This window comes from Proteus sp. TSJ240517, from assembly GCF_047921575.1.
Classification (GTDB): Bacteria; Pseudomonadota; Gammaproteobacteria; order Enterobacterales; family Enterobacteriaceae; genus Proteus.
Window position 1 is genome coordinate 1 of sequence record NZ_JBLRMH010000005.1, and the last position, 57,671, is coordinate 57,671.

The window sequence follows — 57,671 nt, forward strand, 5'->3', positions numbered from 1 at the left end:
TATTTAGGGGCGTAGTTCAATTGGTAGAGCACCGGTCTCCAAAACCGGGTGTTGGGAGTTCGAGCCTCTCCGCCCCTGCCAGTTACCAATTAAGTAATAACAAAATTTATACTTCTTTGTAGCCCAGTTAATTAACTGGGCTTTTTGTTATCTATATATTCTCAATACTTACTGCACTAAATTCCCACCGACTAACCTGCCAATGAGCTTCTTTTACCAATATCTATTAGTAATATTCCCTGTTATATGTAATAAAAATTCTAGAGATGAAGCTTAAACCCAAGAGTGATTCGTTAATATCATGAATAACTATAGCGTGGATTTAAGCTTTATTGATGATTTATCGGCTGTTTTAATAGCTGTTGTATCAATACTTGTTGATCACTCGTATTTAGCCAAACCGCAAATAAAGGTTTTTGAATAATTTCTGTTGAGGCAGGGGCTAGATCTGAATAGAGATCTAGCCAATGCATAGGTAAAAATGCAACTGCTTGCGTTGTTTTCATTAACTGATAAGCAATCATTGCGGAGTTAGTGGTTAAAATAGGATCAATTTTTTGCACTGCACCATTAGAAAGAAAAGACTGAAAATCAGCACTCCATTCAATTTTGATAAATTGTGCTATCTCTTCGGTTTTATTTGATGCGATTTTCATCAACTGAAAAGTAATATCACCAATAATTTTACTTTCTAATTCATCCATCTTTGGTGCTTCAGTCGTAAAAAGAAGATCGAGCTCTCTTGCATGAAGTTGTTTTACAAGAGATTGCCTTGTAGAGACTCTAGATTCGATTCTGAGCTCTTCTCTTTCTAGATAAGATTCCTGCAACCAAGATGTCAGATATGCTTCCCAGAGTGATGCTGTGGCGCCAATTGATAGCTCTGAATGTTGAGAAGCATGGCTAATCTCTTTTTTAGCGAGAAGCCATGTATTCATTAACGATTCAGCATAAGGGATCAGCCTTTCACCTGCGACAGTTAGACGAATATTATTACGATGGCGAGTAAATAGATTTGTGCCTAATTGTGTTTCCAGTTGTCGTATTCTAAAACTAACCGCAGACTGAGTTAAATAAAGAGATTCAGCGGCTCGCCCAAAGTGTCTAGTCTTACTGACTTCCAAAAAGGTTTTCAGTAATTCGGTATCCACATATATCTCCAAAAAAATTTGTCGTTACGATTTAAATATTTTGTTTTACAGAACCGCATGACTATCTAATACTCCGCGCCATAAGTATGATGATAGAGAATTAGGAGTGTGTCAGATGGCAGAAAGTTTTATCACGACTAATCGTTTTTTTGACAATAAACATTATCCGCGTGGTTTTTCTCGTCATGGCGATTTCACTATCAAGGAATCCCAGATATTGGAACGTCATGGTCAAGCCTTTAACGAGCTTGATTTAGGTAAACGAGAGCCTACAACTGAAGCGGAAAAATTATTTGTTGCCATGTGTCGTGGCGAACGAGAAGCAGCAACGGTTGAAGAAAAAATTTGGAAGAAATATACGAGTCGTATAAGTCGTCCAAAACGTTTTCATACATTATCGGGTGGAAAGCCGCAGCTCGATCCATCTGATGACTATACCGACTCTGATGATTAATATCATTAGTTTTAGTCAAAAGGAGCGTTTTTTCGCTCCTTTTTATTACCCATCTAGTTGTTTTTGTAAATAGATCATTAATCTATCCATTGCACGAAAGCTTAATGCTTCAATTAAATGATTTCTCTGTATTTTCTCTTCATTTGCAAGATCTGCAATAGTCCTCGATACTCTTAAAATTTTATGCCAAGCTCGTATCGATAATCCTAATTTATTAAGCGTATCTTCAAGAAAAGTTGCATCACTGGTATTCAATGAGCAATAGCATTCAATCTCTTTTCCAGTTAAATAAGTATTCACTTTTCCACATCGTGCAAATTGTCTTTCTCTTGCCTTTAGAACACGTTCTCTAATTGTCGTACTATTTTCTGTAGTAAATGTAGGATGAATAAGCGCGCCTTGGGGAAGAAGTGGCATTTCGACAGATAAATCAAACCTATCTAAAAAAGGTCCAGAAACCTTGCTTAAATAGCGTAGGATTTGCTTTATTGGTACTCGGTTGTGATTACCTTGATAATGTCCTGTTGGGCTTGGATTTAATGCACCGACCAATAATACATTGGCAGGGTAGCTTATTTTGGCTTTTGCGCGTGAAATAGTAATTTCCCTAGCATCTAGAGGTTCACGTAATGCATCGAGTACTCGGCGCTCAAATTCTGGTAATTCATCTAAAAATAAAATACCGTGATGTGCTAATGTAATTTCTCCAGGTTTAGGAAGAGAGCCTCCTCCCGTTAAAGCAACAGCAGAGGAAGTATGATGTGGAGCTCTAAATGGTCTTGTAGGCCACTTTCTTTCATCAAATGTCACTCCTCTTAAGCTACTAATGATTAATACATCAAGTGCTTCTTTAGCAGTTAAAGGCGGAAGAAGCGTACTTATTCTTTGCGCTAACATTGTTTTGCCTGTTCCTGGTGGCCCAAGAAATAAAATGTTGTGATTTCCTGCGGCTGTGATTTCTGCTGCCCTTTTTGCATTATTTTGACCAATTATATCGCTCATATCTTTATTATTTTGATTTTCAATTTCATCATTAATAATAAAACTTTCTGTTTCAATTAATGGCGTATTATTTTCTAGATGATGACAAATCTCTAAAAGATGAGAGGCTAATAAAGCCGATTTATTGGGTAATAATGAAACTTCAGTTTGATGTTCTGTTGATACAATACATATTCGATGATCTTTTGATGCACTAAGAATTGATGGAATAACCGCATTAACTCGTTGTAATTTTCCAGAAAGTGCAAGTTCTCCAATAAACTCATAACACTCTAATTTATCTGATATTAATTGTTCTGATGCAATGAGTATTGCTAGTGCAATAGGTAAATCATAACGCGCACCTTCTTTGGGTAAATCGGCAGGTGAAAGATTAATCGTTATTCTTTTTGCAGGATAAGTATATCCGCTATTAATTAATGCACTCCTTACTCTATCTTTTGCTTCTTTTACGACAGTTTCAGGTAATCCAACTAATGTTAATCCAGGTAATCCCTGACTAATATGAGCCTCGATAGTAATAAGCGGAGCTGATATTCCTAAAGAGGCACGCGTATATATTATTGCTAATGCCATTTTTTATTCTCCATTATTTTTTTCTTTTTAAATTATTTTTTCTTTTGTGTTAAATGAAGAGTTAAATAAATGCGAGATATCTCGAAAATAATATAAAATATTGAAATATAATGATTAATTTTTTAAATAATTAATTTAATAAATTAATATAAATATAATGAAAATTATCATTGTTTTTTAACTTGGAATAATAAAATGCAATAGCAGAAAAAACAAAATAACGCGTTCTTTCTTGGTATTAATAACTGAAAAATAAATATTTTATAGATGAATATTCTAATTGGTGTTTGCGCTATAAAAAACATATAAAATTCATCATGTTATAATTATTTTTAAAATAAACATTGTCAATTCTAAAATATCATGATAACTCTAAAAGGACAGAGTGAAAGAAAACACAACACAACATTACAAACATACATTTTAAATAAGAAAAGAAGTTATAAAACTATGAATACTATCGTCCTAGTGATTAGCCTAATTATTGTCAGCGTGGTGGTGATTATTAACCCACCGTGCGGGGCTGCACTAGGACGAAGAAAGGCTAACTAAACTAGCCGGATCTCTTAAAAACCCCCGCACCGAAAGGCGCGGGGGTTTTTTTTGAGCCTGAGTTTGAAAAAAAGATTAAATAGAAAATAAATTCAAATTAAACAAGAAGTTAAGATGGCAGGGTGAAAGAATGAATGGAGCACAGTGGTTAGTACAGGCATTACGAAAACATCAAGTCGAAACAGTCTTTGGTTATCCTGGCGGTGCTATCATGCCTGTTTACGATGCCCTTTATGATGGTGGTGTTGAACATGTTTTATGTCGCCATGAACAAGGTGCTGCAATTGCTGCTATTGGTTTTGCTCGCTCTACGGGTACGACAGGTATTTGTATCGCGACATCAGGCCCAGGCGCTACTAATGTCATCACTGGACTTGCTGATGCATTGTTAGATTCTGTGCCTGTTGTTGCTATCACTGGGCAAGTTGCTTCCAATTTAATTGGTACTGATGCATTCCAAGAAATTGACGTTTTAGGTCTTTCATTGGCGTGTACGAAACATAGTTTTTTAGTTTCGACGGTTGATGAATTACCAAGAGTGTTATCAGAGGCATTCTCTATCGCATCTCAAGGTCGCCCTGGCCCTGTTTTAATTGATATTCCTAAAGATGTTCAATTGGCGGATGCTTCTCATTTATCAAGCTATGAATTACCAGAAGAGCAAGAATTTTCTTATCCAACACAAGAGTTAAATCAAGCTAAGCAGATGTTAGCGAAGGCACAAAAACCGATTTTGTATGTAGGTGGTGGTGTTGCCATGAGCAATGCAGTGGAAACGTTAAGAGCATTTGTGAAGCAAACAGAAATGCCCGTTGTTTCCACTTTAAAAGGGTTAGGCTGTGCCGATGCATTAGATGCTAACTATTTAGGCATGTTAGGTATGCATGGCACTAAAGCGGCAAATTATGCTGTTCAGCGTAGTGATTTATTAATCGCTGTTGGTGCTCGTTTTGATGATCGCGTTACTGGGCGATTAAATACTTTTGCACCTAATGCCAAGGTTATCCATATCGATATCGACTATGCAGAATTAAATAAATTGAAACAAGCGCATGTAGCGTTATTAGGTGATGCGAAAGTGTTGTTACCTGCTTTGTCTCAGCCATTATCTATCGCTGCTTGGCAACAAGAAATACAAGAATTAAAAGCCGAACACGCGTGGCGTTACGATCATCCAGGCTCCGCAATTTATGCCCCATTATTATTAAAACAATTATCAGATGCGAAACCTGAAAATACGATTGTGACAACAGATGTAGGCCAACATCAAATGTGGTCGGCACAACATATGACATTTGATGCACCTGAAAACTTTATCACCTCAAGTGGTTTAGGCACCATGGGATTTGGTATCCCAGCAGCAGTGGGCGCTCAAATTGCTAGACCTGATGCATGTGTTATCTGTGTGTCTGGTGATGGCTCTTTTATGATGAATGTACAGGAATTGGGCACAATTAAGCGTAAGCAATTACCTATCAAATTGGTGCTATTAGATAACCAACGTCTTGGTATGGTTCGTCAATGGCAAGAGTTATTTTTTGAACAACGTTATAGCGAAACGATTTTAACAGATAATCCAGACTTTGTTGCCTTGGCAAAAGCTTTTGATATCCCTGGGCAACGCATCACAGAAAAAGCACAGGTTGCTGATGCAATAAAATGTTTATTAGAGAGCGATGGTCCTTACTTATTACAGGTATCTATCGATGACGCAGAAAATGTCTGGCCTTTAGTCCCGCCGGGCGCAAGTAATGATGAGATGATGGAGAAATCAAAATGAACCAACACAATATCACAATTGAAGCCCGTTTTTGTCCAGAGATCTTAGAACGTATCCTGAGAGTTATTCGTCATCGTGGTTTTCATATATGCTCAATGAATATGAATATCACTGAAAGTAATAATATCAATTTAAGCCTGACGGTGAGTAGTCAGCGGCCATTAGAACTTCTGTGCAGCCAGTTAACAAAATTAGCTGATGTTGCAGGTATTCAAGTATCACATCAACAGAAAGAAAAATTACGATTCATGAATGCACTAAGTGCCATGTAAGGATAAAAGAATGACAAAGCAAGCTGATTATATTTGGTTTAACGGTGAAATGGTTCCTTGGGCTGAGGCAAAGGTTCATGTTATGTCTCATGCATTACATTATGGAACCTCTGTGTTTGAAGGTGTGCGTTGTTATGATTCTCATAAAGGCCCTGTGGTCTTTCGCCATCGTGAACACATGCAACGTTTACATGATTCAGCAAAAATTTATCGTATGCCTGTTGAGCAAAGTGTTGATGAGTTAATGGAAGCCTGTCGTGAGACCTTACGTAAAAATAAATTAGTCAGTGCTTATATTCGCCCATTAGTTTTTATTGGTGATGTCGGTATGGGTGTTAATCCACCAGCTGGTTATAAAACAGATGTGATCATTGCTGCATTTCCATGGGGAGCTTACCTCGGTGAAGAAGCGTTAGATAAAGGTATTGATGCAATGGTTTCTTCTTGGCATCGTGCTGCACCAAATACTATTCCAACAGCAGCAAAAGCGGGTGGTAACTATTTATCTTCACTATTAGTGGGAAGCGAAGCTCGCCGTCATGGTTATCAAGAAGGGATTGCATTAGATGTGCATGGCTATTTATCAGAAGGTGCAGGTGAAAACCTATTTGAAGTAAAAGACGGTGTTATTTTTACACCTCCATTTACTTCATCAGCACTGCCGGGGATCACGCGTGATGCCATTATCAAATTAGCAAAAGATCTCGGTTATGAAGTGCGTGAACAAGTCCTTTCTCGTGAATCACTTTATCTTGCAGATGAAGTCTTTATGTCAGGTACAGCCGCAGAGATAACCCCAGTACGTAGTGTTGATGGTATTCAAGTTGGTATCGGACGTTGTGGCCCTGTGACCAAAGCAATTCAAAAGGCGTTCTTTGGTCTGTTCACTGGTGAGACAGAAGATAAATACGGCTGGTTAGATCCAATCAATTCATAAACATAATCAAATAAATTTGTTTAGCGGGTAGCTCGTTCCCTACTCGCTTTCTTTATCGCAGGAGTGTGAAAAATGCCTAAATACCGTTCAGCGACAACGACACACGGTCGTAATATGGCGGGAGCCCGTGCCTTATGGCGCGCAACGGGAATGACTGATGCTGATTTTGGTAAACCCATTATCGCTGTTGTGAACTCATTTACGCAATTTGTACCGGGTCATGTGCATCTGCGGGATTTAGGAAAACTGGTTGCTGAGCAAATTGAAGCCGCTGGTGGTGTCGCTAAAGAATTTAATACTATTGCGGTTGATGACGGTATCGCAATGGGGCACGGTGGTATGCTTTATTCTTTGCCATCGCGTGAACTTATCGCAGACTCTGTTGAATATATGGTTAATGCGCACTGTGCTGATGCGATGGTGTGTATCTCAAACTGCGACAAGATCACCCCAGGAATGTTAATGGCGTCTTTACGCTTAAATATTCCTGTTATTTTTGTTTCGGGTGGTCCTATGGAAGCAGGTAAAACGAAGCTTTCAGATCAACTGATCAAATTGGATCTGGTTGATGCCATGATCCAAGGGGCGAATCCCAATGTTAGCGATGCGGATAGTGAGCAAATTGAACGATCTGCTTGTCCGACTTGCGGATCGTGTTCAGGTATGTTTACCGCAAACTCCATGAACTGTTTAACCGAAGCTCTGGGATTATCTCAACCCGGAAATGGCTCATTATTAGCAACACACGCAGATCGTGAAACGCTGTTTATCAACGCAGGTAAGCGAATTGTTGAATTAACCAAGCGTTATTATGAAAAAGATGATGAGTCCGCATTACCGCGCAATATCGCTAAAAAAGAAGCCTTTGAAAATGCGATGATCTTAGATATTGCAATGGGTGGCTCGACAAATACGGTTCTGCATTTATTAGCTGCTGCACAAGAAGGTGAAGTTGACTTCACCATGGAAGATATCGACAGACTTTCTCGCCAAGTCCCTCATTTATGTAAAGTGGCACCAAGTACACAAAAATATCATATGGAAGATGTTCACCGTGCAGGGGGAGTTATGGGTATTTTAGGTGAATTAGACAGAGCCGGATTACTTAACCGTAATGTGGATAATATCTTAGGGCTAAGCTTGCCAGAAACGTTAGCGCAATATGACGTGATGTTAACGCAAGATGAGCAAGTAAAATCGATGTTCCAAGCAGGTCCTGCGGGTATTCGTACCACGAAGGCATTCTCTCAAAATTGCCGTTGGCCAACCTTAGATACCGATCGTGAAAACGGGTGTATCCGCAGTAAAGAACATGCTTATAGCCAAGATGGTGGATTGGCCGTGTTATCAGGTAACTTAGCAGAAGATGGCTGTATTGTTAAAACTGCGGGCGTTGATGAAGATAACTTGATTTTTAGCGGTCCTGCAAAAGTATATGAAAGCCAAGATGATGCTGTTGAGGCTATCTTAGGTGGAAAAGTAGTGGCAGGCGATGTGGTCATTATTCGCTATGAAGGTCCTAAAGGTGGGCCAGGTATGCAAGAGATGCTGTATCCAACCTCATATTTAAAATCAATGGGATTAGGTAAAGCTTGCGCACTTATCACTGACGGACGTTTCTCTGGGGGAACATCTGGCTTATCTATCGGGCATGTTTCACCTGAAGCAGCAAGTGGTGGTGTAATTGGTTTAGTGGAAGAAGGTGATATTGTCTCTATCAATATTCCAACTCGTGAGATCTCATTAAAGGTAGATGATAAAACGTTATCTGCACGTCGTGATGCACAAAATGCTCGTGGTGATAAAGCGTGGACACCACAAGACAGACAGCGCCAAGTCTCTTTTGCCTTACGTGCTTACGCCTCTTTAGCAACCAGTGCTGATAAAGGTGCTGTGCGCGATAAATCTAAATTAGGGGGCTAAGAAATGGCTGCCTTTAGACCTTTAAATTCAGCACCAAGTAGCGCTGAATATTTAAAAGCGGCGCTGAGCGCACCTGTTTATGAAGCGGCAATTGTCACTCCACTTCAAGAGATGACAAAAATCTCTGAACGCTTAGAAAATACGATTTTAGTTAAGCGTGAAGATAGACAACCTGTTCATAGTTTTAAATTACGTGGTGCTTACACCATGATTGCAGGGTTGACTCCTGAGCAAAAAGCGAAAGGCGTTGTAACTGCTTCGGCGGGTAACCACGCTCAAGGCGTTGCGTTGTCAGCGAATCGAATGGGTGTAAAGGCATTAATCGTGATGCCAGTGGCAACAGCGGATATCAAAGTCGATGCGGTTCGCCAATTTGGTGGAGAAGCATTGCTTTATGGTGCCAACTTTGATGAAGCAAAAGCGAAAGCTATCGCACTCTCTGAAGAGATGGGATACACCTTTGTTCCGCCTTTTGATCACCCCGCTGTGATTGCAGGGCAGGCAACATTAGCAATGGAATTATTGCAACAAGATGTTCATCTTGATCGTATTTTCGTACCTGTAGGTGGTGGAGGTTTAATTGCTGGAGTGGCTGTATTAATCAAACAGCTTATGCCAGAAATTAAAATTATCGGCGTTGAAGCAGAAGATGCAGCATGTTTAAAAGCAGCATTAAAGGCAGGACACCCTGTTGAATTAGCTCGCGTAGGCTTATTTGCAGAAGGTGTTGCCGTTAAGCGTATTGGTGATGAAACTTTTCGTTTATGCCAGAAGTATGTCGATGATGTGATTACTGTTGATAGTGATGAAATTTGTGCTGCTGTAAAAGATTTATTTGAAGATGTGCGTGCGATTGCTGAGCCTTCGGGCGCATTGGCATTAGCTGGGCTGAAAAAATACGTAGAAGAGCACCAGATCAAAGGTGAGCGTCTAGCGCATATACTTTCTGGTGCAAATGTGAATTTTCATGGCTTACGTTATGTTTCTGAACGCTGTGAACTAGGCGAAAAACGTGAAGCGCTATTCGCTGTGACTATTCCTGAGCAAAAAGGCAGTTTTTTACGTTTTTGCCAAATCCTAGGTCAACGTGTGGTCACTGAATTTAATTATCGTTATAGCGATGCTGATCCTGAAAATGCACGTATTTTCGTGGGCGTACGTTTAAGTCAAGGACTTACAGAGCGTAAAGAAATTTTGCGGGAGCTTACGACTGCAGGTTATCAAGTCGCTGATTTATCTGATGATGAAATGGCAAAACTGCATGTGCGTTATATGGTCGGTGGTCGTCCTAATAAGCCGCTTAAAGAGCGTCTATTTAGTTTCGAGTTTCCAGAATCACCGGGTGCTTTAATGAAGTTTTTAAAAACGTTAGGCACTTATTGGAATATCACACTATTCCATTATCGCAGTCATGGTACTGATTATGGTCGAGTGCTGGTGGCATTTGAATTGCCCGAAACAGAAGGGCGTTTCGAGCGACATTTAGATGCATTAGGCTATGAATATCATGATGAGACAGGAAATCCTTCTTTTCAGCTATTTCTGTCACCACAAACGACAAGCTTAGTCGTGGAGTAATCGCCAAAAAGCACTGATCACAGGCTCTTGAAGGCGTTTGTGTAATCCGCAAACGCCTAATTCGAAAGGTTCTACCATTGAAATATTATCCAATGAAGAGATGCGATTACGCACAGGCTCTGGACAATTATCAACGACGACCTGTGGAATAAGCGCGATACCACAACCTAACGCAACCATTGAGACAATCGCTTCATGCCCTGAAACAGTCGCATAAATTAAGGGATTATGGATACGGTGGCGCTTAAACCATAATGCAATTCGTTGTCGCGATGGGCCATGTTCAGGAATGATAAATGGAATATTGAGCCAATCGGGTTTCTCTTGTGTTGCAAGATGACGAACATTACAAGGCAGAGCGGGCGCAATCAGTACTAATGGAATTTCGCCTATTTTTTCAAAACAGATATTTTCAGGAAGCTTTTCAGGTTTTCCTGCAATACCTAAATCGGCCTCATCAGATTGCACTTTATCGACTGCATCAGCTGCATCTCCTGTGGTGAGTTTTATTTCAACTAATGGGTGTTCAGCACGAAAGCGATCAAGAATAGAGGGTAAATGGCTGTAAGCCGCTGTTACAGAACAAAATAGGCGTAATTCGCCAGAAAGGCTTGGGCTATTTTGATTTAACGTGTGCTTAAGTTGCTTATATTGCAATAAGGTTTGTTGAGCATAGCGTTTTAACTGCTCGCCAGCATCGGTGAGAGTCACTTGTCTGTTATCACGTAAAAACAGAGGATGACCTAAGCTTTCTTCAAGGCGTTGAATTTGACGAGAGAGCGTTGAAGGGCTGACGTGCATTGCCTGCGCTGTCTTGGTGAAGTGGCAACTTTCAGCTAAATGCAGGAAGAGTTTGAGATCACGAATATCCATTGTCAGCCACCCATTGTGATAAAAAAGTACGTTGCATTTTTTGCAACACTATCTTGTAAATATATCAATTTAAGCAATGGCTTTCATCCCATATAGTAAAGTCATGCAACACCTCACTGAGAGTGAGGATAATAACAGCAAACACATACACAACGATTTTGGAGTCTTCTATGGCAAATTATTTTAATACATTGAATCTGCGTCAGCAGTTGTCGCAATTAGGTAAATGTCGCTTTATGTCACGCGAAGAATTTGCTGATGAAGCAAATTATCTGAAAGGCAAAAAAGTCGTTATCGTTGGTTGTGGCGCTCAAGGTCTTAACCAAGGTTTAAATATGCGTGATTCAGGTTTGAATATTGCGTATGCCTTACGCCAAGAAGCGATTGATGAGAAACGTGCATCATGGCGTCGCGCGACCGAAAACGGCTTTGAAGTTGGCACCTATGAAGCGTTGATCCCTCAGGCAGATTTAGTGGTTAACTTAACGCCAGACAAACAGCACTCTGCTGTTGTTCAAGCTGTTCAACCACTGATGAAATCAGGTGCAGCATTAGGCTATTCTCATGGTTTTAATATCGTTGAAGTTGGCGAAAAAATTCGTGATGACATCACTGTTGTGATGGTTGCACCAAAATGCCCAGGTACAGAAGTTCGCGAAGAATATAAGCGTGGTTTTGGTGTTCCAACACTGATTGCTGTTCACCCTGAAAATGATGCGAAAGGCGAAGGAATGGCTATTGCTAAAGCATGGGCAGCGGCAACAGGTGGTCATCGCGCTGGTGTTTTAGAATCTTCTTTTGTTGCTGAAGTAAAATCTGACTTAATGGGTGAGCAAACCATTCTGTGCGGTATGTTACAAGCAGGCTCATTGTTATGTTATGACAAAATGGTTGCCGATGGTGTTGAACCAGGCTATGCAGGTAAGTTGATTCAGTTTGGTTGGGAAACCATTACAGAAGCACTGAAACAAGGTGGTATCACCTTAATGATGGACAGATTATCTAACCCTGCGAAAATGCGTGCATATGCATTATCAGAGCAACTGAAAGAGATCATGGCTCCACTGTTTGCGAAACATATGGATGATATCATTTCAGGTAAATTCTCTGAAACTATGATGGCAGATTGGGCAAATGATGATAAAAACTTGCTGACATGGCGTGAAGAGACTGGAGCAAGCGCATTTGAAAATTACCCTGAATATGAGGGTAAAATCAGTGAGCAAGAGTACTTTGATCACGGTGTATTAATGGTTGCAATGGTTAAAGCGGGTGTTGAATTAGCGTTTGATACCATGATTGAAGCAGGGATCTTTGCAGAGTCAGCTTATTATGAATCACTGCATGAGTTACCATTAATCGCGAATACCATCGCTCGTAAGCGTTTGTATGAAATGAATGTGGTTATCTCTGATACGGCAGAATATGGCAACTATTTGTTCTCATTTGCGGTTGTGCCGATGTTGAAAGAGTTTATGACAACATTGCAAAGTGGCGATTTAGCGAAGAAAGTTCAAGATAATGGAACAGATAATGCGCAATTGCGTGATATCAATGAAGCAATTCGTCAGCACCCAATTGAAGCCGTAGGTAAAACCTTGCGCGGGTATATGACGGATATGAAGAAAATTGCTGTAGGCAACTAATTTTCCGATTTTTCGTCGCTCTTTACGCGATAAGTGCGTTGGCTACACTCGGTTACCCAAGTCACATACTCATGTATGCTCCTTGGGATAACCTCCTTTGCCGCCTTCTTCTCTCGCAAATAGCTTAGAAAAATAAGCGTAAGATTCAATTTGTTGAAAACCGTGTTTCTTAATGAAATACGGTTTTTTGTTTTTTGGTCTAAATATCTAAGTTTTTGAATAAATTATTAGCGCCATCAATATGAAAAATATCAATATTTTTATCTGTTTTTATAAAAGTGATTAATGTCTTTGGATTAGGTTCAAACTTATTCTTCTTTATGTATTTATTAATATTTTTTTGTTTTCTGTTCATCTTGTTATGTTCAAATTGATTTATGTCTGCAATATATTCCTATTTCGTTGAAATAGTATACAAAGTTTAAACTATATAAATTTAATTTTCTTATCGAAAATGATCTCCAAATCCTAAAACCGAACCATCTTTCTATGCACTTTCTGCTACAATTATCCCCCGTTATGTTCTTGGTTAATGAAGTTTGGAAAAAGTATGCGATTAAATCCCGGTCAGCAAAAAGCAGTGGAATATGTGTCAGGCCCTTGTTTGGTCTTGGCAGGTGCGGGATCGGGTAAAACACGGGTTATTACCAATAAAATTGCACATCTTATTCGTCAATGCCAATACCCAGCAAAGCAGATTGCGGCGGTTACGTTTACTAATAAAGCCGCGCGTGAAATGAAAGAGCGTGTTGCTCAAACCTTAGGTCGCCAAGAAGCGAAAGGATTAATGATCTCAACGTTCCATACCTTGGGATTGGAAATTATTAAACGTGAATATAAAGCACTAGGTATTAAAGCTAAATTTTCATTGTTTGATGATCAAGACCAATCTGCATTACTTAAAGAATTAACGGCTGATTTATTAGAAGAAGATAAAGATTTGCTGTCTCAGTTAAAGAGCCAAATCTCTAACTGGAAAAATGACATGCTCACGCCAGAGCAAGCAATAGGAATAGCGAGATCGCAACAAGATCATACTTTTGCCGAATGTTTTCGACGTTATGAACAACATCTGCGTAGTTGTAATGTACTCGATTTTGATGACTTAATTAGTCGACCAACTATGTTATTGCGCACGAATGAAGAAGTGAGAGAGCGCTGGCAAAGACGTATCCGTTATTTGCTGGTGGATGAATATCAAGACACCAATACCAGCCAATATGAATTAGTGAAATGGTTGGTGGGTGAAAGAGCGCGTTTTACCGTTGTGGGCGATGATGACCAATCTATTTATTCATGGCGTGGTGCTCGCCCTCAAAATTTAGTGTTGTTACAAAAAGATTTCCCTCAACTTAATGTCATTAAACTTGAGCAAAATTATCGATCTTCGGGGCGTATTTTAAAATCTGCCAATATCTTGATTGAAAATAATCCCCATGTTTTTGAAAAACGCTTATTTTCAGAGTTAGGTTATGGTGATGAACTTCGTGTTTTAACGGCAAATAATGAAGAGCACGAAGCAGAGCGTGTCGCGGGCGAATTAATTGCGCATCACTTTATTAATAAAACCAATTATAAGGATTACGCGATACTTTATCGTGGTAATCACCAGTCGCGTATTTTTGAAAAATACTTGATGCAAAATCGCATTCCTTATCGTATTTCGGGTGAAACCTCCTTTTTTTCACGAGAAGAGATAAAAGATATCCTTGCCTATTTACGAGTCATTACTAATCCTGATGATGATGCGGCATTTTTACGTATTGTGAATAAGCCTCGTCGTGAAATCGGCCCTATGACAATTCAAAAATTAGGTGAGTGGGCAAAAGTTCGAGATAAAAGCTTATACAATGCCTGTTTTGATTTGGGGCTAAGCCAAACATTAACAGGTCGAGGTTTGAATTCATTACAAGCATTTTCGCAATGGATGTCGCGTATAGTACAAAAATCAGAGCGAGAACCACTGTTAGCTGTACGTGATTTATTGCATGAAATGGATTATGAAAGCTGGTTATATGAAACCTCAAGTAGCGCAAAAGCGGCTGAAATGAGGATGAAAAATATTAATCAGCTATTTTTATGGATGAGTGAAATGCTTGAAGGTGATGAATTGCATGAACCGATGACGCTTTCTCAAGTCGTTAATCGTTTTACCTTGCGCGATATGATGGAGCGAGGAGAAACAGAAGAAGAGTTAGATCAAGTTCAGTTAATGACATTACATGCCTCTAAAGGTCTTGAGTTCCCTCATGTGTTTTTAGTGGGAATGGAAGAGGGCATATTGCCACACCAAAGCAGTATTGATGAAGATAATGTAGACGAAGAAAGACGTCTTGCTTATGTGGGCATTACTCGAGCACAAAAAACACTCACGTTTACGTTATGTAAGGAAAGGCGCCAATACGGTGAATTAATCAAACCTGAACCGAGCCGTTTTCTTTATGAATTACCTCAAGATGATTTGAATTGGGATACCAATAAAAAGAAAGTGTTAAGTGCTGAGGAAAAACAAGAGAAAAGGCAAAAAGGTGTTGCAGGATTAAGAGCTATGTTGGCAAGGCATAAACCTGAATAGCATAGAGAGTTGTCGATAAAACTAACCCCTTGGCATATTGATGTCCAAGGGGTTTTATTTTTGTATAAATAAAAAAGTTAACTTATACGAGAGCTATTTTGTTCTTCAATCATTAAAGACCAATGGACATAACTCTGAAGTTGGATCTCTTCTTGGAGATTTTCAGCACGTAACGGATGCTCATTAAGCCATTGATATGGCAGTGTAATAATGAGCTTCTCATCTTCAGTGCGTAATCGTAATGCAGGAAGCGTATCATCACGGCGACGGCTAGCAAAAATGATGGCTAATCGCAGTAAACGCACCAGTCGATTGGCTTGAGTTATCGGTAGGGCATTTTGATGATTAAGAGGTGCAAGATCGATGATCCCTGTTTGGTTTTTTAGCAAAGAAGCTAATAAACGTCGTTGCGCCGGTGTATATCCTGGTAAATCAAGATGAGAGATCAGATAGCTTGCATGTGAAGGTGCTTGGCGGAAATCAACACTTAGGCCAATTTCATGTAATGCACTAGCGCTATTAAGCAACTCGCGGCAACGATTATCTAACTGCCAACTCTTGCTGACTTGGATAAAAAAGTGTTCTGCAAGTTGTTGAACTCGGTGTGCCTGCTCAATATCAATCTGAAACCGACGCTGGACATTACGAAGAGTACGTTGGCGAATATCTTGCTCAATAGGAAGATGCAACATTCCATAGACTAAGCCTTCTCGTAATGCACCACCTGCTAAGATCATATTGTCGATATGCAGTGTTTCAAATATGGCGATTAAGATAGCAAGCCCACTCGGAAACACTAAGGCTCGTTCAAAAGTAAGCCCTTCAATTTCCAATTCTTCCAGTTTTCCACATTCAATGGCTTTGTGTTTGAGCCGCTCAAGCTTAGGTAAGGTGATTAATTCATCCATACCTTGAGCAATCATGATCTCTTGCAACGCCTGTACAGTACCAGAGGCGCCCACACACACTTGCCAGCCTTGCTCAATTAATTTATCCGCCACTGGGGCGAGTATCGCTTTGGCTGCGTCTTGCGCTTTAGCAAAATTTTCTTGAGTTAAAGAGCGATCAGTAAAATAGCGCTCTAACCAAGTTACACAGCCCATACTTAAGCTCATTAATTGTGTCGTTTTAGCACCAGTACCTGTAACCAGCTCTGTGCTGCCACCACCAATATCGACAACTAAACGTTGCTCTGCACCACCAGTGGTATGTGCAACGCCACGATAGATAAGGCGTGCTTCTTCCTCACCACTAATAACATGAACAGTATTGCCCAATATTTCAGACGCTTTTGCGACAAAAATATCTGCATTTTTAGCAATACGTAATGTGGCTGTTGCTACGACTCTGATTTGTTCAGTCGGAATATCACGTAGATATTCAGAAAAAAGTCGTAAACATTGCCAACCGCGTTCCATTGCCTGCTCTGACAATTCATTTTCACTGTTTAGGCCAGCAGCGAGTCGAACTTTACGTTTCACGCGGGAAAGAACTTGTATAGAGCCCGCGATTTCTCGAACGACTAACATATGAAAACTGTTAGAACCTAAATCAATAGCAGCATAAAGTGATGAGGATTTCAGCATAATTTATGGATGACTCGGGCGTTTATTTCGGTTGTTACGTTGAGTATTATTTCCTCTATTATTTCGCACTGGCGCATTATTGCGACGAGGCTGACCTTGGCGAGGACGGTGACGGCGTTTAGGCTCAGGAAGATCAGCTAATAACGCATCACTATTATATTTACTCACAGGAATAGCATGTTGAATATAAGTCTCAATTGCAGGTAAATTCAGTGCATATTCTTCACATGCAAGACTGATTGAGTTACCACTATTTCCAGCACGCCCTGTTCTACCAATACGGTGAACATAATCTTCACAATCATCAGGTAAATCATAGTTAAAAACATGCGTTACTGATGGAATATGAAGACCTCTAGCAGCAACGTCAGTGGCAACCAGAATATCAATATTACCTTGGGTAAAATCTTCTAAAATGCGTAGACGTTTTTTCTGAGGAACATCACCTGTTAATAAACCAACGCGGTGTCCATCTGCGGCAAGGTGTGCCCAAATGTCATCACAACGATGTTTTGTATTGGCGAAAATGATACAGCGATCTGGCCATTCTTCTTCAATTAATGTTTGAAGAAGACGCATTTTCTCTTCATTTGAAGGATAAAAGAGTTCTTCTTTTATGCTAAAACCTGTTTTTTGTTCAGGTTCAACTTCAACATATTCAGGGTTATTCATCTGCTCAAAAGCCAGTTCTCTGACGCGGTAAGAAAGCGTTGCAGAAAACAGCATATTCATACGCTCAGCTGCAACTGGCATACGACGGAAAATCCAACGAATATCTTTAATAAAGCCGAGATCGTACATTCTGTCAGCTTCATCAAGTACCACAACTTGGATTGCGCTAAGGTTAATATGGCCTTGTTTAACGTAATCAATTAAACGACCTGTTGTGCCAATAACAATATCGACACCATTACTTAATACTTTGAGTTGTTCGTCATAGCCATCGCCGCCGTAGGCGAGACCCATTTTAATCCCTGTATTTTGCGCAAGCTCTTTAGCATCAGAATAAATCTGCACGGCTAATTCGCGTGTTGGCGCCATAATAAGTGCACGAGGTTGATTGGTTTCATGCCCTTCTTTAGCAGGGTGTGTTAAAAGATAATGAAACGTTGAGGTTAAAAACGCCAACGTTTTGCCTGTTCCTGTTTGGGCTTGCCCGGCAATGTCTTGACCTTTCACAGTGATAGGTAACGTCAATGCCTGAATTTGTGTACAATTAGAGAACCCTTTTTTCTCAAGGGCTTCTATCACTTTTGGATGCAAGGCGAAGTCGGAAAACTTCTTTTCTGTCAAATATGTTTTGCTCATAATGTAATAGAATATCAGTTATGGGTTGCATTACAAAAGTTTATCCGCTGAAATGCAGACAGACTTTTGTTATTTAATGTTACACTGGTACGGTCAATATTATTCTTTGGAGTAGAACAATGAGCGATAAAATCCTTCACTTATCTGACAGCAAATTCGATGCTGATGTATTAAATGCAACCGGCCCTGTGCTCGTTGATTTCTGGGCTGAATGGTGTGGCCCATGTAAAATGATTGCTCCTATTCTAGATGAAGTTGCAACAGAATACGCTGGTAAATTAACAGTTGCTAAGCTAAACATCGATCAAAACCCGCTGACAGCACCAAAATACGGTATTCGCGGTATTCCTACACTGATTTTATTCAAAAACGGTGCAGTTGCTGCGACTAAAGTAGGCGCATTGTCAAAAACTCAACTGAAAGAGTTTTTAGACGAAAATATCTAATTTGATTTAGATATCAAAAATAAAAGTAGGACGTTTAGACCTTGTCAGTATTTCTGTTATTGACAGCTAGACGTCCGCTTCGAAGCATGATAAGTTAGCGCCACTTACTTACATAATATATCGGATCTACTTGTCAATATGATTAGACACGATTAAATAAGTCTGAGATATTGAATATCAAGCGTGCAAAGTAATAGAATTGAATAACATGATATGATATTTAATCTAATATGATATTTAATATAAGTAATCTGAATTCATCTAACCAGTCAAGTTGCCTTAGAATAATCTATAGTATTCAGGGAATATAAATTTTTCCAAAGTATGTTCCTAACCCATAAGTTGAAAGTACACTCATACATCGCGAAAATGAATGTCACTTTTCTGGGATAAAGCAGACTGGTCTAATAGTATTAACACTCTCTAACATTATCATTTTAGTTATACCCTTATGTTAGAAAGTTATAATCTGTAATTTTACACATGACGAAACTGACAGCGATTCGCTGTTATACTATTCACGTTCATAGTTCGAGAGTTACCCCGAGTTATTAAGAACCCACCATTATGAATCTTACCGAATTAAAAAATACGCCGGTATCAGAACTGATAGCACTTGGCGAAAATATGGGGCTAGAGAATCTGGCTCGAATGAGAAAGCAAGACATTATTTTCTCTATCTTGAAGCAACACGCGAAAAGTGGAGAAGATATTTTCGGTGACGGTGTGCTGGAAATATTGCAGGATGGCTTCGGCTTCCTACGTTCCGCAGACAGTTCCTACCTTGCTGGTCCCGATGATATCTACGTTTCTCCAAGTCAAATTCGCCGTTTTAACCTTCGCACTGGTGACACCATCGCAGGGAAAATTCGTCCTCCTAAAGAAGGTGAACGCTATTTTGCCCTCCTAAAAGTTAATGAAGTTAACTTTGATAAGCCAGAAAATGCCCGCAGTAAAATCCTCTTTGAAAACTTAACACCTTTACATGCTAATAATCGTTTACGCATGGAACGTGGTAATGGTTCAACAGAAGACTTAACCGCGCGTGTTCTTGACTTAGCGGCACCAATTGGCCGTGGTCAACGTGGTCTTATCGTTGCTCCACCAAAAGCGGGTAAAACCATGTTGCTGCAAAACATTGCAGCAAATATTGCTCATAACTACCCAGATTGCGTATTAATGGTACTTCTGATTGATGAACGTCCAGAAGAAGTGACAGAAATGCAACGCTTAGTAAAAGGGGAAGTTATTGCTTCAACCTTTGACGAGCCAGCTTCTCGCCACGTACAAGTTGCAGAAATGGTGATTGAAAAAGCGAAGCGTTTAGTTGAGCATAAAAAAGACGTTATCATCCTGTTAGACTCCATCACACGTTTAGCGCGTGCTTATAACACAGTTGTTCCTTCATCAGGTAAAGTGTTAACAGGTGGTGTGGATGCAAACGCATTACATCGTCCTAAACGTTTCTTCGGTGCGGCTCGTAATGTTGAAGAAGGTGGTAGCTTGACTATCATTGCAACAGCATTAGTCGATACGGGTTCTAAGATGGACGAAGTTATCTACGAAGAATTTAAGGGTACAGGTAATATGGAATTACACCTGTCTCGTAAAATTGCTGAGAAACGTGTTTTCCCTGCGATTGATTACAATCGTTCTGGTACACGTAAAGAAGAGTTACTGACGTCTCAAGATGAGCTACAAAAAATGTGGATCCTGCGTAAAATTATTCATCCAATGGGTGAAATTGACGCAATGGAATTCCTCATTAACAAGTTAGCAATGACTAAGACAAATGAAGAATTCTTCGACTTTATGAAACGTTCATAAAGGGTATTAGCAAAGTGATTGAGCTGAGAATAGGATATAAAATATTAAAATAGTGTGCTCTGTTACAGAATAAGTAATATCACCTCAATTTATATGCTGTTAAGCTCATTTACTTTGTAAGAATGACGATATGATGAAAACGCCACAATAGTTGTGGCGTTTTTTTGTTTTTTATGGATGTAATTCAATTTTAGATTGCAATATTTTAGCGCGATGTTGGTATATATATTGCATGTTTTGGTAATTGATAAAAATAGCGATGGCATCAATAAAAATAGTTAAGGAAAACTTATAATTGATGAAGGGTGGTGGGTTTTGAATGAACTCGTCGTGGTGAGGCTGGAAAAAAGAATAAAAACACATGGAAGCGTAAAATAACCAGCTATATTTATTATAGAGAACAAGTACTGTGGATATACTAAAAATGAGCACAAGCATTTTTTATGTGTTCTTATTTTCTTTCGCTTTTTTATTTTTGGCTCGTAAAATTGCAAAGAAAATTGGACTCGTGGATAAACCGAATTATCGTAAAAAACATCATGGATTGATCCCCTTAGTTGGCGGAATATCAGTCTATTTTGGTATTGTTTTCGCATTTTATATTGCAGATATCTATATTCCTCATAAGGAACTGTATCTGGCTTGTGCGGGACTTCTTGTTTTTATCGGTGCTTTAGATGATCGCTTTGATATTAGTGTCAAAATTAGAGCTACAATTCAGGCTTTTGTTGGGATCGTAATGATGGTGGGTGCAGGGTTAAAACTTGACACTCTGGGTCATGCTTTTGGTCCTTGGGAAATGCATTTAGGGCCTTTCGGCTATATTGTTACACTTTTCGCTGTTTGGGCAGCAATCAATGCCTTTAATATGGTTGATGGTATTGATGGGTTATTAGGTGGTCTTTCTTGTGTCTCTTTTGGCGCGCTTGGTATTTTATTATATCAAAGTGGCAATTCAGCTCTTGCATTCTGGTGCTTCTCATTTATCGCGGCAATTCTACCTTATATCCTTTTAAACTTAGGGTTATGCGGTAAAAAATTCAAAGTCTTTATGGGAGATGCGGGAAGCACACTGATTGGATTTACCATTATTTGGTTATTGGTCGCATCAACACAAACTCAACCTCGCCCTGTTAAAGCGGTAACCGCATTATGGATAATTGCTATCCCTCTTATGGATATGGTGGCAATTATGTACCGTCGTTTACGCAAAGGGATGAGCCCTTTCTCACCAGACCGTCAACATATCCACCACTTGATTATGCGTGCAGGGTTTACCTCTCGCCAAGCCTTTATTTTAATTACGTTGGCGGCAGCTTTATTAGCCGCAATTGGTATTATCGGTCAAAACCTACCATTTGTACCTGAATGGTTTATGTTGGCATTATTCTTGCTTGCATTTGTTATGTATGGTTATTGTATTAAACGCGCGTGGCGAGTCGCTCGTTTTATTAAACGACATAAGCGTCGCTTACGTAGAGCAACACAACAGCATTAATATAAGCAGAGGTTTTTTAACGTGATGAACTCGGAAAATAACGCCTCCCGACAGGGTGAACAGCCAGATAATGAACTCGATATTCGAGGTCTTTTTTGTGCACTTTGGTCAGGAAAAAGCTGGATTATAGGGTTCGCTCTGCTTTTTGCAGTGATTGCACTCGGTGCATCTTATTTGATGCAACCTAAATGGAGTGCAATTGCAATGACAGAGAAACCAACGATTAATAACTTAGGCAGTTATTATTCGCAATCTCAGTTTTTGCGCAATCTTGATACACAGATTAATCCTGCTGCACAAACCTCAGCTTTAACTATTTCAGATGAAGCTTATCAAGAGTTTATTACTCAAATCGCGGCGTTTGATACACGTCGTGAATTTTGGTTGCAAACGGATTATTTTAAACAGCGCAAAGAGAGTGATGAACAGGCTAATGCTGCGTTATTGGATGAGTTAATTAACAATATTCAATTTACGCCTGCCGATGAGAAAAAATTAGTTAATGATCAACTAAAACTTATTGCGGAAACATCAAAAGAAGCGAGCCAATTATTAAATGAGTATATTGCTTTTGCTAATAAGAGAGCAGCTACCCATCTTAATGATGAAGTGATAACAGCTTGGGCAACTAGAACTCAATCAATGAAAGCGCTAGTTAAACGTCAAGAAATGGCGGCTCAATCTGCGTATCAACGCCAAATTAACTTATTAGAGCAATCAATCAAAGTGGCTGAGAAACAAGGTATTTCTCAAAAACAAACCTCGATTGCGATTGATGAGTTACCAGATTCTAAACTGTTTTTGTTAGGTGTCCCGCTGTTGCAATCACAGCTAGAAACTTTAGTTGCAACAGGTGCTGATTTTGATAGTGATTATGATCAAAATACGGCAATGTTAGCGACCCTTGCTGTGGGCGCCAAATTACAAGACAGCTTCCAAACTTACCGTTTTCTACGTACCCCTGAAGATCCTGTGAAACGTGATAGTCCTCGCCGTGCCTTTATGATGGTACTTTGGGGCGCTATTGGTATTTTAGCGGGTGCAGGTGTTGCATTAGTAAGACGCAGTTCATTAAAAAAATAATAATTAAATTTTGTCATTGATGACAATAACGAGACATCAGGTGTTTCGGCACTTGATGTATTGAGAATAAGGGCATATTGCTTTCCCAAAAATAAGCGATATAACAATGAAAAAAAAGAGAGCCACTGTGAAAGTGTTGACTGTTTTTGGCACACGCCCTGAAGCGATAAAAATGGCACCTTTAGTGCACGCTTTAGCAAATGATGATTCGTTTGAAGCGAAGGTATGTGTTACGGCCCAACATCGAGAAATGCTTGATCAGGTATTAAATCTTTTTGAGATCAAACCAGATTACGATCTCAATATTATGAAACCAGGACAAGATTTAACGGATATTACCTGTCGTATTTTAGAAGGGTTAAAACCGGTATTAGCGTCATTTCAACCTGATGTTGTTTTGGTACATGGTGATACAACAACGACCATGGCAGCAAGTTTAGCCGCATTTTATCAACGAATTCCCGTTGGTCATGTGGAGGCTGGGCTACGTACTGGCAATCTTTACTCCCCTTGGCCTGAAGAGGCAAACCGTACTATTGCAGGTCATCTTGCAATGTATCATTTCGCACCAACAGAAACTGCAAAATTAAATTTGGTACGAGAAGCGGTTGCGGATAAAAATATTTTTGTCACGGGGAATACGGTAATTGATGCGTTGTTTTGGGTAAGTGACAGAGTGATGGGCAATCAAACACTCTTAAATGAGCTTGCTGTAAACTATCCATTTATTCAGCCTGATAAGAAAATGATCTTGGTAACAGGACATCGTCGAGAAAGCTTTGGTGGTGGTTTTGAACGTATCTGCCAAGCTTTAGCTGAAATTGCATTAGCACACCCTGATGTAGAAGTTGTTTATCCTGTTCACTTAAATCCTAATGTGAGTGAGCCTGTTCAACGGATCCTTCATGGTATTGATAATATTAAGCTGATCCAGCCACAAGATTATCTCCCATTCGTTTACTTAATGAACCATGCTTACCTTATTTTGACCGACTCTGGTGGAATTCAAGAAGAAGCTCCTTCATTAGGTAAGCCTGTTCTTGTAATGCGAGACACAACAGAACGCCCAGAAGCTGTTGAGGCGGGCTCTGTTTGTTTAGTCGGAACAGATACTAAACGTATTGTTAGCGAAGTAACTTCTTTATTGACAGACGAAAACGCGTATCACCAAATGAGTAAGGCGACAAACCCTTACGGTGATGGTCATGCCTGCCAACGTATTCTTGAAGCATTGAAAAAAAATCAGGTGACATTATGAGTTTTGAAACTATTTCTGTTATCGGCCTCGGCTACATTGGTTTACCTACAGCGGCAGCTTTTGCCTCTCGTAAAAAAAGCGTCATCGGTGTTGATGTTAATCAGCATGCAGTTGATACGATTAATAAAGGTCAAATTCACATTGTTGAGCCTGATCTTGATAAAGTCGTTAAACAAGCGGTTGAAGAAGGTCATTTAAAAGCCTATACCACGCCACAACCAGCAGATGCTTACCTTATTGCTGTACCTACACCATTTAAAGGTGAGCATGAGCCTGATTTGGCTTATGTTGAAGCAGCTGCCCGCTCTATCGCACCTGTACTGAAGAAAGGTGATCTTATTATTCTAGAATCAACCTCACCAGTTGGTTCTACTGAAAAAATGGCAGAGTGGTTAGCAGAAGCTCGCCCAGATTTAACTTTCCCTCATCAACAAGGTGAAGATGCTGATATCGATGTTGCTTACTGCCCTGAGCGTGTATTACCGGGTCAAGTGATGATTGAACTTATCCGCAATGACCGTGTTGTCGGTGGGATGAACCGTAAATCTTCAGAACGTGCGAGTGAGTTGTACAAAATTTTCCTTGAAGGTGAATGTGTTATCACCAATGCACGTACCGCAGAAATGTGTAAGCTGACTGAAAATAGCTTCCGTGATGTTAATATTGCGTTTGCTAATGAATTATCACTGATCTGCGCTGACCAAGATATTAATGTGTGGGAGCTAATTAGCTTGGCGAACCGCCATCCTCGCGTCAATATTTTACAACCAGGTCCAGGCGTTGGCGGACACTGTATCGCTGTTGACCCTTGGTTTATCGTGTCACAAAATCCAAAACAATCTCGTTTAATTCACACTGCGCGTTTAGTCAATGATGGCAAACCAGTGTGGGTTATCGATCAAGTTAAAGCCGCTGTTGCAGATTGCCTTACTGAAACAGGTAAACGTGCAAACGAAATTAAAATTGCCTGCTTTGGTTTAGCCTTTAAGCCTAATATCGATGACTTACGTGAAAGCCCAGCGATGAATATCACTAAACAAGTTGCTGATTGGCACAGTGGTACTACGTTTGCGGTTGAACCTAATATTCATGAATTACCAACAAAACTGAAAGGGATCACAGAGTTAGTATCAACAGAACAAGCTCTGAAAGACGCTGATATTGTCTTAATGTTAGTTGATCACCAACAATTTAAAGCGATCCCTGGTAGTAAAATCACTCAAAAATGGATTGTAGATACTAAAGGAGTATGGCGTTGAAACGCATTCTAGTGACAGGCGGAGCCGGTTTTATCGGCTCTGCTGTTGTTCGACATATTATTGAAAACACCAATGACAGCGTTGTTGTGGTGGATAAACTAACTTATGCCGGTAATTTAGAGTCATTAGCAACTGTAGCCGACAGTGAACGTTATGCTTTTGAGCAAGTCGATATCTGTGATAGAGCCGAGCTTGACCGCTTATTTGCTCAATATCAGCCAGATGTTGTGATGCACTTAGCGGCAGAAAGCCATGTTGACCGCTCTATTGATGGTCCTGCTGCGTTTATTGAAACCAATATTGTTGGCACTTACACCTTATTGGAAGCAGCTCGCCACTTTTGGCAAGTTTTACCACAAGAAAAGAAAACGGCATTTCGGTTCCACCATATCTCAACAGATGAAGTGTATGGCGATTTAGAAGGTACAGACGACTTCTTCACTGAAACAACGCCTTATGCACCAAGTAGCCCATATTCTGCTTCTAAGGCCTCAAGTGACCACTTAGTGCGTGCTTGGTTACGGACTTATGGCTTACCAACTGTAATTACCAATTGCTCAAATAACTATGGTCCTTACCATTTTCCTGAAAAATTAATCCCATTAATTATCTTAAATGCGATTTCAGGAAAACCATTACCTGTTTATGGTAAAGGTGAACAGATCCGTGATTGGCTCTATGTTGAAGATCATGCTCGTGCGCTTTATTTAGTCGCAACAACGGCAACACCGGGTAAAACCTACAATATTGGCGGTCATAATGAGCGTCGTAATATTGATGTTGTGAAAACAATTTGTGCGTTACTTGAAGAGCTATACCCGAACAAACCCGCAGGCGTTGCTCAATATGTTGATTTAATCACGTATGTGAAAGACAGACCGGGTCATGATCTACGTTACGCCATTGATGCAGCGAAAATTGAAGCTGAATTAGGTTGGAAACCAGAAGAGACATTTGAATCAGGCATTCGTAAAACCGTGTTGTGGTATTTAAATAACGAAACTTGGTGGAAACGTGTGCTTGATGGCTCTTATGCAGGTGAACGTCTAGGGCTTGGGAACTGATTAAGTAAAGAAGGATAAATGATGAAAGGTATTATTTTAGCGGGTGGTTCTGGTACACGACTGCATCCGATAACCAAAGGGGTATCGAAGCAGTTATTACCTATCTATGATAAGCCCATGATCTATTATCCGCTTTCAGTTCTGATGCTTGCTGGCATTCGAGATATTTTGATCATCACAACACCAGATGATATGACCTCATTTCAGCGCTTATTGGGTGATGGTTCTGCATTTGGTGTTCGTCTTCAATATAAAATTCAGCCATCTCCTGATGGCTTAGCCCAAGCCTTTATTTTGGGCGAGGAATTTATTGATGATGACCATTGCTGTTTAGTTTTAGGCGATAATATCTATTTTGGTCAAGGGTTTAGTCCAAAACTGAAACAAGTTGCACAACGTGAACGTGGTGCAACTGTGTTTGGTTATCAAGTGATGGATCCTGAGCGATTTGGTGTCGTTGAATTTGACGATGATTTCAAAGTGTTATCCATTGAAGAGAAACCAGAACAGCCTAAGTCTAATTGGGCGGTGACAGGGCTTTATTTCTACGATAACCGTGTGGTTGATTTTGCCAAACGAGTCAAACCTTCGATTCGTGGTGAATTAGAAATTACGTCGATTAATCAGATGTATCTTGAATGTGGTGAGCTTAACGTTGAACTACTGGGACGTGGTTTTGCGTGGTTAGATACCGGAACTCACGATAGTTTAATTGAAGCCAGTACCTTTGTTCAAACCGTTGAAAAACGCCAAGGATTTAAAGTGGCGTGTCTTGAAGAGATTGCTTGGCGCAATGGTTGGCTCAGTGATGACCAAGTAAGAGAAAGCGCAAAATCACTGTCTAAAACAGGTTATGGCCGCTATCTATTGGATTTATTACATGTCCGTCCTCGCCAATATTAATTATCTTGAGTGGGAAAGTGAGTATTTCTCCCTCAAAACAGGGCGCCTTGAGTTTGATACACAAGCGCCCGTGTTAACAGACGAACAACTTGACGCTTTTGCTGTAGTTCAAGCTAAAGTCGCATCTCATGAGCTTTCTCTCATCGATAAACTCAGCCAATTAGGTTTTCAATTTGCGGAAGGTGAAATTGATTTTAAACTTTCAATTGGCACAGAAAATGCTTGTAAGAAAGCGACGGAATATTGTTTTAGAAAAGCCAATGAAGATGATATCGATTTATTGATGGCAACGGCTTCAGAAGCTTTTATACAAAGTCGTTTTAGAACACCTTGGTATCAAGAAGGCGATAGCAGTCGTTTTTATGCATTATGGGTTAAAAAAGCAGTGTTAGGTACGTTCGATGATATCTGTTTACTGACTTGTGATGCTGAAAATAACGTGAGTGGTTTTGTCACTTTACGTCAAATATCTGAAAGTGAAGCAAGAGTGGGATTACTCGCAGTAATGCCCAACAGAATAGGACAAGGCATTGGTAAACAACTGATGTCGGTCGCGAAGTTTTGGTGTCAACAACAAAGTATTTCAACCTTATATGTTGCAACACAGATCAGCAATATTGCAGCTTCGCGTTTATACACACACAGTGGGGGCTTAATAGAGAGCACCACTTATTGGTTATACAGGGGATAATATGATTCCGTTTAATAAACCACCCGTTGTCGGCACAGAATTAGAATATATGAAACAGGCTATGGAAAGTGGCAAGCTCTGTGGTGATGGCAATTTCACAAAGAAATGTGAAAAGTGGTTAGAAGAACAATTTCATTGTCATAAAACGCTGTTAACGCCTTCTTGTACAGCATCGCTTGAAATGGCTGCCATCTTATTAGATATCAAGCCTGGCGATGAAGTCATCATGCCAAGTTTTACCTTTGTTTCGACCTCTAATGCGTTTGTATTACGTGGCGCAACGATTGTTTTCGTTGATATTCGTCCAGATACTATGAATATTGATGAAACAAAAATTGAAGCAGCAATCACAAATAAAACGCGCGCGATAGTGCCTGTTCATTACGCAGGTGTTGCGTGTGAAATGGATACCATTATGGCGATTGCGAAAAGACATAATCTATTCGTGATTGAAGATGCTGCACAAGGTGTCATGTCAACTTACAAGGGCAAAGCGCTTGGCACGATTGGTCATATTGGTTGCTATAGCTTCCATGAGACTAAAAACTACTCATCAGGTGGTGAGGGTGGTGCAACGTTAATTAACGATCCTGATTTAATCAATCGCGCAGAAGTTATCCGTGAAAAAGGCACTAACCGCAGCCAATTTTTCCGTGGTCAGGTAGATAAATATACTTGGCGAGATATTGGTTCTAGCTATTTAATGTCAGACTTACAAGCAGCTTATCTGTGGGCTCAACTTGAAGAAGCTGAAAAAATTAATGAGCGTCGTTTAGCATTTTGGCAGATTTACTATGATGCATTGACACCATTAGCAGAAAAAGGCTTATTGGCGCTTCCAATCGTTCCTGAAGGGTTAGAACACAATGCACATATGTTCTATATCAAACTGAAAGATATCGAGCAACGTACCGCGTTTAATGACTACATGAAAGAGCATGGTGTCTTAACGGTATTCCACTATGTGTCATTACATACCAGCCCAGCAGGTATGAAGTTTGGTCGCTTTGACGGTGAAGATATTTTCACAACGCGAGAAAGTGAGCGTTTAGTGCGTTTACCTATGTTCTACAACATGACAGAAGAAGAGCAACAGACTGTTATTGGTCATATTCGCGACTTTTTTGCTTAATTATGTCATTAGCCAAAGCATCGATTTGGACAGCCGGATCAACCCTGATAAAAATCGGGGCTGGTCTGCTTGTCGTTAAGTTACTTGCTGTCTCTTTTGGTCCAACAGGAGTCGGATTAGCGGGTAACTTTCGTCAATTAATCACCGTACTAGGCGTCTTGTCTGGTGCGGGTATTTTTAATGGTGTGACGAAATTAATCGCACAATATCAAGATGATGATATTCAACGCAAAAAAGTGTTGGGTACTTCATCATCCATGATTTTGCTGTTTTCCACACTATTAGCTATTTTATTTCTTCTTTTTTCTGCCCCCATTAGCCAAGTGTTATTTGGTGATGATTATCATCAATATCAGGATATTGTAAGAGCTGTTGCTTTTATTCAAATGGGAATTGCATATAGCAATTATTTTCTTGCCATATTAAAAGGTTATCGTGATGCGGCAGGTAATGCCTTATCAGTGATTGCAGGTAGCATTATTGGTGTTGTTGCTTATTATTTATGCTATTTATTTGCGAGTTATCACGGTGCATTAATTGGACTAGCATTAGTGCCTGCACTTATTTTATTTCCTGCTACATTTTTAGTAGTAAAGCGTAAACGCTTCGCGTTGAGTGAGCTGAAACCCCACTGGGATAAAGCGATTGCCAGCCATCTTGGCAAATTTACTATTATGGCTATTTTGACCTCTATTACGCTCCCAGTCGCTTATATCATGATGCGTAATCTATTGGCTAAACATTATAGCTGGGATGAGGTTGGGATTTGGCAAGGCGTGAGTAGCATTTCAGATGCTTACTTACAATTTATTACGGCATCTTTCTCTGTTTATTTACTGCCAACCCTCTCTCGATTAACACAAAAGAGTGATATCACTAAAGAGATAGTAAAGTCGCTGAAGTTTGTATTACCTGCGGTTGCTGTTGCCAGCTTTATGGTGTGGTTATTACGTGATTTTGCGATTTGGTTACTGTTTTCAGATAAATTTGTCGCTATGCGTGATTTATTTGCATGGCAACTTGTCGGTGATGTTTTAAAAGTAGGCGCCTATGTCTTTGGCTATCTTGTCATTGCAAAAGCGGCACTACGTTTTTATATCCTTACAGAAGTAAGCCAGTTTGCCTTATTAACGCTATTTTCGCGTTGGCTTATTCCTGAGCATGGCGCACTGGGTGCAGCTCAAGCCTATATGGCAACGTATATTATTTACTTCCTTCTCTGTAGTTCTGTTTTCGTGATTTATTGCAGGCGCAAATGACAACTTTGATTTACGTACTAGGTTCAGACATTGTGCATCATAACAACACAATGTTACGGTTTTTTAACGACCACCTCGTGACTGAGGCGGGGTTAACGTATAAACCTCGTTTTATCGTTGCCAGTAAAAATACTTCACTGCAAGAAAGCTATCCAGCTTTAGATATTGAGTGTTTAGCTGATAAAAAGCAGGTTGCACAGAGAGTGGTTACATTGGCAAAAGCCGATACTCACCAACGATTCCTTTTTTTAGGTCAGTTTAATGCGCCTATTTGGCTGGCATTATTGACTGGCAAGATTAAACGTCATCAATTTTGGTGGCATATTTGGGGTGCTGATTTATATCAGGATTCTAAACAGCTAAAATTTAGACTCTTTTATCTTCTTCGTAAACTTGCTCAAAAGCGTGTGGGGCGAGTATTTGGTACACGAGGTGATCTAAATTACTTCGCGCAATTTAACGTTAATATTCCAGCCAGTTTGCTCTATTTTCCAACAAGAATGGATCCTGCGCTGACGGTAACAGAAAAAGCGCCTATTGATGAAAAACAAATCACCATTATTGTGGGTAATTCAGGGGATAGATCGAATCGTCATATTGAAGCTTTACAGGCGATTGCAGAGCAATATGGAACACGCGCAAAAGTGATTATTCCAATGGGATATCCTGAAAATAATCACGTTTATATTGATGAAGTAACCCAAGCAGCTGGCCAGTTGCTTCCATATAATCAGGTTGAAATATTACGTGATAAATTGGCATTTGATGATTATCTTACGTTATTGAAAACATGTGATTTAGGCTATTTTATTTTCCATCGTCAACAAGGTATCGGCACGCTTTGTCTGCTTATTCAATTTGCGATCCCTTTTGTTATTAGTCGTCAAAACCCATTTTGGCAGGATTTAACTGAGCAAAATGTTCCTGTTTTTTTCTCGGGTGATAAATTAGATGTTGCGCTAATTGAAGAGGCTAAACGTCAATTACTGATGCTTGATCGCCAAAATATTGCCTTCTTTGCGCCTAATTTTACGGACGGATGGAAAGAGCTAATTGAGATGAGTACAGGAGAGCCGCAATGACATTGGCGGAACTGGGTGGCTTAGCACTTGTTTATTTTATCTCTTTAAGTTTTATTTTATTGCTGACTTATCAAGAATTTCGTCGAGTTCGCTTTAATTTTAATGTTTTTTTCTCAATGCTCTATCTGCTGACCTTTTATTTTGGTTTTCCACTGACTTGTATGTTGGTATTCCAATTTGATGTCGCAGTTGTACCGGTTGATTCATTATTATACGCGCTATTAGCTTCTACCTGCTTCTATGCCATTTATTATGTCACTTATAAGGTAAGGTTGAGAAAACCGGTTAGCGGCCCTTCTAGGTCGTTATTTACCATGAATAGAGTAGAAACCAACCTCACTTGGATTTTATTGGCATTAATCGCATTTGTAACCGTCGGAATTTTCTTTCTGCAAAATGGCTTTTTACTCTTTAAGCTCAAAACGTATAGCCAAATTTTTTCAAGCCAAGTGTCAGGTGTCGCGCTTAAGCGCTTTTTCTATTTCTTTATTCCCGCAATGCTGGTGGTTTATTTCTTAAAACCAACGCAACAACGCTGGATTTTCTTCCTTTGTGCGACGGTAGGTTTTGGGATCTTAACTTACATTATCGTGGGTGGAACGCGCGCCAATATCATCATCGCTTTTGCGCTGTTTTTGTTTATCGGTATTGTTCGTGGCTGGATAACCTTGTGGATGCTGGTTGCAGCGGGGGTTATGAGTATCGTTGGAATGTTCTGGTTGGCATTAAAACGCTATGGTCTTGATGTGAGTGGTGCCGAGGCATTCTATACTTTCTTGTACCTTACTCGTGATACGTTCTCTCCTTGGGAAAACTTAGCGTTGTTACTTGATAACTATGACAAGATTGAGTTCCAAGGACTTGCTCCGATAATTCGTGATTTTTATGTTTTTATTCCTTCTTGGGTTTGGCCTGAACGCCCAGATGTTGTACTGAACTCTGCAAATTACTTTACGTGGGAAGTGCTTAATTACCATGCGGGTCTTGCTATTTCGCCAACCTTAATTGGCTCGTTGGTTGTGATGGGGGGCGTTGTCTTTATCCCATTAGGTGCCATCGTAGTCGGGTTGATTATTAAATGGTTTGATTGGCTATACCAGCAAGGGTTGAGTGAGAGCAATCGCTATAAGTCTGCTATCTTACAAGCTTTTTGCTTTGGGGCGATTTTTAATATGATTGTTTTAGCACGAGAAGGGGTCGATTCGTTCGTCTCTCGTGTTGTGTTCTTCTGTTTAGTTTTTGGTTTATGTTTAGTGGTCGCAAAACTGCTTTATTGGTTATTTGAAAGTGCGGGATTGGTACGCAATTACGTGACTCGTCAACTACAAAGTGAACCTCGTTTAGAGAAAAAGGAAAAGTAATGGGATCCAATTCAATTCCGAAGTATTCAATCCGTGGACATAATATCTGGGGATTTCGCGATATGGCTCATTTTCTGGATTATCTCTATGAAGGAGCACAAATAAAAAGTGGCTCTCTGATTGCCATTAACGCAGAAAAAATTCTCACAGCAGAAACAGACTCAGCACTCAATGAGCTACTCAATGAAGCTGATTATCTTTATGCAGATGGTATCAGTGTTGTGCGAGGTATTCGTCGTAAATATCCTGATGCAAATGTTTCTCGTATTGCTGGTGCGGATTTATGGGAAGCGTTAATGGAAAGAGCAGGTAAAGAGGGAACACCTGTCTTTCTTGTCGGTGGTAAACCTGAAATTCTTTCGCAAACCGAAGATAAGCTTAAAGCACAGTGGAACGTAAACATTGTGGGTAGCCAGAACGGTTACTTCACACCACAAGATAGAGAGGCGTTATTTGAGCGTATAAAGGCCTCTGGTGCGAAGATAGTGACTATAGCCATGGGATCACCTAAGCAAGAGTTGTTTATTCGTGCATGTCGTGAAATTTATCCTGATGCATTATATATGGGTGTCGGTGGGACTTATGATGTGTTTACGGGTCATGTTAAGAGAGCACCAAAAGCATGGCAAAATCTTGGATTAGAGTGGTTATATCGTTTGTTATCACAACCAAGTCGAATTAAGCGTCAATTTAAGCTGTTAAAATTCGTTGGGTATTATTATTCCAATAAATTGTAATAGTAATAGCGTCTTTTTTGTTAGGTGGGGCTGATTAAATGATTTATTCATGCATTTATCTAGCATCTTACTTGTTTAATTATTATACTGACGGGGCGTTTAGCGTGTAAAAACGCTCCATTTATCGACGAAATGCACAAACTATCGTCAAACAAACTTTTTTTTTCAAAAAGCACTAGACAGACAGAGCGTAAATCCGTACTATCCTCTCCCGCAACGGCGTGAAGCGCCCGTAGCTCAGCTGGATAGAGCGCTGCCCTCCGGAGGCAGAGGTCTCAGGTTCGAATCCTGTCGGGCGCGCCATTAAAGCGTGCTAAGAGTTACGGTGAAGAGCGTTGTTGTAAGAAGTAATAAGATAGCTGTTATGGTGGCTATAGCTCAGTTGGTAGAGCCCTGGATTGTGATTCCAGTTGTCGTGGGTTCGAGTCCCATTAGCCACCCCATCTTATCTTAGTTATTGTTTATGCGAGGGTGGCGGAATTGGTAGACGCGCTAGCTTCAGGTGTTAGTGTTCTAACGGACGTGGGGGTTCAAGTCCCCCCCTTCGCACCAATAAACAAGATAAGAGCAGTGATGCAGACGGCGAGTAGCGCAGCCTGGTAGCGCAACTGGTTTGGGACCAGTGGGTCGGAGGTTCGAATCCTCTCTCGCCGACCAATAAGAAAAAGCCTCGATTATATCGAGGCTTTTTCGTATCTACGATTTACTTTTTAAAAACCGCTATACCATATCTACTTCTACTTCTACTTCTACTTCTACTTCTACTTCTACTTCTACTTCTACTTCTACTTCTACTTCTACTTCTACTTCTACTTCTACTTCTACTTCTACTTCTACTTCTACTTCTACTTCTATAAGTCGTTACTCTTATCCATATTTTTTATTTCTTGTTATGTGTTCCAGATAAGAAAACCAAAATGATGTTTTTAACGGAAATGCCACCCTTGTCACTTAAGGGTTATTAATAATTTAATTTATTACCGAATTTTAATCTTCATAAAAAGATGAGTTAAATACGTAAAATAATTGATTTTAACTATATGAAATATAAGTTTTTTGTTTTATTTGTCGGTAAATGCCAACACTTGCTATTTTTGATGTCTCCAATAGGAGACATTTAACATATTGATTTTAAATAATTAAATAATCAGTGTGTTTTTCTTGTCGTGAAAAAGAGACGTATATCAGACCCTATATTTTCTTTTCTATTTAGCAATAGCATGGTGAAAGCACAAACCATAGCGTCTTTATCATTGAAAATGAGTAAAGCCAGAAAGGAAAACCAAAATTCAATAAGTTATCTTATACTTTTTAGCGATAGGGGATATTTTTAATAAAAAATGAAAAATTGGCACGCTAAATGCAATACGTATATTGTAGATGCTCATTCCACTCCTTATGACAGCATATGGCTTCATAAACCTAGGAATGATGCAGAGCCGATTATTCGGTGCCTACGTCCACGTTAACGATGAACATCATTCATCATCAACAGGACGAAACGTTGAGTGAGGCACCATCCGTCTGTAGACCTGATTGTATATTTATACGCCTGTATAGTTTTATACAGGCGTTTTTTTATATATCAACCACTCATCCATTTTGTATTCACCGCATTATCACGCTATTATCCAGCGCAAGGGTAGATTGGAGATAGCATCAATATGATAAATAAACAAAAAGCATATCTTGCACAAGAAAAACTCTTTCTTATAGAGAAGTTTGGCCCATTATTGTTCTTTTTGATCCCTCTTATCATGCTTATTATTGGTGGAAAATCATGGGCTAAATATGTGGCTTTTCTTTGTCAGGGGATCGCACTGATTTATATCGTCGTGTTTTATCAAGCGAGAAAACATTATCTGTCATTTAAGCAAGAAAATGAGAAGGGAATACCCACTCGCTTTTATCGTATTGCTTGGGTGTATGTGTTTTTGACTTTATGTGTGGAAGTGGTGTTGTTATTTCAACGTGTCTTTTAAATCACATAAAAAAACCCTCAATAATTAATAAAAGAGGGTTTTTAGATCAGGTGATTAAACGATTTATGATCACGTTCTTATCGAATAAGCTTATTTACTTTTTTTAGGCTCTTCAAAAATGACAGAATCCTTTTTCAGTGTCATTAATAAAGCATCTTTACGCACTTTCGCCGACTCTTCAGATTTTTTCTGTTTATCTAATGCATCAGCAAGCCACGCAAAGTCATGAACATCAGGGCGTTGCTTTAATGCATTACGAAAAGCCTCTTCAGCTTGAGCCCATTTCCCTTGTTGCATCGCTATCTGACCTAATGTGCTATTGAGTAATGGCGTTGGCCCATGTTGTTTAATTAATGTATTAAGCACTTTCATAATAACATTGGCATCTGTATTTTTTAAACGAGGCAATAGTAAGATCAAGCGTTCATCATATTGGCGTTTAATACCGTCTAAGATGATCGTTTGAGCGGTATCAGGATCGTTACACTCAATAAGGTGTTCAGCCAAAACGACACGCAATGCATTATCATGATGTACTTTACGCGGTTGTGCTTTCCACCAATTTTTCAGTCCATCACAGCCATTTTCGGACATCTTCTGTCCCATAATACCGATATAGGCTTTTTGGCGTAATTGCTCTAGTTCATCATCTGTGTGTAATGCAATTTTTTGCATGGAAGGAATGATATCAAGCAGTGCTTGCCAAGCTGCTGTTCGTGTATAAGCGACTTCTGCAAGACGTAACACTTCTGGGTGACGTGGCACTTGATTTAATAACTCATCAACCCCAGTACGCGCAGCGTGATTTTCGTTTTGTGCTAATAAAATACGCACTCGAGTGATATCAACAGGAAGCTGATTGGTATCGGCAAGCTCAGCTGCACGTTCGAGGTGTTGTTGAACTCGGAATTCATCACCACGTTGTTGTGCGGCTTCAGCGGCTAACAGGTAGTTTACAACAGGCTGCTCTGCATAATCTGCATTACGGCTCATTAGTTTTTCAACTTCTTTAAAATCACCTTCCGCTAATTTCATTAATGCCATGCTGGTTTGTTTGCGTGCGCGATTACGTTTACGGAAAGAAAACCAACTATATGCTTTTGAGCCTGTACCAATGAATCGGCGATAACTCCAACCAATCAGTAACAATGCTAATTGTAGTAAAACAAACATAATGACAAGGCTGGTTACACTGGTTTCAATATCCCAATCATCAGTTTGTATAAGTACATAACCTTGATGGCCTGCCAATAGTGGGCCAAAAATGATGCCCGCAATAAGCACCACAAAAAGGAGCAGTATTTTTAACATAAGCTTATTCTCCTTGTTGTGTTACTGGTGCATCAACAGTTGTACTATCAGCTGCAACATCTTGTACGCTTTCTGATGCATTATGTTCAGCTTCTACGGCTTGGGCATCTTGGGCTTCAACAGCTTGTGCTCCAGCAACTTGTGGTTCTGCATACTCATTTTGTGCCAGTAAATTGCGAATTTGTTTTTCTACACGTTTTTCTAGCAATGTCGGGCTCTTCAATTCTGATGGCATTGCAAGCGTAATAGGCTGTTTCTCTAATTCAGAAACCGTATCTAAAAATGCAGTTGTACTTGGATCAGAGGTATCAAAATAAGCACGTACCCAAGTGGATACCGCTTCCAGTGATTGCTGATAAGTTTCAGTTTGGTGACGAGGCACGGCTTGAGAAGCAATTAATAAACGTGAACGGATATTCTCACGTAAATAGACATCTTGATTCGGTGCTAATAAAGGAGCGGCAGCGGTATCACGGCGACGAATAGTAATAAAATCATCCATAAAGCTTTTCCAGCTTTTACTTAGATTCTCTTTCCAATCAGAAAGTGAACCTGAAATGGTTTCATCGTTTTTATCCATTGGGGAGCCATTACGCTCAAGATCAGCTAAACGGAGATTATCAACCTGATTCGCTAACTGGTTTAATTGTAAGATGATGCCATCATTATCAATTTTGGTGAGAGCAGCTAAACTGCTGATATCTTCATTAATAGCACGACGGATCTCAAGTAAACTCGGATCGTTCATTTCCGCTAAGCTACTATCAGCACCTTTTAGTAAACTCACGGCGGTCACAACATCTTGATCATTCCATAACTTACGACCAGCCATTTTCACCATAAAATCGGCTTGTGCTAATAGCCAACTTTTGACATCTGCACTAGAAATAGCGGCAAAGCGTGTTTGTAGATCTTGAATTTGGCGCTCTGTTGTTTGGCGTTCGTTTTGTAATTTATTGATAGTCTGTTTTTGTGAGTCAAACATACTATCAATATTGTCAAAGCGTTGTTGATACGTATTTTGGAGTTGTTGTAATTGGGTAAGCTCAGATTTGAGTGATTGATTTTCTACACTCAGCTTTGATGCTTGTTGATTGGTGTAATAGTAAAGGCTACCACCGATTGCCAAAATAACAAGGATAGCAACAGCACTTCCAATTAGACCTGAGCGCTTGTTATTAACAGGTTTGACTTCCTGATAGCGGACATTCTCATCAGCTTTAGCTGCATCTTTTGGCAAGTCATTATCATTTGTATTTTTCTGTTCCGTCATATCGGCGTCTCATTTAGGTTCTATATTAATGCATGAAATAAAGCATCATTATTGGCACTTTCAGCAACGGTGACAGTTTCCCACCCTAATGTTTTTGCTATTGTTGCTAATCGTTCACTGACCACAAGTAAATGGCAGTTTAACAGCCATGCTTTTTTAGATTCAGCGACCAGATCAAAGAGTTGTTGTAACATTTCACCGCTAGTGACAACAAGCGTATCAACCTGTGCTTTTTCCCATTGAAGCGCAAAGTCTTCAGGGGAATAATGAATAAATAGGCGTTGGTAACATTCGCATTCATCAACGATTGCGCCTCGTTGGCTCAATGTTGTTGCGAGTAAGTCACGACCACCGTTACCTCTAAGCAGTAATATTTGCTTGTTTTTCACCTGATTAAGCTCAGGAAGGTCAAGAAGATCTTCGCTGGTTTCTCCTTGCTCAGGGTAGCAAATTGGAAGACTGCTTAAATGTTGGAAATCTTTCGCTGTGCTTTGACCTATTCCATAATAGGATAGCGTATCTGGCCATGATTGTTGTAATTGATTTAGCTGCCAGTTTGCGTATGACACCGCATTTTTAGAAAGTAAAAATACACAATCACCCGCCCTTAATCCTTTTAGTTTAGCATCTAATAAAGGGAGCTCACGACCTGCGGTGATCTCTATTAAAGGTGCTTGAAAGGCTGTTTTTCCCGCATCAATTAAACGTTGGGTTAATGCCTTTCCTGCTGGGTTGGGGCGAGTAACTAAAATACTCATGCAGGTGTGCTGCCTTGATACACTGCCGTTAAAATGGCTCGTGCACCTTTATCTAAAAGCTCTTCAGCCAGTGAGATACCCGCAGTTTCAGCGTATTCTGGAGACACTAAGCGCTCACCACGCAAAATAGTTTCGCCATCAGGAGAACCGACTAAAGCACGTAACCAAATTTTGTCATTTTGCCAAATGGCATAGCTTCCAATCGGAACTTGGCAACCGCCTTCAAGACGAGTATTCATTGCACGCTCTGCTTTAACGCAAATTGCAGTGCGAGAATGGTTTAGTGCATCTAATAACTGACGAGTTTCATTATCATCTAAGCGACACTCAATTCCCACTGCACCTTGCCCAACCGCAGGTAAAGATTGCTCAGCAGATAATGGTGTACGAACACGTTCGTTAAGACCTAGGCGTTTTAAGCCAGCAACGGCAAGAATAATGGCATCATAATCACCATTATCTAGTTTCCCTAAACGAGTACCGACATTACCACGTAAATCACGAATAATCAGGTCAGGGCGCTGTGCTTTTAATTGGCATTGGCGACGTAAACTGGATGTGCCTACAATACTACCCGCAGGAAGTTGTTCTAAAGAATCATAATGATTAGAGACAAAGGCATCACGAGGATCTTCGCGTTCACAAATAGTCACTAACCCTAAGCCTTCTGGGAAATCAATAGGAACATCTTTCATAGAGTGAACGGCAATATCTGCGCGTGATTCAAGTAGGGCAAGTTCTAACTCTTTTACAAATAGCCCTTTGCCACCTACTTTAGCTAAAGGTGTATCTAAAATGATGTCACCTTTAGTGACCATCGGTATTAATTCGACGACTAAACCTGGATGAGCAAGTTGTAGTTGTTCTTTCACATAGAGCGCCTGCCACATAGCAAGAGGGCTTTGGCGGGTAGCAATACGGATGGTACTTTTTGACATAATAGTATTATCTCTTCCGAGCGATTAGCGATATTTTTGTTTAGAAATAAGGCATTGTTTTAACACTTTAAAGCTCAATTTTCCAGTTAAGGCGCTTTGAGTCGTAATAACAATGAAAGAAATGAGGCCATCTTCGAAAAAGAAAAAAAGAAAGAGGAAATAAAAAATAAGTAAATTATTAATGGATACTATCGGGTTTAGTTATTTTTAGAATTTTATTCTTTTTATATCTATATAAAAAGTGTGGTTATTTACAAAATCAAAACATTGAGTTAATTTTGTTAACATTTGGTGGGTGAGAAGTGAGACAAATATTATGTTTAATCTGAACACATTGATAAAACAACTATTATTTTAAATTTACTTATTTTTCTTATTATTTTTCAATATATAAAAATACTATAAATTTTAACAAAATTATTATTAAATAAAAGAAAGAGAAATAATAAGAATAGAGAAAAGAATTTATTCTTAAATTAAATAATTAATTAATAAAAATTAAATATTATTTTAAATATTATTATCACAACATTAAAAATAGAATTCTTATTTTAAGTGTAAAAATAAAAAATAATCAAAAATTAAAAATAATTCATGATTATCAATCGGTTGCTTTTATTTTTACTTTTTTATCTATTTTTTACGTTTTGTCAAAATTTATTTTCAGTTTCATCATTAAGTAAACAGGGGTTTTTGTGGGGTAAAGGGAGGATTGAGATATTTTTTTATCATTTTTTCTATAAATAAAACAATTTATCTTCATGATTATAAAGATATTTATTTGATGGCTTTACACGATTAAGCGCTTAAATATCACTTTTAGATCTTGGTGCTATATTTTGAGTTCCTCTTTACGCCTTGCGCTCAAGGTGTTAAATTGATCACGTTTCCGAGATTTTGTTAGTAAAGTTTTATCTATTAATATTCCCTAACTCAACCTTGGTCACTTATAAACTCAGATTCTACTATCTTCTTAGTATTGTTCAGGCGAAACTCTTGTATCTTTATATTGAAACACTGAAGCAACGGCTGGATGCGATTAATCAACTCAGACTGGAACGAGCGTTTGCATCGATGTGTGATGTTTTTAAACAGGTCTATGGTTTAATTCCTGTTTTATTGCATTACCACCATCCTGAGTTGCCCGGCTACATACAAGGAAATGTTCCTCACGGCACATGTTTCTTTGAACCCGATGACATGCAACGTCAATGGGCGAATAAGCTGGTTAACGCATTATGTGATGATCCGATGGATGGATACGCCAATGGAGAGTTGCCAATTACTGGCATCTATTCAATGGGGAGTACCTCTTCTATTGGTCAAAGTCACTGCTCCGATATTGATATTTGGGTCTGCCATCAATCATGGCTGGATCAAGATGAACGTGCACTTTTACAACGCAAATGCCAATTGATTGAACAATGGGCTGGCGAACTAGGTATTGATGTTACGTTTTTCTTAATTGATGAAAATAGATTTCGTCACCATGCAAGTGGTAGCTTAGGTGGAGAAGATTGCGGCTCTACCCAACATATTCTTTTACTTGATGAATTTTATCGCACAGCAGTACGCCTAGCAGGTAAACGCTTGCTATGGGCGATGGTGCCTATTGAAGAAGAACATCATTATGATGAATATGTTAACTCCCTTTATGCTCAAGGTGTATTAACGCCAAATGAGTGGTTAGATCTCGGGGGATTAGGCGAACTTTCTGCTGAAGAGTACTTTGGCGCAAGTTTATGGCAACTCTATAAAAGTGTCGATTCACCTTATAAAGCCGTACTAAAAAGTATTTTATTAGAAGCCTATTCAGCAGACTATCCTAATGGGAAGTTGCTGGCATTAGAAATGAAACAACATCTACACCGTGGCGAAATCGTTAATTACGGTTTAGATGCTTATTGTATGATGCTTGAGCGTGTCACTCGCTATTTGGTTTCTATTAATGATTTAACTCGCCTTGATCTTATCCGTCGCTGTTTCTACCTGAAAGTGTGTGAAAAATTATCTAACGAAAAAACACAAAACGAACCTGAAGGCTGGAGACGACAAGTCTTATCGCAATTGGTCACTCAATGGCAATGGGATAATGAGCGCTTAACAGTACTCGATACACGTGATAGCTGGAAAATCGAGCGTGTGCGTGATGCACACAATGAGTTATTAGATACGATGATGCAAAGCTATCGTAATCTTATTCGTTTTGCGCGTCGTAATAATTTAAGTGTCAGTGCAAGCCCACAAGATATCGGTGTCTTAACACGTAAGCTTTACGCTGCGTTTGAAGCATTACCGGGTAAAATCACACTGGTTAATCCACAAATATCACCTGATTTATCAGAGTCACATCTAACCTTTATTTATGTACCACAAGGTCGAGCAAATCGTAGCGGATGGTATTTATATAATCGTGCCCCTGATTTTGAAAATATCGTTGGACACCAACCATTAGAATATAACCGCTATTTAAATAAATTAGTGGCATGGTCTTATTTTAATGGGCTGTTAACAAAAGAGTCTCGAGTTTATATTCATCAAGGAGAATCTTCTTGTGATGAAATTAAACTGCATGAATTAGTCAGGGATATGTCGAGCCATTTCCCAATTCGTTTACCTGCACCAACACCGAAAGCACTGTATAGCCCTTGTGAAATTAGACATCTAGCGATTATTGTCAATTTAGAAACTGATCCAACAGAAAGTTTTTCTGATCACGTGGTTCACTTTGATTTTAGAAAACTCGATGTGTTTAGTTTCGGTGAAAAAGAGCAGTGTCTTATTGGTAGCATTGATTTGTTGTACCGTAACTCTTGGAATGAAGTTAGAACCCTTCATTTCAGTGGCACACAATCTATGTTGGAATCGTTAAAAACGATATTGGGTAAAATGCACCAAGATGCGGCTCCACCTGCCTCTGTGGAAGTATTTTGTTATAGCCAACATTTGCGTGGTTTAATCCGCACTCGTGTTCAGCAGTTAGTCTCAGAATGTATTGAATTGCGATTATCAACGAATCGTTTAGAGCCAGGTCGTTTTAAAGCTTTACGCATTGCTGGGCAAACGTGGGGATTGTTCTTTGAACGCCTCAATGTGTCGGTACAAAAATTAGAAAATGCTATCGAGTTTTATGGCGCAATTTCGTATAACAAGCTTCATGGGTTGCCAGTTAAATTAGATAAGGACGCCCGCTATTTACCTGCGGTGATTGATGGTTTTGCTTGTGAAGGGATTATTCAATTCTTCTTCGAAACCACAGAAGATAGTAATGTCTTTAATATCTATATATTAGATGAAGCAAATCGCGTTGAAATCTATTCCCATTGTGAAGGAAGTAAAGAAGAGTTAGTGAAAGATGTTAGTCGTTTCTACTCTTCATCTCATGATCGATTCACATACGGATCAAGCTTTATTAATTTTAATCTGCCGCAGTTTTATCAAATTGTGAAAGTGGAAGGATCAACTCAAGTGTTACCTTTTGCTGGTGGATCCTTTGGTAAATTATCCGATCTGGGTAGTAAAGAAACGCAACCTGAAATGAATGTTGTTGCCCACGGATTTACAGATTATAAAGCGGTACAGCATTCTTAATTAAGTACAAGCCAATAAACACAAATGGGAGCTTTGATAGCTCCCATTATTGTTGTTAATTGCGCTTATTAGAAAGAAAACGCTTCCCCACTTTGTTCTGTTATTGCTTGTGCCAGCATGGTTAAAAATTCACCACCACTTCTATCACAAATCCATTGTTCGTCTTTCCAATCAAAGTGATAGCCACCAGAGCGTGTCGCTAACCAAACTTGATGAAACGCTTCTTGGCGATTAATAATAATTTTACTATTATTTTCAAAGGTTAATGTCATTACACCGCCATTGATTTCACAATCAATATCTGCGTCACCTTCATAATTATCAATAGTTTGTTCTATTTCTGACAAGAGTTCATCAGCTAATTGGTGAAATTCACTGTCGTTCATCTTCATTTCCTATTTGCTTTTCGAGATCTAACTGCGATTATAGAGGATATTAACCAAATAAATGACAGGCAGATTTCGAATGAAAACGTATTTACGTTGCACTCTTGCTATAATAACACTGATTTCTCTTTCTGGTTGTGGCTTGAAAGGCCCTCTTTATTTCCCTCCTGAAGATACTCAGGCAAAAATGACACAGTCATCCCAGCCAACCCAGCAAGTTGAGAGCGACTCAACTCAGACCAATTAGTCAATCTTAGAAACGGTAATTTCGTTTCAGGCAGGGGCAAGATGCAATTTTCAAAAATGCATGGTCTTGGCAACGACTTTATGGTGGTCGATGCTGTGACTCAAAATGTTTATTTTTCACCAGAGTTAATATGTCGATTAGCGAATCGCCATACTGGTGTTGGGTTTGATCAATTATTGGTAGTTGAAGCACCTTATGATCCTGAACTCGATTTCCATTATCGCATTTTTAATGCTGATGGAAGTGAGGTTGCACAGTGTGGTAATGGTGCTCGTTGCTTTGCTCGATTTGTGAGATTAAAAGGACTTACAAACAAAAGAGAGATAAAAGTCAGTACGCAGTCTGGCAGAATGACCTTGCATGTTATGGACAATGATGATGTGTGCGTCAATATGGGCGAGCCTGAATTTGAACCTCAAAAAGTCCCTTTCCGTGCACAAAAGGCAGAAAAGACCTATATTATCAGGGCAATGGAACGCACTGTGTTATGCGGTGTAGTTTCAATGGGAAATCCTCATTGCGTTATTCAGGTTGAAGACATTAAAACAGCAGAAGTTGAGTTGTTAGGGCCTGTGTTAGAGCAACATGAACGTTTTCCTGAACGTGCTAATATTGGTTTTATGCAAATCGTAGACAGAAGTAATCTTCATTTGCGGGTATTTGAACGTGGTGCAGGTGAAACAAATGCCTGTGGTAGCGGGGCTTGTGCAGCTGTCGCAATTGGTATTTCACAAGGCTTATTAGATAAACGTGTGAAAGTCACCTTACCGGGTGGATCATTGCTAATTGAATGGAAAGGAGAGGGTAACTCTCTTTATATGACTGGGCCTGCGACACATATTTATGATGGGATCATTCAGCTATAATATTATTTTTTGAGAGGCTATCTGTATGACGGATAAAAATGAGCAGTTCTGTTGCCCTGAAACCAACGAACTTAATGATCAACAAGTGATCCGTTATCTCAGGGAACATCCTGGTTTTTTTATCCGTAATGCAAGCTATATTGAGCAAATGCAAGTTCCTCATCCCGTCAGAGGAACCGTTTCTTTAGTCGAATGGATAATGTCACGCCAACGTAACCGCATCCATTATCTTGAAGAAGATATGCGTTTGTTGATAGAACAAGCCTCTGAAAATGAAGCATTGTTTAGCCAACTCTTATTATTAATTTCTGAACTATCCAACAGTGCTTCTCTTCACGAAATGCTAGAACGATTAAACCTTTGGGCTAAGGAATTAGGGCTTTATTCAGTTCAATTACGTCTATTTACCGATCGCTGGCAATTACAGCCACCTTTAGATGCACAAGATCTCCCATTATCTCGCCAAGCATTTGAACATTTTCGCATTCAACGTATGGGTGATGATAACCACTATTTAGGTCCATTAAATGGGCAAGAGATAATGCTATTGATGCCTAATGTACGACGCTCTGGTTCCGTTGCGCTTTCATTGTTAGGGCATTATGGGGATTTGGGCGTGATTATTTTTAATAGCCGAGATAACCAACATTTTCAGGAAGGGATGGGAACAGTCATGCTGGATAAGCTTGCCCATATTTTACCAGAATTGTTACTTCGTTGGATTGCAAGGCAATGAATCAACCAATAGATATTCCAGAAACACTCTCTACCACTATTGAACAATTCCTGCGTTATATTCAAGTTGAACGCCGATTAAGCCCTGTCACAGTAGAAAATTATCATCGCCAACTGACTGCATTAGCGCAAATGATGGTGGCAATGAATATCTGCGAATGGAAATCACTGGAAAGCCAACATGTGCGCATGTTATTGGCGAAAAGTCACCGTAGTGGATTACAACCCACCAGCCTTGCTTTGCGCTTTTCGGCGTTACGTAGCTTTCTTGATTGGCAAGTGGCACAAGGAATGTTAGACGTTAATCCAGCAAAAGGCATTCGCACACCTAAATCCGGTCGTCACCTTCCTAAAAATATGGATGTCGATGAAGTTAGCCAATTAATGAATATTGACTTAAAAGATCCTCTTTCTGTTAGAGATAGAACCATGCTGGAAGTGATGTATGGTGCAGGATTACGTCTATCAGAATTGACTAACTTAAATATTAGCGATATTGACATGAATGAAGGTGAAGTTCGTGTATTAGGTAAAGGAAGTAAAGAGCGAAAAGTTCCGCTAGGAAGAAAAGCGCTAGAGTGGTTACAAAATTGGTTTCCGATGCGAGAGCTCTATGCCCCTGAGGATAAAGCTGTCTTTATCTCAACCCAAAGTGGTAAGCGTTTATCGGTACGTAGCGTGCAAAAACGTTTTGAACTTTGGGGTATTAAACAAGGACTAAGTAGCCATGTGAATCCTCATAAATTACGCCACTCGTTTGCCACTCATTTATTGGAATCCAGTGGTGATTTACGTGCTGTACAAGAGTTATTAGGGCACGCTAATTTATCGACCACACAAGTTTATACCCACTTAGATTTTCAGCATTTAGCGAAAGTCTATGATGCTGCTCATCCGAGAGCTAAGAGAGAAAAATCATAATGCGCTTTTATAGAACTCTGACGCCAATTGCAGCGATGACTTTTGATTTAGATGACACGCTGTATGACAATGTGCCAGTAATGGATAAAACTGAAAAAGAGACGCTGGCCTTTATTCGTCAATATGATGAGCGTTTTAACCAATTCACAGAAAAAGATGTGAATGCCTATAAAAAGCCACTTCTAGAGAACAATCCTGATATTTTTCATGATATTACAAAATGGCGTTGGCTTGCGGCTAGAAACATGTTGTTAGATTATGGTTACAATGAAGCCAAAGCACAGCAAGGTGCTGATGAAATTATGGCGCACTTTGCTTATTGGCGTAGCCACATTAATGTGCCTAAAAATACTCATCAAGTCCTCACCGAATTGGCACAGAAAATCCCATTAATTGCGATCACAAATGGTAATGCAAACCCATTAAGTTGTGGTTTGGGACAGTATTTCTCACATATTTTAAAAGCCGGTCCCGATGGTCGCTCTAAGCCTTATCCTGATATGTTTGATAAAGCCTCCTCACTGTTAAATCTTCCACATGAGAAAATCCTACATGTGGGTGATCACCTTGTAACAGATGTTGAGGGTGCCGTTAATAGTGGATTACAAGCGTGCTGGATTAACCTTGATAACCGTAGCTTGTTTGAAGAAGGTGAAACCAGAGTAATGCCACATATTGAAATTACAGATTTAAGCAAACTGATAGAATTGGTTTAATGTGATGTTCGGTAAGAATGGCACAGATAAACGAGGCTAAAAAAGGCTTTATTTTGCATAGTGCGTAAATTCCTGTTAGTTTGTTGCTTACTCTCTATTTCTGTATATATCCACAGTATTTTTCTTCACTAAATGATTGGTAATTATGGACGTCTCATATCTGCTAGAAGGCCTTAACGATAAACAGCGCGAAGCTGTAGCCGCACCTCGTATTAATATGCTGGTGTTAGCTGGCGCAGGCAGTGGTAAAACACGGGTACTGGTACATCGTATCGCTTGGTTATTATCTGTTGAACAAGCTTCACCTTTTTCGATTATGGCAGTGACGTTTACCAATAAAGCCGCCGCAGAGATGCGCCATCGTATTGAAGACTTAATTGGTACAAGCCAAGGTGGCATGTGGATTGGTACTTTCCATAGCCTGGCTCATCGTTTATTGCGAGCGCATTATCTTGATGCGAATTTGTCACAAGACTTCCAAATTATTGACAGTGATGATCAATATCGCCTTATTCGTCGTATTGTTAAGTCAATGAATCTTGATGATAAACAGTGGCCTGCGCGTCAAGGTATGTGGTATATCAACGGTAAAAAAGATGAAGGTTTACGTCCTCAACATATTCAAACCTATGGCAATCCTGTTGAAACCACTTGGCTGAAAGTATACCAAGCTTATCAAGAAGCGTGCGATCGCGCAGGGCTTGTGGACTTTGCAGAGCTTTTATTACGTGCTCATGAACTTTGGTTAAACAAACCGCAAATTTTGGAGCACTACCAAAACCGTTTTACCAATATTTTAGTGGATGAGTTTCAAGATACTAACCGCATTCAATATGCGTGGATAAGAATGTTGGCAGGTCAATCTGGTAAAGTCATGATTGTGGGTGATGATGATCAATCCATCTATGGTTGGCGCGGTGCGCAAGTTGAGAATATTCAAAATTTCTTAAATGAATTTCCTGGTGCAGAAACCATTCGATTAGAGCAAAACTATCGTTCGACAAGCAATATTTTAAAAGCGGCGAATGCGTTAATTGCAAATAACAGTGACAGATTAGGTAAAAATCTGTGGACTGAGGGTGCCGAAGGTGAGCCTATCTCGCTTTATTGCGCCTTTAATGATTTGGATGAAGCCCGCTATGTGGTTGGGCGGATCAAGCGTTGGCAAGAAGAAGGCGGCGCGCTAACAGATTGCGCCATTCTTTATCGTAGTAATGCGCAATCTCGTGTGATGGAAGAGGCGTTATTACAAGCCGCAATGCCATACCGTATTTATGGTGGTCAACGATTTTTTGAACGCCAAGAAATCAAAGATGCACTTTCTTATATGCGATTAACAGCTAATCGCCATGATGATGCTTCTTTTGAGCGTGTTGTGAATACACCAACCCGAGGCATTGGTGATAGAACCTTAGATATTGTTCGTCAAGTGGCAAGAGATAACCAGATTACCTTATGGGAAAGTGCATTGCAGGTTATCGAGCATAAAATGCTGGCAGGGCGTGCAACCGCGGCCATTCAGCGGTTCTTAGAATTAATTGAGACGTTAGCTTCTGAAACGGCTGATATGCCACTACATGTGCAAACAGACCGAATTATTCGTGATTCAGGCTTAAAAGCGATGTATGAGCAAGAAAAAGGTGAAAAAGCTCAAGCTCGTATTGAAAACTTAGAAGAGTTGGTTACGGCAACTCGCCAATTTAGTTATCAAGATGAAGACGAAGATTTAATGCCACTGCAAGCGTTTCTTTCACATGCCGCATTAGAATCAGGCGAAAGCCAAGCTGATGCATATCAAGATGCCGTACAGTTAATGACACTTCACTCCGCTAAAGGGCTCGAGTTTTCACAAGTCTTTATTGTGGGTGTAGAAGAGGGTATGTTCCCAAGTCAAATGTCGTTGGATGAAGGTGGTCGCTTGGAAGAAGAGCGTCGCTTGGCGTATGTTGGCGTTACCCGAGCAATGAAAAAGTTAACGCTCACTTACGCTGAAAACCGCCGTTTATATGGAAAAGAAGTCAGTCATCGTCCTTCTCGTTTTATTGGTGAGTTACCGAAAGAGTGTGTCGAAGAAGTCCGTTTACGCGCAACAGTTTCACGCCCTGTTAATCATAGTCGTTTAGGGACTCCGATTATCAGCAATGATACGGGCTATTCACTTGGACAACGAGTGAAGCACCCTAAATTTGGTGACGGTACTATCATTAATATCGAAGGCAGTGGTGAACATTGCCGATTACAAATTGCCTTTAATGGTGAAGGTATTAAATGGCTGGTGGCAGCATTTGCTCGACTGGAATAAACCTCAATTAGAGTGAATTAGCATTACCTCAATATAAAAAAACACCCTTACTTATTTAATAGATTAAGCTGGGGTGTTTTTTTTAAGGGAAGTTCAAGTTGGTTACTTAATAATCTCGTTATCTATTCTTACTTAACGGGATTAATTGATGAAAATCTCTAGCGTATTTTTTCATGCCTACTCTTTTGTCGCACCTTGCACGCGAACGTCTTCTGTCTCTTTTTCTAGTAATGAATTGTTGATCGAAAATACTGAGGAAGTCCTTTGTGATACCTATTATCCTAGCGAACCTATCAATGAATTTGAAGAAGATCTCTATTGTAAATTGCTGAGGCATCAGCGTGATTTTGTTCCTCGAATCAATCTCTATCCTTGGATTGTGATTAACCGTATTCAAGTGATTAATAACTCAATATCAGCACTGTTTAGGCGCTCGTGTCGGTATGTGGAAGAGATAGCGAAGAATGCACATCTATTAAAGAAAAATCAGAAGAAAAAATGCTCTTCCGCTTTTACTCAAATTGGTAATTTAGCGGAAGAGTGAGTATGTACTAACTACGTCTTAAACGGCGTTGAGTATAGAGCGCATCAAGTGTAAAGAGGATCAGCGCAACCCAAATAAAGCCAAAGGTCACTAATCGTTCTGCATCAATTTGTTCGCCATATACCATTGTGGCAAGAATAAACATCAAGGTTGGACCAATATATTGGAAAAAGCCCAAGGTTGATAAACGCAGATGATGCGCCGCTTCTGTAAATAGCAATAATGGTACGGTTGTAATGATACCAGCTGCGATTAACAGGGTATTTAACGACCAACTGTTTTCAAGCATATTGCTTGTCGGTGAATGTGTGAAAAATAAGATATAAACTAATGCAACAGGGAATAGCCATAATGTTTCTACCAACATACCTGTTTGTGCATCGACACCCAATTTTTTGCGCAGTAAGCCATAAAGACCAAAAGTCACGGCGAGGCTTAATCCAATCACGGGGACTGAACCAAAGTGCCAGAGTTGAATAAATACACCAGTAAATGCTAACCCTACCGCGACCCACTGCATACGGCGGAAGCGCTCGCTCAAGAAAAGCATGCCAAACAGTACATTAACCAGTGGGTTAATAAAGTAACCAAGGCTGGCTTCTAGCATATAGCCGTGGTTAACCGCCCATATATAGGTAAGCCAGTTAGTTGCGATAATGACGGCAGTCAGTGCTAAAAGAAGAATTTTTTTAGGTTGACGTATTAATTGGCGCAAATAAGGCCAATGACGGCTGATAGTCATTAAAATCAACATAAAAAAGAACGACCATAAAATGCGGTGCGTTAAGATCTCTTCTGCGGGCACTTCTTGAATGCTTTTAAAATAAACAGGGGCAATACCCCAGATCAAATAGGCGCCTAAGGCACATAAAACGCCTTTCATCGTGTTTTTCTGGCTCATGCTATCTCTGGAATTGATGGAAAGGAAAAGTGTGACGGGGTTATCATACCCAATGACATTATCTAATGTGTCATTAGGCATGTATTTTTACAAGTAATTAATATCAATCTAAGCATCATAGAGCGCAATGAATCTTAACAAAGGCTTAACCTACGATATAGGTTGCTGTCCCGCTCGCAATATGAACTTGTTTTTCATTATGTAATTCAACACGAGCAACAGACACTTTATTACCACTGCGTAAAATATGGCTACTTGCAGTAAAACATTCTCCACGTCCTGGTCTTAAATAATCAACACGTAAATCAATTGTGCCCATGTTAGCAAGTTTCTGTTCGAGTTGCTCTTGGGATATTGGTGCTAAACGTGTTAATGCGTTACCGACACAAACTAATCCCGCACTAACATCAAGTACAGAAGCAATAAGTCCGCCATGTAAGATACGTTGAGCAATATTACCAACAAGTTTATCTTGATACCGAAATTGAATTTCAGCGTAGTCTTGTTCAAAGCGAACTAGCTCTAAGCCGATTAATTGATTAAAGGGCATCTTATAAACAAAAACATGACCAATAAGTGCTTGAGCCTCTTCTAATGTTAACTGTTTTTCCATTTTTAGAACCCCTGACATCACGTTATTAAGTTAATACTATGTTAATAATACATGACAAAATCGTAATTGCACATTTGTGCTATAAATATAATGGTATAAAAATATACGAGATTTAATGGCGATTACGTGTAAAATATGGGCGCTAAAGTGTAATAAAGCACATATATAAGAACTAATTCTAAAGTAAGTACTAACTTTTTATATTATTCAATAATGAGACAGGATAATTAACTATGCGTTACATCCGTTCTTTACTCGCGGTGGCTTTATTCTATCCAGCATGGGGATTTGCATCCGAAATACCAGCATCATCATCTCCTGCACCGCTTGTTCAGGGCAGTATTATTTCTGGTTTATTACAAGAATACGATTCACCTTTTGTTCTTTATCCTTATGAATCCAATTATATTATTTATACGAAAACCTCTGATATGAATAAAGAGGCTATTCAAAGTTATGATTGGGGGAATAAGGCTAAAAAAGATGAGGTGAAATTTCAACTCAGTCTTGCCTTCCCTTTATGGCGCGGTATTGCAGGTGAAAACTCTGTTTTAGCAGCATCTTATACCCAACGCTCTTGGTGGCAATTAAGCAATAAGAAAGAATCTGCCCCTTTCCGTGAGACAAACTATGAACCTCAACTCTTTTTAGGTTGGGCAACAGACTATAAATTTGCGGGTTGGACACTACGTGAAATAGAAACGGGTTTTAACCACGAATCGAATGGGCGCTCTGATCCCACATCTCGTAGTTGGAACCGTGCTTATGCACGTTTTATGGCGCAAAAAGGCAATTTGCAGCTGGATTTAAAACCTTGGTATCGCTTTAGTGAAAGTGCTCAACGTGATGATAATCCAGAAATTAATCGCTATATGGGCTATTACCGTTTAAAAGCAGGCTATCGCTTAGGCGATAGTGTGATCACTGCGACAGGGCGTTATAACTGGAACAGTGGCTATGGGGCGGCTGAATTAGGCTGGAGCTACCCAATTACTAAGCATGTACGCTTTTATACCCAAGTATTTAGTGGTTATGGCGAATCAATGATTGATTATAATTTTCGCCAGACACGGGTCGGTGTTGGCGTGATGCTTAATGATATGCTGTAATTTTCCCCGTTCTGGGTTAGCATAGCGCTATAAATGATGATGGCACCTTCACATTGGTGCCTTTTCTTTTACTCCTCATCATAGTTTTTATCAGCAGCTTTTCAGAGGAACGGCGTGTCCACAGCAGAAGTTCTTAATTCAATGCCATCAGCACAGGCTATTTTGCGAGAAACCTTTGGTTATCAGCAATTTCGCCCTGGTCAGCAAGAAATCATCCATACCATTACAACTGGGAGAGATTGTCTAGTTGTGATGCCGACAGGGGGTGGTAAATCCCTTTGTTATCAAATTCCCGCATTATTGCTTGATGGGCTGACTGTGGTTGTTTCGCCACTCATCTCACTGATGAAAGATCAGGTTGATCAACTTTGCCTTCATGGTATTGAAGCGGCTTATTTAAATTCAACCCAAACGCGTGAAGAGCAGTTTGATGTTCAAATACGTTGTCAAAAGGGTGAAATAAAACTGCTGTATATTGCCCCTGAACGTTTAATGATGGAGAGTTTTCTTCATCAATTAGTGCAATGGAAACCTGCATTATTAGCGGTTGATGAAGCGCATTGTATTTCACAATGGGGTCATGATTTTCGTCCTGAATATCGCGGTATAGGATTATTAAGACAATATCTTCCTGATGTGCCGATTATTGCACTGACGGCAACGGCGGATAATACAACACGTTTCGATATTATTAATCAGCTAGTGTTACGTGACCCTCTGATTCATATCAGCAGTTTCGATAGACCGAATATCCGCTACACTTTAGTAGAGAAATACAAACCGCTTGATCAACTTTGGCTATTTATTCGCGGTCAGAAAGGAAAATCTGGCATTATTTACTGTAACAGTCGCAGTAAAGTCGAAGAAACCGCCGAGCGCCTGAGTAAACGAGGATTAAGCATTGCGGGTTATCATGCAGGAATGGAAATAGCACAGCGTGCTAAAGTACAAGAAGCTTTCCAGCGAGATGATTTGCAAATTGTGGTTGCCACTGTTGCATTTGGTATGGGTATCAATAAACCCAATGTACGTTTTGTGGTTCACTTTGATATTCCTCGTAATATTGAATCCTATTACCAAGAAACAGGGCGTGCAGGGCGAGATGGATTGCCTGCTGAAGCGGTATTATTTTATGATCCTGCCGATATGGCGTGGTTGCGTCGTTGTTTAGATGAAAAGCCAGAAAGTGACCAAAAAGCGATTGAAATGCATAAGCTTAATGCGATGGGTGCATTCGCAGAAGCACAAACGTGCCGACGCTTAGTGTTACTTAATTACTTCGATGAACATCGACAAAATGCCTGCGGTAACTGTGATATTTGCCTTGATCCCCCTAAACAATATGATGGTTTAGTGGATGCCCAAAAAGCCTTATCCTGTATTTATCGCACAGGTCAGCACTTTGGTATCGGTTATATTGTTGAAATATTAAGAGGCGCGAATAATCAGCGTATTCGTGATTCTGGACACGATACATTACCTGTTTATGGTATTGGTAAAGCGCAAAGCCATGAACATTGGGTGAGTGTGATCCGCCAGCTTATTCATTTAGGTATGGTGACACAAAATATTGTCCATCGCTCTGCATTACAACTGACAGAGATGGCTAGACCAATCTTACGTGGTGAAGTGCCATTACAATTAGCCGTACCTAGATTATTAAGCCCGACAAAAAGCCGTAATCAACAAACAAAAAATACCCATAGACAGTACGATAGAAAATTGTTTGCGAAACTACGTAAATTACGTAAGTCTATTGCTGATGAAGAAAACATTCCGCCATTTGTCGTTTTTAATGATGTCACATTGATAGAAATGGCAGAGCAATGCCCCGTTTACCCTGATGAATTGTTATTAATAAACGGTGTTGGGCAACGAAAATTAGAACGATTTGGACCCGCGTTTATGACACTCATTCGTGACCATATTGAGGGCTTTGAATAACGCCAATAAGGAGAGCCAATGACAACCACCCTATTTAAATATTCGTGGTTATCTCGCGAAAAGCAGTTTTCTGCTTTTACGAACGGCGTCTTATTGGATTTTTGGAGCCAACGTGAAGAAGGTGAGTTTATTGGTGTTGATGGCGTCAAAATTCGTTATGTTCATTGGCGCTCACCATCGCACAATAAAGCACTGGTTATTGCTTCAGGTCGGAGTGAAAGCTATGTAAAGTATCCTGAAGTTGCGTTTGATTTCTTTCACTCAGGCTATGATGTTTTTCTTCTCGATCATCGAGGTCAAGGGCTTTCTGACCGACTTCTGGATGATACTCAAAAAGGGCATGTCGAAAAATTTAGTGATTATATTGATGATTTCTCAACTTTCGTCGATACGATTGTTTTGCCTTATCAATATAAACATTATTTTGCTTTAGCCCATTCAATGGGTGGCGCAATTTTAGCAGGCTATCTACTTCGACAGCCTGATGTGTTTAAAGCAGCAGCGCTATGTGCGCCGATGTTTGGCATTAAATTACCTATACCTCGCTGGGTGGCTAATTTTTTAGTTAACCGAGCAGAACAAAGTCAATCTGAAAGAAATAACTATGCGGTATCAACAGGTAAATGGTTTCCACTGCCATTTATCCTTAATGTGTTAACACATAGCCATGAGCGATATCGCCGGTATTTACGTTATTATGCTGATTTTCCAGAACTACGATTAGGCGGACCGACTTATCATTGGATGGGAGAAAGTCTAAAAATGGGAGATTGGTTAATTGAACATGCGGGAGAGATTAATACCCCTCTATTAGTGCTCGAAGCAGAGCATGATAAGGTGGTAGATAATCAAGAGCTAAGGGCTTTCTGTGAACGTTATAGTCAGTCCAGAACAAGAGAAGAAAAGCAAAAATTGCCACTGGTGATTGAGGGTGCGCATCATGAAATCTTGTTCGAAATAGATAAGCTACGCTCACAAGCATTAAATGAAATCTGTGAGTTTTATGATAAGCATTTATTTTAATCAGGAATGTGTATGTATTCGATAGTCGCTTCAGATCTTGATGGCACACTGTTATCACCTAATCATGTATTAACTCCCTATACGCAAGAAACCCTGCATCTACTTATTAATAAAGGCGTGCATTTTGTATTCGCAACAGGTCGTCATCATGTTGATGTTGCTCAAATTCGTGATGGATTAGGCATTAACGCTTATATGATAACCTCTAATGGTGCACGAGTGCATAACACTCATGGCGACCTTATTTTTAGCCAAGATCTTGAGCCTGAAATTGCTTATGACTTGTCTTTGTGTGTTTTTGATCACCCTGAAATTGAAACTAATATTTACGCTGGCGACTATTGGTATGTTAATAAAGAAATGCCAGGAGCTTGTGAGTTCTTTCGAGAATCGGATTTTAATTATGAGCTGTTTTGTAAAACAGGGTTTCCGACCACCAATGTCTGTAAGGTCTTCTTCACCTCTGATGATCATGAACTGTTGCTGACACTGGAAAGTGAAATTAATCAGCGCTGGGGTGATAAGGTCAATGTGAGTTTCTCACTGCGTAATTGCTTAGAGGTGATGGCGGGTGGTGTATCTAAAGGTGAAGCTCTCGAGAAAGTGGCTAAATTGATGCAACACACTGCCAAAGATGCAGTTGCGTTTGGTGATGGTATGAATGACAAAGAGATGCTACAGATAGCTGGTAAAGGTTGCATTATGGAAAATGCGCATCAGACATTAAAAGATTTACTCCCAAATATGGAAGTGATCGGAACTAATGCTGATGAAGCTGTGCCTCATTATTTACGTAAATTATACCAAGTGTGATCCTCCCTAAAAGAAAAGGCGAACAACGTGATATTGTTCGCCTTTTTTATATTCCAATAGAATAGATTAATTACAATCCACCGACTTCTCTTGGTGTTGCACGCATAGAGCTGCGGATTGTATTGCCCATCATATCCACTCTGGCTTGGAATGGTGGGAACGGTAATGGGATGCCATGCTCTGCAAAGGCTAAGAGAATATTTTGATGAATTTCATGTCTTGCTGGCATTCTGTGTCCCATCTCTGCGGCATAAACACGTAATTCAAAAATCTGAATACCTTGCTGTAAATCGACCAGATAAACCTCTGGTGCTGGGTTTTCTAAAATCATTGTAGAGCGTTTTGAGGCTTCTAATAACACATTTGTTACTTGCTCACTGTTACAGTCTGCTGGAGCAGGGATGGTCATTACGATACGAGTGACTGAATCTGAGAGTGACCAGTTAATAAATTGCTCTGTAATAAAAGCTTTGTTCGGTACGATAATTTCTTTTCTATCCCAGTCGGTTAAGGTAGTTGCCCGAGTGTTGATCTTAGAAATATTTCCAGTCAAATTCCGAATAGTGACGGTATCGCCAATACGGATTGGTTTTTCAAATAAGATCATCAAACCTGAAATGATGTTGGCAAAAATTTCTTGTAAGCCAAAACCTAATCCAACACCCATTGCCGCCACTAGCCACTGTAATTTTGACCACTCAATCCCTAATAAAGAGAAACCCACAATACTCCCAATTAAGGTGATGGTGTATTTGGTCATCGTGGTAATGGCGTAACCTGTACCCGGTGTTAAATCAAGGTGCTGTAAAATGGCCAACTCAAGTAAAGCAGGGAGATTTCGTACTAATTGGGTTGTAATAATAATGACAAGGATTGCCACTAAAA

At 39.7% G+C, this 57,671-nt stretch carries 49 protein-coding genes and 5 tRNA genes (1 of these 54 running past the window's edge); 41 read left to right on the forward strand and 13 right to left on the reverse strand.

The features are described from left to right. Nucleotides 1-5: 5 nt before the first annotated feature. Nucleotides 6-81: transfer RNA gene (locus ACNARN_RS09910), tRNA-Trp, on the forward strand. A 248-nt stretch (nucleotides 82-329) separates the two neighbouring features. Here the strand turns inward: ACNARN_RS09910 and hdfR are convergent. Then, nucleotides 330-1,151, reverse strand: a complete 822-nt coding sequence (hdfR, locus tag ACNARN_RS09915) for an HTH-type transcriptional regulator HdfR (RefSeq protein ID WP_311747439.1) — start codon at nucleotides 1,149-1,151, stop codon at nucleotides 330-332. Between the two features lie 115 nt (nucleotides 1,152-1,266). Between hdfR and ACNARN_RS09920 the strand changes: the two genes are divergently transcribed. Further along, nucleotides 1,267-1,605: a DUF413 domain-containing protein gene (locus ACNARN_RS09920; protein ID WP_036939631.1), complete on the forward strand. Its 339-nt coding sequence runs from the start codon at nucleotides 1,267-1,269 to the stop codon at nucleotides 1,603-1,605. 45 nt (nucleotides 1,606-1,650) lie between these two features. Here the strand turns inward: ACNARN_RS09920 and ACNARN_RS09925 are convergent, their stop codons facing one another. Next, nucleotides 1,651-3,183, reverse strand: coding sequence for a YifB family Mg chelatase-like AAA ATPase (locus tag ACNARN_RS09925; RefSeq protein ID WP_416304432.1), 1,533 nt, complete (start codon nucleotides 3,181-3,183; stop codon nucleotides 1,651-1,653). A 450-nt stretch (nucleotides 3,184-3,633) separates the two neighbouring features. Between ACNARN_RS09925 and ilvL the strand changes: the two genes are divergently transcribed. From ilvL to ilvA, 6 genes are all read left to right on the forward strand, one after another. Continuing rightward, nucleotides 3,634-3,735 (forward strand): ilv operon leader peptide, encoded by a 102-nt coding sequence (ilvL, locus tag ACNARN_RS09930; protein ID WP_071788577.1) that lies wholly within the window; start codon nucleotides 3,634-3,636, stop codon nucleotides 3,733-3,735. Nucleotides 3,736-3,865: 130 nt separating this feature from the next. After that, the gene (ilvG, locus tag ACNARN_RS09935; protein WP_198620258.1) at nucleotides 3,866-5,515 is read left to right on the forward strand and encodes an acetolactate synthase 2 catalytic subunit; all 1,650 of its coding nucleotides are present in this window, start codon (nucleotides 3,866-3,868) and stop codon (nucleotides 5,513-5,515) included. Continuing rightward, entirely contained in the window at nucleotides 5,512-5,787 is a 276-nt protein-coding gene (gene ilvM, locus ACNARN_RS09940) for an acetolactate synthase 2 small subunit (protein ID WP_023583660.1), read from the forward strand. The genes ilvG and ilvM overlap by 4 nt, the downstream gene beginning before the upstream one ends. Before the next feature lie 10 nt (nucleotides 5,788-5,797). Beyond that, nucleotides 5,798-6,724 carry a branched-chain-amino-acid transaminase gene (gene ilvE, locus ACNARN_RS09945; RefSeq protein WP_069369927.1) on the forward strand — a complete coding sequence of 309 codons (927 nt, stop codon included), beginning with the start codon at nucleotides 5,798-5,800 and terminating at the stop codon, nucleotides 6,722-6,724. Between the two features lie 72 nt (nucleotides 6,725-6,796). Then, nucleotides 6,797-8,647: a dihydroxy-acid dehydratase gene (gene ilvD, locus ACNARN_RS09950; protein ID WP_109372751.1), complete on the forward strand. Its 1,851-nt coding sequence runs from the start codon at nucleotides 6,797-6,799 to the stop codon at nucleotides 8,645-8,647. Nucleotides 8,648-8,650: 3 nt separating this feature from the next. Next, nucleotides 8,651-10,225 carry a threonine ammonia-lyase, biosynthetic gene (gene ilvA, locus ACNARN_RS09955; RefSeq protein ID WP_198620256.1) on the forward strand — a complete coding sequence of 525 codons (1,575 nt, stop codon included), beginning with the start codon at nucleotides 8,651-8,653 and terminating at the stop codon, nucleotides 10,223-10,225. Here ilvA and ilvY read toward each other — a convergent pair. Continuing rightward, nucleotides 10,211-11,098: an HTH-type transcriptional activator IlvY gene (gene ilvY / locus ACNARN_RS09960; RefSeq protein WP_198626377.1), complete on the reverse strand. Its 888-nt coding sequence runs from the start codon at nucleotides 11,096-11,098 to the stop codon at nucleotides 10,211-10,213. The genes ilvA and ilvY overlap by 15 nt on opposite strands. A gap of 170 nt (nucleotides 11,099-11,268) precedes the next feature. Here ilvY and ilvC point away from each other — a divergent pair, with 170 nt between their 5' ends. Then, a complete protein-coding gene (gene ilvC / locus ACNARN_RS09965; protein ID WP_109372748.1) occupies nucleotides 11,269-12,744 on the forward strand; it encodes a ketol-acid reductoisomerase in 1,476 nt (491 codons plus the stop codon). Nucleotides 12,745-13,294: 550 nt separating this feature from the next. Continuing rightward, nucleotides 13,295-15,319, forward strand: coding sequence for a DNA helicase Rep (gene rep / locus ACNARN_RS09970; protein WP_416304433.1), 2,025 nt, complete (start codon nucleotides 13,295-13,297; stop codon nucleotides 15,317-15,319). Between the two features lie 77 nt (nucleotides 15,320-15,396). Here the strand turns inward: rep and gppA are convergent, their stop codons facing one another. After that, nucleotides 15,397-16,905 carry a guanosine-5'-triphosphate,3'-diphosphate diphosphatase gene (gene gppA, locus ACNARN_RS09975; protein WP_109372744.1) on the reverse strand — a complete coding sequence of 503 codons (1,509 nt, stop codon included), beginning with the start codon at nucleotides 16,903-16,905 and terminating at the stop codon, nucleotides 15,397-15,399. A 3-nt stretch (nucleotides 16,906-16,908) separates the two neighbouring features. After that, nucleotides 16,909-18,213, reverse strand: coding sequence for an ATP-dependent RNA helicase RhlB (gene rhlB, locus ACNARN_RS09980; protein ID WP_160229885.1), 1,305 nt, complete (start codon nucleotides 18,211-18,213; stop codon nucleotides 16,909-16,911). A gap of 119 nt (nucleotides 18,214-18,332) precedes the next feature. Between rhlB and trxA the strand changes: the two genes are divergently transcribed. From trxA to ACNARN_RS10075, 19 genes are all read left to right on the forward strand, one after another. Then, the gene (trxA, locus tag ACNARN_RS09985) at nucleotides 18,333-18,659 is read left to right on the forward strand and encodes a thioredoxin TrxA (protein ID WP_006535838.1); all 327 of its coding nucleotides are present in this window, start codon (nucleotides 18,333-18,335) and stop codon (nucleotides 18,657-18,659) included. Nucleotides 18,660-19,226: 567 nt separating this feature from the next. Then, on the forward strand, nucleotides 19,227-20,486 hold the full coding sequence (gene rho / locus ACNARN_RS09990; protein ID WP_023583649.1) for a transcription termination factor Rho: 1,260 nt from the start codon (nucleotides 19,227-19,229) through the stop codon (nucleotides 20,484-20,486). 409 nt (nucleotides 20,487-20,895) lie between these two features. After that, nucleotides 20,896-21,984 carry a UDP-N-acetylglucosamine--undecaprenyl-phosphate N-acetylglucosaminephosphotransferase gene (wecA, locus tag ACNARN_RS09995; RefSeq protein WP_198632446.1) on the forward strand — a complete coding sequence of 363 codons (1,089 nt, stop codon included), beginning with the start codon at nucleotides 20,896-20,898 and terminating at the stop codon, nucleotides 21,982-21,984. Nucleotides 21,985-22,008: 24 nt separating this feature from the next. Then, nucleotides 22,009-23,067: an ECA polysaccharide chain length modulation protein gene (wzzE, locus tag ACNARN_RS10000; RefSeq protein WP_109372741.1), complete on the forward strand. Its 1,059-nt coding sequence runs from the start codon at nucleotides 22,009-22,011 to the stop codon at nucleotides 23,065-23,067. A 127-nt stretch (nucleotides 23,068-23,194) separates the two neighbouring features. After that, a complete protein-coding gene (wecB, locus tag ACNARN_RS10005) occupies nucleotides 23,195-24,325 on the forward strand; it encodes a non-hydrolyzing UDP-N-acetylglucosamine 2-epimerase (RefSeq protein ID WP_416304459.1) in 1,131 nt (376 codons plus the stop codon). Next, nucleotides 24,322-25,584, forward strand: a complete 1,263-nt coding sequence (gene wecC / locus ACNARN_RS10010) for a UDP-N-acetyl-D-mannosamine dehydrogenase (RefSeq protein ID WP_270756063.1) — start codon at nucleotides 24,322-24,324, stop codon at nucleotides 25,582-25,584. Before wecB ends, wecC begins: the two co-directional genes overlap by 4 nt. Then, on the forward strand, nucleotides 25,581-26,648 hold the full coding sequence (gene rffG / locus ACNARN_RS10015; protein WP_109372763.1) for a dTDP-glucose 4,6-dehydratase: 1,068 nt from the start codon (nucleotides 25,581-25,583) through the stop codon (nucleotides 26,646-26,648). The genes wecC and rffG overlap by 4 nt, the downstream gene beginning before the upstream one ends. Nucleotides 26,649-26,669: 21 nt before the next feature. Then, nucleotides 26,670-27,551: a glucose-1-phosphate thymidylyltransferase RfbA gene (gene rfbA, locus ACNARN_RS10020; protein ID WP_198620262.1), complete on the forward strand. Its 882-nt coding sequence runs from the start codon at nucleotides 26,670-26,672 to the stop codon at nucleotides 27,549-27,551. Then, nucleotides 27,529-28,242 carry a dTDP-4-amino-4,6-dideoxy-D-galactose acyltransferase gene (gene rffC, locus ACNARN_RS10025; protein WP_198620253.1) on the forward strand — a complete coding sequence of 238 codons (714 nt, stop codon included), beginning with the start codon at nucleotides 27,529-27,531 and terminating at the stop codon, nucleotides 28,240-28,242. Before rfbA ends, rffC begins: the two co-directional genes overlap by 23 nt. Nucleotide 28,243: 1 nt before the next feature. After that, nucleotides 28,244-29,374 carry a dTDP-4-amino-4,6-dideoxygalactose transaminase gene (rffA, locus tag ACNARN_RS10030; protein WP_198620252.1) on the forward strand — a complete coding sequence of 377 codons (1,131 nt, stop codon included), beginning with the start codon at nucleotides 28,244-28,246 and terminating at the stop codon, nucleotides 29,372-29,374. 2 nt (nucleotides 29,375-29,376) lie between these two features. Continuing rightward, nucleotides 29,377-30,633 carry a lipid III flippase WzxE gene (gene wzxE / locus ACNARN_RS10035; protein WP_416304434.1) on the forward strand — a complete coding sequence of 419 codons (1,257 nt, stop codon included), beginning with the start codon at nucleotides 29,377-29,379 and terminating at the stop codon, nucleotides 30,631-30,633. Beyond that, a complete protein-coding gene (locus tag ACNARN_RS10040; protein WP_198620250.1) occupies nucleotides 30,630-31,715 on the forward strand; it encodes a TDP-N-acetylfucosamine:lipid II N-acetylfucosaminyltransferase in 1,086 nt (361 codons plus the stop codon). Before wzxE ends, ACNARN_RS10040 begins: the two co-directional genes overlap by 4 nt. Beyond that, on the forward strand, nucleotides 31,712-33,076 hold the full coding sequence (gene wzyE / locus ACNARN_RS10045) for an ECA oligosaccharide polymerase (protein ID WP_198620249.1): 1,365 nt from the start codon (nucleotides 31,712-31,714) through the stop codon (nucleotides 33,074-33,076). The genes ACNARN_RS10040 and wzyE overlap by 4 nt, the downstream gene beginning before the upstream one ends. Next, on the forward strand, nucleotides 33,076-33,813 hold the full coding sequence (wecG, locus tag ACNARN_RS10050; protein WP_099076342.1) for a lipopolysaccharide N-acetylmannosaminouronosyltransferase: 738 nt from the start codon (nucleotides 33,076-33,078) through the stop codon (nucleotides 33,811-33,813). The genes wzyE and wecG overlap by 1 nt, the downstream gene beginning before the upstream one ends. A gap of 226 nt (nucleotides 33,814-34,039) precedes the next feature. Further along, a tRNA-Arg gene (locus tag ACNARN_RS10055) sits at nucleotides 34,040-34,116 on the forward strand. Between the two features lie 64 nt (nucleotides 34,117-34,180). Then, a tRNA-His gene (locus ACNARN_RS10060) sits at nucleotides 34,181-34,256 on the forward strand. Nucleotides 34,257-34,278: 22 nt separating this feature from the next. Further along, nucleotides 34,279-34,365, forward strand: a tRNA-Leu gene (locus ACNARN_RS10065). Between the two features lie 28 nt (nucleotides 34,366-34,393). Further along, nucleotides 34,394-34,470: transfer RNA gene (locus ACNARN_RS10070), tRNA-Pro, on the forward strand. A 1,007-nt stretch (nucleotides 34,471-35,477) separates the two neighbouring features. Continuing rightward, nucleotides 35,478-35,795, forward strand: coding sequence for a hypothetical protein (locus tag ACNARN_RS10075; RefSeq protein WP_109372733.1), 318 nt, complete (start codon nucleotides 35,478-35,480; stop codon nucleotides 35,793-35,795). A 90-nt stretch (nucleotides 35,796-35,885) separates the two neighbouring features. Here the strand turns inward: ACNARN_RS10075 and hemY are convergent, their stop codons facing one another. From hemY to hemC, 4 genes are read right to left on the reverse strand one after another with little or no spacing between them, the layout of a single operon-like run. Then, complete coding sequence (gene hemY / locus ACNARN_RS10080) at nucleotides 35,886-37,106, reverse strand: protoheme IX biogenesis protein HemY (RefSeq protein WP_196534390.1); 1,221 nt, start codon at nucleotides 37,104-37,106, stop codon at nucleotides 35,886-35,888. 4 nt (nucleotides 37,107-37,110) lie between these two features. After that, nucleotides 37,111-38,379 carry a uroporphyrinogen-III C-methyltransferase gene (gene hemX, locus ACNARN_RS10085; RefSeq protein WP_416304435.1) on the reverse strand — a complete coding sequence of 423 codons (1,269 nt, stop codon included), beginning with the start codon at nucleotides 38,377-38,379 and terminating at the stop codon, nucleotides 37,111-37,113. Nucleotides 38,380-38,399: 20 nt separating this feature from the next. Then, nucleotides 38,400-39,137, reverse strand: coding sequence for a uroporphyrinogen-III synthase (hemD, locus tag ACNARN_RS10090; protein WP_196534392.1), 738 nt, complete (start codon nucleotides 39,135-39,137; stop codon nucleotides 38,400-38,402). Next, on the reverse strand, nucleotides 39,134-40,075 hold the full coding sequence (gene hemC / locus ACNARN_RS10095) for a hydroxymethylbilane synthase (RefSeq protein WP_416304436.1): 942 nt from the start codon (nucleotides 40,073-40,075) through the stop codon (nucleotides 39,134-39,136). The genes hemD and hemC overlap by 4 nt, the downstream gene beginning before the upstream one ends. A 996-nt stretch (nucleotides 40,076-41,071) precedes the next feature. On the opposite strand from hemC, the gene ACNARN_RS10100 reads away from it, so the two are divergent. Continuing rightward, nucleotides 41,072-43,666, forward strand: coding sequence for a class I adenylate cyclase (locus ACNARN_RS10100; RefSeq protein ID WP_198626372.1), 2,595 nt, complete (start codon nucleotides 41,072-41,074; stop codon nucleotides 43,664-43,666). 68 nt (nucleotides 43,667-43,734) lie between these two features. Here ACNARN_RS10100 and cyaY read toward each other — a convergent pair whose 3' ends face one another. After that, nucleotides 43,735-44,052, reverse strand: a complete 318-nt coding sequence (gene cyaY / locus ACNARN_RS10105; RefSeq protein WP_088494024.1) for an iron donor protein CyaY — start codon at nucleotides 44,050-44,052, stop codon at nucleotides 43,735-43,737. Nucleotides 44,053-44,131: 79 nt separating this feature from the next. Here cyaY and lptM point away from each other — a divergent pair, with 79 nt between their 5' ends. The 7 genes from lptM to ACNARN_RS10140 all read left to right on the forward strand — a co-directional run bounded on the left by lptM (nucleotide 44,132) and on the right by ACNARN_RS10140 (nucleotide 50,383). Further along, nucleotides 44,132-44,299 carry an LPS translocon maturation chaperone LptM gene (gene lptM / locus ACNARN_RS10110; RefSeq protein WP_151436666.1) on the forward strand — a complete coding sequence of 56 codons (168 nt, stop codon included), beginning with the start codon at nucleotides 44,132-44,134 and terminating at the stop codon, nucleotides 44,297-44,299. A 41-nt stretch (nucleotides 44,300-44,340) separates the two neighbouring features. Further along, the gene (gene dapF, locus ACNARN_RS10115; RefSeq protein ID WP_099076350.1) at nucleotides 44,341-45,165 is read left to right on the forward strand and encodes a diaminopimelate epimerase; all 825 of its coding nucleotides are present in this window, start codon (nucleotides 44,341-44,343) and stop codon (nucleotides 45,163-45,165) included. Nucleotides 45,166-45,190: 25 nt separating this feature from the next. Next, on the forward strand, nucleotides 45,191-45,901 hold the full coding sequence (locus tag ACNARN_RS10120; RefSeq protein WP_198626371.1) for a DUF484 domain-containing protein: 711 nt from the start codon (nucleotides 45,191-45,193) through the stop codon (nucleotides 45,899-45,901). Beyond that, nucleotides 45,898-46,821, forward strand: a complete 924-nt coding sequence (xerC, locus tag ACNARN_RS10125) for a tyrosine recombinase XerC (RefSeq protein WP_198626370.1) — start codon at nucleotides 45,898-45,900, stop codon at nucleotides 46,819-46,821. The genes ACNARN_RS10120 and xerC overlap by 4 nt, the downstream gene beginning before the upstream one ends. After that, nucleotides 46,821-47,537 (forward strand): 5-amino-6-(5-phospho-D-ribitylamino)uracil phosphatase YigB, encoded by a 717-nt coding sequence (gene yigB / locus ACNARN_RS10130; protein ID WP_198620242.1) that lies wholly within the window; start codon nucleotides 46,821-46,823, stop codon nucleotides 47,535-47,537. Before xerC ends, yigB begins: the two co-directional genes overlap by 1 nt. A 145-nt stretch (nucleotides 47,538-47,682) precedes the next feature. Next, nucleotides 47,683-49,839 carry a DNA helicase II gene (gene uvrD / locus ACNARN_RS10135; RefSeq protein ID WP_416304437.1) on the forward strand — a complete coding sequence of 719 codons (2,157 nt, stop codon included), beginning with the start codon at nucleotides 47,683-47,685 and terminating at the stop codon, nucleotides 49,837-49,839. Nucleotides 49,840-49,987: 148 nt separating this feature from the next. Further along, nucleotides 49,988-50,383 carry a hypothetical protein gene (locus ACNARN_RS10140; RefSeq protein ID WP_198620241.1) on the forward strand — a complete coding sequence of 132 codons (396 nt, stop codon included), beginning with the start codon at nucleotides 49,988-49,990 and terminating at the stop codon, nucleotides 50,381-50,383. A gap of 7 nt (nucleotides 50,384-50,390) precedes the next feature. Here ACNARN_RS10140 and rarD read toward each other — a convergent pair whose 3' ends face one another. Together rarD and ACNARN_RS10150 are read right to left on the reverse strand one after the other, a co-directional pair. Next, the gene (gene rarD, locus ACNARN_RS10145) at nucleotides 50,391-51,284 is read right to left on the reverse strand and encodes an EamA family transporter RarD (protein WP_099076355.1); all 894 of its coding nucleotides are present in this window, start codon (nucleotides 51,282-51,284) and stop codon (nucleotides 50,391-50,393) included. A 145-nt stretch (nucleotides 51,285-51,429) separates the two neighbouring features. Beyond that, nucleotides 51,430-51,897 (reverse strand): thioesterase family protein, encoded by a 468-nt coding sequence (locus tag ACNARN_RS10150; RefSeq protein WP_109372720.1) that lies wholly within the window; start codon nucleotides 51,895-51,897, stop codon nucleotides 51,430-51,432. A 233-nt stretch (nucleotides 51,898-52,130) separates the two neighbouring features. Between ACNARN_RS10150 and pldA the strand changes: the two genes are divergently transcribed. From pldA to yigL, 4 genes are all read left to right on the forward strand, one after another. Further along, nucleotides 52,131-53,006 (forward strand): phospholipase A, encoded by an 876-nt coding sequence (pldA, locus tag ACNARN_RS10155; RefSeq protein ID WP_109372719.1) that lies wholly within the window; start codon nucleotides 52,131-52,133, stop codon nucleotides 53,004-53,006. A 114-nt stretch (nucleotides 53,007-53,120) separates the two neighbouring features. Then, entirely contained in the window at nucleotides 53,121-54,950 is a 1,830-nt protein-coding gene (gene recQ, locus ACNARN_RS10160) for an ATP-dependent DNA helicase RecQ (protein ID WP_198620239.1), read from the forward strand. An 18-nt stretch (nucleotides 54,951-54,968) separates the two neighbouring features. Then, entirely contained in the window at nucleotides 54,969-55,973 is a 1,005-nt protein-coding gene (pldB, locus tag ACNARN_RS10165; RefSeq protein WP_198620238.1) for a lysophospholipase L2, read from the forward strand. 12 nt (nucleotides 55,974-55,985) lie between these two features. Beyond that, complete coding sequence (yigL, locus tag ACNARN_RS10170) at nucleotides 55,986-56,786, forward strand: sugar/pyridoxal phosphate phosphatase YigL (RefSeq protein ID WP_109372716.1); 801 nt, start codon at nucleotides 55,986-55,988, stop codon at nucleotides 56,784-56,786. Between the two features lie 70 nt (nucleotides 56,787-56,856). On the opposite strand, the gene mscM is transcribed toward yigL, so the two are convergent. Beyond that, a protein-coding gene (mscM, locus tag ACNARN_RS10175) for a miniconductance mechanosensitive channel MscM (protein ID WP_198620237.1) crosses the window boundary here: on the reverse strand, nucleotides 56,857-57,671 show its final stretch. 2,521 nt of this gene lie beyond the right edge of the window; 815 of the gene's 3,336 nt are visible here — the last part of the coding sequence; its start codon lies off the right edge, out of view; it ends in the stop codon at nucleotides 56,857-56,859.

What these genes read in the sequence shown, in the direction of transcription:
- rarD (WP_099076355.1), bottom strand. Translation starts at nt 51,284, where the DNA reads ATGAGCCAGAAAAACACGATGAAAGGCGTTTTATGTGCCTTAGGCGCC.
- trxA (WP_006535838.1), top strand. Translation starts at nt 18,333, where the DNA reads ATGAGCGATAAAATCCTTCACTTATCTGACAGCAAATTCGATGCTGAT.
- rffC (WP_198620253.1), top strand. Translation starts at nt 27,529, where the DNA reads ATGTCCGTCCTCGCCAATATTAATTATCTTGAGTGGGAAAGTGAGTAT.
- rffA (WP_198620252.1), top strand. Translation starts at nt 28,244, where the DNA reads ATGATTCCGTTTAATAAACCACCCGTTGTCGGCACAGAATTAGAATAT.
- pldB (WP_198620238.1), top strand. Translation starts at nt 54,969, where the DNA reads ATGACAACCACCCTATTTAAATATTCGTGGTTATCTCGCGAAAAGCAG.
- dapF (WP_099076350.1), top strand. Translation starts at nt 44,341, where the DNA reads ATGCAATTTTCAAAAATGCATGGTCTTGGCAACGACTTTATGGTGGTC.
- wecC (WP_270756063.1), top strand. Translation starts at nt 24,322, where the DNA reads ATGAGTTTTGAAACTATTTCTGTTATCGGCCTCGGCTACATTGGTTTA.
- ilvM (WP_023583660.1), top strand. Translation starts at nt 5,512, where the DNA reads ATGAACCAACACAATATCACAATTGAAGCCCGTTTTTGTCCAGAGATC.
- rho (WP_023583649.1), top strand. Translation starts at nt 19,227, where the DNA reads ATGAATCTTACCGAATTAAAAAATACGCCGGTATCAGAACTGATAGCA.
- ACNARN_RS10040 (WP_198620250.1), top strand. Translation starts at nt 30,630, where the DNA reads ATGACAACTTTGATTTACGTACTAGGTTCAGACATTGTGCATCATAAC.
- ilvD (WP_109372751.1), top strand. Translation starts at nt 6,797, where the DNA reads ATGCCTAAATACCGTTCAGCGACAACGACACACGGTCGTAATATGGCG.
- hemD (WP_196534392.1), bottom strand. Translation starts at nt 39,137, where the DNA reads ATGAGTATTTTAGTTACTCGCCCCAACCCAGCAGGAAAGGCATTAACC.
- ACNARN_RS10140 (WP_198620241.1), top strand. Translation starts at nt 49,988, where the DNA reads ATGAAAATCTCTAGCGTATTTTTTCATGCCTACTCTTTTGTCGCACCT.
- rfbA (WP_198620262.1), top strand. Translation starts at nt 26,670, where the DNA reads ATGAAAGGTATTATTTTAGCGGGTGGTTCTGGTACACGACTGCATCCG.
- wecG (WP_099076342.1), top strand. Translation starts at nt 33,076, where the DNA reads ATGGGATCCAATTCAATTCCGAAGTATTCAATCCGTGGACATAATATC.
- ilvY (WP_198626377.1), bottom strand. Translation starts at nt 11,098, where the DNA reads ATGGATATTCGTGATCTCAAACTCTTCCTGCATTTAGCTGAAAGTTGC.
- ilvC (WP_109372748.1), top strand. Translation starts at nt 11,269, where the DNA reads ATGGCAAATTATTTTAATACATTGAATCTGCGTCAGCAGTTGTCGCAA.
- ilvE (WP_069369927.1), top strand. Translation starts at nt 5,798, where the DNA reads ATGACAAAGCAAGCTGATTATATTTGGTTTAACGGTGAAATGGTTCCT.
- rep (WP_416304433.1), top strand. Translation starts at nt 13,295, where the DNA reads ATGCGATTAAATCCCGGTCAGCAAAAAGCAGTGGAATATGTGTCAGGC.
- xerC (WP_198626370.1), top strand. Translation starts at nt 45,898, where the DNA reads ATGAATCAACCAATAGATATTCCAGAAACACTCTCTACCACTATTGAA.
- wzxE (WP_416304434.1), top strand. Translation starts at nt 29,377, where the DNA reads ATGTCATTAGCCAAAGCATCGATTTGGACAGCCGGATCAACCCTGATA.
- hemX (WP_416304435.1), bottom strand. Translation starts at nt 38,379, where the DNA reads ATGACGGAACAGAAAAATACAAATGATAATGACTTGCCAAAAGATGCA.
- gppA (WP_109372744.1), bottom strand. Translation starts at nt 16,905, where the DNA reads ATGCTGAAATCCTCATCACTTTATGCTGCTATTGATTTAGGTTCTAAC.
- rhlB (WP_160229885.1), bottom strand. Translation starts at nt 18,213, where the DNA reads ATGAGCAAAACATATTTGACAGAAAAGAAGTTTTCCGACTTCGCCTTG.
- ilvA (WP_198620256.1), top strand. Translation starts at nt 8,651, where the DNA reads ATGGCTGCCTTTAGACCTTTAAATTCAGCACCAAGTAGCGCTGAATAT.
- pldA (WP_109372719.1), top strand. Translation starts at nt 52,131, where the DNA reads ATGCGTTACATCCGTTCTTTACTCGCGGTGGCTTTATTCTATCCAGCA.
- yigB (WP_198620242.1), top strand. Translation starts at nt 46,821, where the DNA reads ATGCGCTTTTATAGAACTCTGACGCCAATTGCAGCGATGACTTTTGAT.
- wzyE (WP_198620249.1), top strand. Translation starts at nt 31,712, where the DNA reads ATGACATTGGCGGAACTGGGTGGCTTAGCACTTGTTTATTTTATCTCT.
- wzzE (WP_109372741.1), top strand. Translation starts at nt 22,009, where the DNA reads ATGAACTCGGAAAATAACGCCTCCCGACAGGGTGAACAGCCAGATAAT.
- uvrD (WP_416304437.1), top strand. Translation starts at nt 47,683, where the DNA reads ATGGACGTCTCATATCTGCTAGAAGGCCTTAACGATAAACAGCGCGAA.
- ACNARN_RS10150 (WP_109372720.1), bottom strand. Translation starts at nt 51,897, where the DNA reads ATGGAAAAACAGTTAACATTAGAAGAGGCTCAAGCACTTATTGGTCAT.
- ACNARN_RS09925 (WP_416304432.1), bottom strand. Translation starts at nt 3,183, where the DNA reads ATGGCATTAGCAATAATATATACGCGTGCCTCTTTAGGAATATCAGCT.
- hemY (WP_196534390.1), bottom strand. Translation starts at nt 37,106, where the DNA reads ATGTTAAAAATACTGCTCCTTTTTGTGGTGCTTATTGCGGGCATCATT.
- lptM (WP_151436666.1), top strand. Translation starts at nt 44,132, where the DNA reads ATGAAAACGTATTTACGTTGCACTCTTGCTATAATAACACTGATTTCT.
- ACNARN_RS09920 (WP_036939631.1), top strand. Translation starts at nt 1,267, where the DNA reads ATGGCAGAAAGTTTTATCACGACTAATCGTTTTTTTGACAATAAACAT.
- ACNARN_RS10120 (WP_198626371.1), top strand. Translation starts at nt 45,191, where the DNA reads ATGACGGATAAAAATGAGCAGTTCTGTTGCCCTGAAACCAACGAACTT.
- hemC (WP_416304436.1), bottom strand. Translation starts at nt 40,075, where the DNA reads ATGTCAAAAAGTACCATCCGTATTGCTACCCGCCAAAGCCCTCTTGCT.
- ilvL (WP_071788577.1), top strand. Translation starts at nt 3,634, where the DNA reads ATGAATACTATCGTCCTAGTGATTAGCCTAATTATTGTCAGCGTGGTG.
- ACNARN_RS10075 (WP_109372733.1), top strand. Translation starts at nt 35,478, where the DNA reads ATGATAAATAAACAAAAAGCATATCTTGCACAAGAAAAACTCTTTCTT.
- ilvG (WP_198620258.1), top strand. Translation starts at nt 3,866, where the DNA reads ATGAATGGAGCACAGTGGTTAGTACAGGCATTACGAAAACATCAAGTC.
- cyaY (WP_088494024.1), bottom strand. Translation starts at nt 44,052, where the DNA reads ATGAACGACAGTGAATTTCACCAATTAGCTGATGAACTCTTGTCAGAA.
- yigL (WP_109372716.1), top strand. Translation starts at nt 55,986, where the DNA reads ATGTATTCGATAGTCGCTTCAGATCTTGATGGCACACTGTTATCACCT.